This is a genomic window from Bradyrhizobium sp. BRP56 (genome assembly GCF_020194035.1).
Taxonomy (GTDB): Bacteria; Pseudomonadota; Alphaproteobacteria; order Rhizobiales; family Xanthobacteraceae; genus Bradyrhizobium; species Bradyrhizobium australafricanum.
The window spans coordinates 1-54,233 of record NZ_JADYVV010000064.1; the positions used below are offsets into that span (position 1 = coordinate 1).

The 54,233-nt window shown below is 65.2% G+C and carries 49 protein-coding genes and 1 pseudogene; 34 read left to right on the forward strand and 16 right to left on the reverse strand.

Features of this window, described 5'->3' with window-relative positions; all coding sequences use genetic code 11:
- Positions 1 to 187, forward strand: a pseudogene (locus I6F38_RS33360) (transposase); the annotation flags it as partial.
- A 162-nt stretch (positions 188 to 349) separates the two neighbouring features.
- Here I6F38_RS33360 and atzF read toward each other — a convergent pair.
- Together atzF and I6F38_RS33370 are read right to left on the reverse strand one after the other, a co-directional pair.
- On the reverse strand, positions 350 to 2,179 hold the full coding sequence (atzF, locus tag I6F38_RS33365) for an allophanate hydrolase (protein ID WP_225163390.1): 1,830 nt from the start codon (positions 2,177 to 2,179) through the stop codon (positions 350 to 352).
- Between the two features lie 194 nt (positions 2,180 to 2,373).
- On the reverse strand, positions 2,374 to 2,904 hold the full coding sequence (locus tag I6F38_RS33370; RefSeq protein WP_225163391.1) for a MarR family winged helix-turn-helix transcriptional regulator: 531 nt from the start codon (positions 2,902 to 2,904) through the stop codon (positions 2,374 to 2,376).
- A 189-nt stretch (positions 2,905 to 3,093) separates the two neighbouring features.
- Here I6F38_RS33370 and I6F38_RS33375 point away from each other — a divergent pair, with 189 nt between their 5' ends.
- The gene (locus I6F38_RS33375; RefSeq protein WP_225163422.1) at positions 3,094 to 4,953 is read left to right on the forward strand and encodes a feruloyl-CoA synthase; all 1,860 of its coding nucleotides are present in this window, start codon (positions 3,094 to 3,096) and stop codon (positions 4,951 to 4,953) included.
- A gap of 454 nt (positions 4,954 to 5,407) precedes the next feature.
- On the opposite strand, the gene I6F38_RS33380 is transcribed toward I6F38_RS33375, so the two are convergent.
- On the reverse strand, positions 5,408 to 5,932 hold the full coding sequence (locus I6F38_RS33380) for a MarR family winged helix-turn-helix transcriptional regulator (RefSeq protein WP_076831045.1): 525 nt from the start codon (positions 5,930 to 5,932) through the stop codon (positions 5,408 to 5,410).
- A gap of 82 nt (positions 5,933 to 6,014) precedes the next feature.
- Between I6F38_RS33380 and I6F38_RS33385 the strand changes: the two genes are divergently transcribed.
- The gene (locus I6F38_RS33385) at positions 6,015 to 7,217 is read left to right on the forward strand and encodes a cytochrome P450 (protein WP_225163392.1); all 1,203 of its coding nucleotides are present in this window, start codon (positions 6,015 to 6,017) and stop codon (positions 7,215 to 7,217) included.
- Positions 7,218 to 7,271: 54 nt separating this feature from the next.
- Positions 7,272 to 8,498, forward strand: a complete 1,227-nt coding sequence (locus I6F38_RS33390) for an ABC transporter substrate-binding protein (RefSeq protein ID WP_225163393.1) — start codon at positions 7,272 to 7,274, stop codon at positions 8,496 to 8,498.
- Between the two features lie 199 nt (positions 8,499 to 8,697).
- Here I6F38_RS33390 and I6F38_RS33395 read toward each other — a convergent pair whose 3' ends face one another.
- Entirely contained in the window at positions 8,698 to 9,351 is a 654-nt protein-coding gene (locus I6F38_RS33395; RefSeq protein ID WP_225163394.1) for an isochorismatase family cysteine hydrolase, read from the reverse strand.
- A gap of 148 nt (positions 9,352 to 9,499) precedes the next feature.
- Between I6F38_RS33395 and I6F38_RS33400 the strand changes: the two genes are divergently transcribed.
- Positions 9,500 to 10,450 (forward strand): helix-turn-helix domain-containing protein, encoded by a 951-nt coding sequence (locus I6F38_RS33400; RefSeq protein ID WP_225163395.1) that lies wholly within the window; start codon positions 9,500 to 9,502, stop codon positions 10,448 to 10,450.
- Positions 10,451 to 10,625: 175 nt separating this feature from the next.
- Here the strand turns inward: I6F38_RS33400 and I6F38_RS33405 are convergent, their stop codons facing one another.
- Both I6F38_RS33405 and I6F38_RS33410 read right to left on the reverse strand, forming a co-directional pair.
- Positions 10,626 to 11,900 carry an NAD(P)/FAD-dependent oxidoreductase gene (locus I6F38_RS33405; RefSeq protein ID WP_225163396.1) on the reverse strand — a complete coding sequence of 425 codons (1,275 nt, stop codon included), beginning with the start codon at positions 11,898 to 11,900 and terminating at the stop codon, positions 10,626 to 10,628.
- A 115-nt stretch (positions 11,901 to 12,015) separates the two neighbouring features.
- Positions 12,016 to 13,422 (reverse strand): DHA2 family efflux MFS transporter permease subunit, encoded by a 1,407-nt coding sequence (locus I6F38_RS33410; RefSeq protein WP_225163397.1) that lies wholly within the window; start codon positions 13,420 to 13,422, stop codon positions 12,016 to 12,018.
- A 181-nt stretch (positions 13,423 to 13,603) separates the two neighbouring features.
- On the opposite strand from I6F38_RS33410, the gene I6F38_RS33415 reads away from it, so the two are divergent.
- Positions 13,604 to 13,912, forward strand: coding sequence for a hypothetical protein (locus I6F38_RS33415; protein ID WP_057019474.1), 309 nt, complete (start codon positions 13,604 to 13,606; stop codon positions 13,910 to 13,912).
- Between the two features lie 35 nt (positions 13,913 to 13,947).
- On the forward strand, positions 13,948 to 14,844 hold the full coding sequence (locus tag I6F38_RS33420) for a sigma-70 family RNA polymerase sigma factor (RefSeq protein ID WP_225163398.1): 897 nt from the start codon (positions 13,948 to 13,950) through the stop codon (positions 14,842 to 14,844).
- A gap of 253 nt (positions 14,845 to 15,097) precedes the next feature.
- Here I6F38_RS33420 and I6F38_RS33425 read toward each other — a convergent pair whose 3' ends face one another.
- On the reverse strand, positions 15,098 to 15,817 hold the full coding sequence (locus I6F38_RS33425) for a DUF805 domain-containing protein (protein WP_225163399.1): 720 nt from the start codon (positions 15,815 to 15,817) through the stop codon (positions 15,098 to 15,100).
- A 221-nt stretch (positions 15,818 to 16,038) separates the two neighbouring features.
- On the opposite strand from I6F38_RS33425, the gene I6F38_RS33430 reads away from it, so the two are divergent.
- From I6F38_RS33430 to I6F38_RS33450, 5 genes are all read left to right on the forward strand, one after another.
- Positions 16,039 to 17,211 carry an ABC transporter substrate-binding protein gene (locus I6F38_RS33430; protein ID WP_028333777.1) on the forward strand — a complete coding sequence of 391 codons (1,173 nt, stop codon included), beginning with the start codon at positions 16,039 to 16,041 and terminating at the stop codon, positions 17,209 to 17,211.
- Positions 17,212 to 17,452: 241 nt separating this feature from the next.
- Entirely contained in the window at positions 17,453 to 18,370 is a 918-nt protein-coding gene (locus I6F38_RS33435; protein ID WP_018269575.1) for a branched-chain amino acid ABC transporter permease, read from the forward strand.
- A complete protein-coding gene (locus tag I6F38_RS33440) occupies positions 18,370 to 19,314 on the forward strand; it encodes a branched-chain amino acid ABC transporter permease (protein WP_057019528.1) in 945 nt (314 codons plus the stop codon). Before I6F38_RS33435 ends, I6F38_RS33440 begins: the two co-directional genes overlap by 1 nt.
- Positions 19,315 to 19,318: 4 nt before the next feature.
- Complete coding sequence (locus I6F38_RS33445) at positions 19,319 to 20,086, forward strand: ABC transporter ATP-binding protein (RefSeq protein WP_225163423.1); 768 nt, start codon at positions 19,319 to 19,321, stop codon at positions 20,084 to 20,086.
- Positions 20,079 to 20,807, forward strand: coding sequence for an ABC transporter ATP-binding protein (locus I6F38_RS33450; protein WP_225163400.1), 729 nt, complete (start codon positions 20,079 to 20,081; stop codon positions 20,805 to 20,807). Before I6F38_RS33445 ends, I6F38_RS33450 begins: the two co-directional genes overlap by 8 nt.
- A 185-nt stretch (positions 20,808 to 20,992) precedes the next feature.
- On the opposite strand, the gene I6F38_RS33455 is transcribed toward I6F38_RS33450, so the two are convergent.
- Positions 20,993 to 21,568 (reverse strand): TetR/AcrR family transcriptional regulator, encoded by a 576-nt coding sequence (locus I6F38_RS33455; RefSeq protein ID WP_225163401.1) that lies wholly within the window; start codon positions 21,566 to 21,568, stop codon positions 20,993 to 20,995.
- A 60-nt stretch (positions 21,569 to 21,628) separates the two neighbouring features.
- Here I6F38_RS33455 and I6F38_RS33460 point away from each other — a divergent pair, with 60 nt between their 5' ends.
- Positions 21,629 to 22,789, forward strand: coding sequence for an enolase C-terminal domain-like protein (locus tag I6F38_RS33460; protein ID WP_225163402.1), 1,161 nt, complete (start codon positions 21,629 to 21,631; stop codon positions 22,787 to 22,789).
- A gap of 130 nt (positions 22,790 to 22,919) precedes the next feature.
- Here I6F38_RS33460 and I6F38_RS33465 read toward each other — a convergent pair whose 3' ends face one another.
- Positions 22,920 to 24,356 (reverse strand): glutamine synthetase family protein, encoded by a 1,437-nt coding sequence (locus I6F38_RS33465; RefSeq protein WP_225163403.1) that lies wholly within the window; start codon positions 24,354 to 24,356, stop codon positions 22,920 to 22,922.
- 130 nt (positions 24,357 to 24,486) lie between these two features.
- The gene (locus I6F38_RS33470; RefSeq protein ID WP_225163404.1) at positions 24,487 to 25,845 is read right to left on the reverse strand and encodes an aromatic ring-hydroxylating dioxygenase subunit alpha; all 1,359 of its coding nucleotides are present in this window, start codon (positions 25,843 to 25,845) and stop codon (positions 24,487 to 24,489) included.
- A gap of 124 nt (positions 25,846 to 25,969) precedes the next feature.
- Between I6F38_RS33470 and I6F38_RS33475 the strand changes: the two genes are divergently transcribed.
- Complete coding sequence (locus tag I6F38_RS33475) at positions 25,970 to 26,755, forward strand: IclR family transcriptional regulator C-terminal domain-containing protein (RefSeq protein ID WP_225163405.1); 786 nt, start codon at positions 25,970 to 25,972, stop codon at positions 26,753 to 26,755.
- Between the two features lie 142 nt (positions 26,756 to 26,897).
- Here I6F38_RS33475 and I6F38_RS33480 read toward each other — a convergent pair whose 3' ends face one another.
- Positions 26,898 to 27,890: a helix-turn-helix transcriptional regulator gene (locus tag I6F38_RS33480; RefSeq protein ID WP_276573528.1), complete on the reverse strand. Its 993-nt coding sequence runs from the start codon at positions 27,888 to 27,890 to the stop codon at positions 26,898 to 26,900.
- Positions 27,891 to 27,970: 80 nt separating this feature from the next.
- On the opposite strand from I6F38_RS33480, the gene I6F38_RS33485 reads away from it, so the two are divergent.
- The 4 genes from I6F38_RS33485 (at position 27,971) to boxB (ending at position 33,989) form a co-directional block, all read left to right on the forward strand.
- On the forward strand, positions 27,971 to 29,503 hold the full coding sequence (locus tag I6F38_RS33485; RefSeq protein ID WP_225163406.1) for a benzoate-CoA ligase family protein: 1,533 nt from the start codon (positions 27,971 to 27,973) through the stop codon (positions 29,501 to 29,503).
- Between the two features lie 174 nt (positions 29,504 to 29,677).
- Complete coding sequence (locus tag I6F38_RS33490; protein WP_225163407.1) at positions 29,678 to 30,487, forward strand: alpha/beta hydrolase; 810 nt, start codon at positions 29,678 to 29,680, stop codon at positions 30,485 to 30,487.
- Between the two features lie 188 nt (positions 30,488 to 30,675).
- Positions 30,676 to 32,364: a 2,3-epoxybenzoyl-CoA dihydrolase gene (gene boxC / locus I6F38_RS33495; protein WP_225163408.1), complete on the forward strand. Its 1,689-nt coding sequence runs from the start codon at positions 30,676 to 30,678 to the stop codon at positions 32,362 to 32,364.
- A gap of 173 nt (positions 32,365 to 32,537) precedes the next feature.
- Positions 32,538 to 33,989 carry a benzoyl-CoA 2,3-epoxidase subunit BoxB gene (boxB, locus tag I6F38_RS33500; protein WP_225163409.1) on the forward strand — a complete coding sequence of 484 codons (1,452 nt, stop codon included), beginning with the start codon at positions 32,538 to 32,540 and terminating at the stop codon, positions 33,987 to 33,989.
- Between the two features lie 272 nt (positions 33,990 to 34,261).
- Here boxB and I6F38_RS33505 read toward each other — a convergent pair whose 3' ends face one another.
- Positions 34,262 to 34,621: a DoxX family protein gene (locus tag I6F38_RS33505; protein WP_225163410.1), complete on the reverse strand. Its 360-nt coding sequence runs from the start codon at positions 34,619 to 34,621 to the stop codon at positions 34,262 to 34,264.
- Between the two features lie 123 nt (positions 34,622 to 34,744).
- Positions 34,745 to 35,617 (reverse strand): NmrA family NAD(P)-binding protein, encoded by an 873-nt coding sequence (locus I6F38_RS33510; RefSeq protein WP_225163411.1) that lies wholly within the window; start codon positions 35,615 to 35,617, stop codon positions 34,745 to 34,747.
- Positions 35,618 to 35,733: 116 nt separating this feature from the next.
- Here I6F38_RS33510 and I6F38_RS33515 point away from each other — a divergent pair, with 116 nt between their 5' ends.
- Complete coding sequence (locus tag I6F38_RS33515; protein ID WP_225163412.1) at positions 35,734 to 36,156, forward strand: helix-turn-helix domain-containing protein; 423 nt, start codon at positions 35,734 to 35,736, stop codon at positions 36,154 to 36,156.
- 157 nt (positions 36,157 to 36,313) lie between these two features.
- Here the strand turns inward: I6F38_RS33515 and I6F38_RS33520 are convergent, their stop codons facing one another.
- Together I6F38_RS33520 and I6F38_RS33525 are read right to left on the reverse strand one after the other, a co-directional pair.
- Entirely contained in the window at positions 36,314 to 37,114 is an 801-nt protein-coding gene (locus tag I6F38_RS33520) for an SDR family NAD(P)-dependent oxidoreductase (protein WP_225163413.1), read from the reverse strand.
- Between the two features lie 253 nt (positions 37,115 to 37,367).
- Complete coding sequence (locus I6F38_RS33525) at positions 37,368 to 38,426, reverse strand: polysaccharide deacetylase family protein (protein ID WP_225163414.1); 1,059 nt, start codon at positions 38,424 to 38,426, stop codon at positions 37,368 to 37,370.
- Between the two features lie 168 nt (positions 38,427 to 38,594).
- Here I6F38_RS33525 and I6F38_RS33530 point away from each other — a divergent pair, with 168 nt between their 5' ends.
- The 13 genes from I6F38_RS33530 to phoB all read left to right on the forward strand — a co-directional run bounded on the left by I6F38_RS33530 (position 38,595) and on the right by phoB (position 50,634).
- Complete coding sequence (locus I6F38_RS33530; protein ID WP_225163415.1) at positions 38,595 to 39,989, forward strand: OmpA family protein; 1,395 nt, start codon at positions 38,595 to 38,597, stop codon at positions 39,987 to 39,989.
- Positions 39,990 to 39,991: 2 nt separating this feature from the next.
- Positions 39,992 to 40,288 carry a hypothetical protein gene (locus tag I6F38_RS33535; protein WP_016844056.1) on the forward strand — a complete coding sequence of 99 codons (297 nt, stop codon included), beginning with the start codon at positions 39,992 to 39,994 and terminating at the stop codon, positions 40,286 to 40,288.
- Positions 40,289 to 40,397: 109 nt separating this feature from the next.
- Positions 40,398 to 40,988, forward strand: a complete 591-nt coding sequence (locus tag I6F38_RS33540) for a TetR/AcrR family transcriptional regulator (RefSeq protein ID WP_225163416.1) — start codon at positions 40,398 to 40,400, stop codon at positions 40,986 to 40,988.
- On the forward strand, positions 40,985 to 41,893 hold the full coding sequence (locus I6F38_RS33545; protein WP_225163417.1) for a haloalkane dehalogenase: 909 nt from the start codon (positions 40,985 to 40,987) through the stop codon (positions 41,891 to 41,893). Before I6F38_RS33540 ends, I6F38_RS33545 begins: the two co-directional genes overlap by 4 nt.
- 18 nt (positions 41,894 to 41,911) lie before the next feature.
- The gene (locus I6F38_RS33550; RefSeq protein WP_225163418.1) at positions 41,912 to 42,139 is read left to right on the forward strand and encodes an Rdx family protein; all 228 of its coding nucleotides are present in this window, start codon (positions 41,912 to 41,914) and stop codon (positions 42,137 to 42,139) included.
- A 332-nt stretch (positions 42,140 to 42,471) separates the two neighbouring features.
- Complete coding sequence (locus I6F38_RS33555) at positions 42,472 to 43,527, forward strand: lysylphosphatidylglycerol synthase domain-containing protein (protein ID WP_026192163.1); 1,056 nt, start codon at positions 42,472 to 42,474, stop codon at positions 43,525 to 43,527.
- 84 nt (positions 43,528 to 43,611) lie between these two features.
- A complete protein-coding gene (locus I6F38_RS33560) occupies positions 43,612 to 44,925 on the forward strand; it encodes an ATP-binding protein (RefSeq protein WP_225163419.1) in 1,314 nt (437 codons plus the stop codon).
- A gap of 135 nt (positions 44,926 to 45,060) precedes the next feature.
- Positions 45,061 to 46,071, forward strand: coding sequence for a phosphate ABC transporter substrate-binding protein PstS (pstS, locus tag I6F38_RS33565; protein WP_225163420.1), 1,011 nt, complete (start codon positions 45,061 to 45,063; stop codon positions 46,069 to 46,071).
- Positions 46,072 to 46,300: 229 nt separating this feature from the next.
- On the forward strand, positions 46,301 to 47,290 hold the full coding sequence (gene pstC / locus I6F38_RS33570; protein WP_057019452.1) for a phosphate ABC transporter permease subunit PstC: 990 nt from the start codon (positions 46,301 to 46,303) through the stop codon (positions 47,288 to 47,290).
- A gap of 4 nt (positions 47,291 to 47,294) precedes the next feature.
- Positions 47,295 to 48,140 (forward strand): phosphate ABC transporter permease PstA, encoded by an 846-nt coding sequence (pstA, locus tag I6F38_RS33575; protein WP_050386784.1) that lies wholly within the window; start codon positions 47,295 to 47,297, stop codon positions 48,138 to 48,140.
- Positions 48,137 to 48,955 carry a phosphate ABC transporter ATP-binding protein PstB gene (pstB, locus tag I6F38_RS33580; protein ID WP_074131128.1) on the forward strand — a complete coding sequence of 273 codons (819 nt, stop codon included), beginning with the start codon at positions 48,137 to 48,139 and terminating at the stop codon, positions 48,953 to 48,955. Before pstA ends, pstB begins: the two co-directional genes overlap by 4 nt.
- Before the next feature lie 106 nt (positions 48,956 to 49,061).
- Positions 49,062 to 49,778, forward strand: a complete 717-nt coding sequence (gene phoU / locus I6F38_RS33585; protein WP_016844066.1) for a phosphate signaling complex protein PhoU — start codon at positions 49,062 to 49,064, stop codon at positions 49,776 to 49,778.
- Between the two features lie 145 nt (positions 49,779 to 49,923).
- A complete protein-coding gene (gene phoB, locus I6F38_RS33590; RefSeq protein ID WP_016844067.1) occupies positions 49,924 to 50,634 on the forward strand; it encodes a phosphate regulon transcriptional regulator PhoB in 711 nt (236 codons plus the stop codon).
- 193 nt (positions 50,635 to 50,827) lie between these two features.
- On the opposite strand, the gene I6F38_RS33595 is transcribed toward phoB, so the two are convergent.
- Positions 50,828 to 51,340, reverse strand: coding sequence for a GcrA family cell cycle regulator (locus I6F38_RS33595; RefSeq protein WP_018269585.1), 513 nt, complete (start codon positions 51,338 to 51,340; stop codon positions 50,828 to 50,830).
- 488 nt (positions 51,341 to 51,828) lie between these two features.
- Here I6F38_RS33595 and I6F38_RS33600 point away from each other — a divergent pair, with 488 nt between their 5' ends.
- Positions 51,829 to 53,037 (forward strand): aspartate aminotransferase family protein, encoded by a 1,209-nt coding sequence (locus I6F38_RS33600; RefSeq protein ID WP_225163421.1) that lies wholly within the window; start codon positions 51,829 to 51,831, stop codon positions 53,035 to 53,037.
- Positions 53,037 to 53,963, forward strand: a complete 927-nt coding sequence (gene argF / locus I6F38_RS33605; protein ID WP_028342316.1) for an ornithine carbamoyltransferase — start codon at positions 53,037 to 53,039, stop codon at positions 53,961 to 53,963. Before I6F38_RS33600 ends, argF begins: the two co-directional genes overlap by 1 nt.
- Positions 53,964 to 54,233 lie beyond the last annotated feature (270 nt).

Sequence of the window (54,233 nt, forward strand, 5' to 3'; positions counted from 1 at the left end):
AGGCAAAACCGCGCGCCAACAGAACCCGCATTCAAAGGGATCGCTCGCCTTCGCCGCATGGGTCATCGCTCGTCTTGGCGGCTGGACCGGTTACTATGACAAACCCGGCCCAAAAACCATGCGCCGGCGCCTCGACGACTTCCAGCGCATCAAATACGGCTCGACCCTGAGACTCCAAAATGTGTGAATCGGAGAGCCGCCTGCGGGGAGAGGTCGCATCGCATCGAAGATGCGATGCGGGTGAGGGGGAGTCTCCGCGGGCGCAGCTAATGCAGCGGTGCGCGGAAGCAGCCCCTCACCCCCGCCCTCTCCCCGCAAGGGCGGGGCGAGGGAGCCACCGCCGGAGCGGCTAGGCTTTCGCTCTCTCCGCCATGAATGCGCGCCAGCCGCCATAGGCGGAAATGTCCTTCGCGCCGTTGATCGCGGCGGGCTCGACGATGAAGCCCTTGGCCTGCCGTCCGTCGGCGAGCCTGATCGTGCCGATCGACAGCGGCGGCGGGATCGCGGCGACGAATGTTCCGAATGCTGCCGGTGACATCGCCCACAGCTCGAGCTTGATCGCATGGCCCGCGCCGGCCTCGATGCGCAGCATGCCGGGCTTGGGCGGCGTGGTGTCGAGTGCGTAGAGCTTGTAATCCGGCCCGGTGACCGCCTCTTCCAGCAGGCGCGCATCGAGCGTCGTCAACTCGTGGTTCAGTGCCATGCCGGAGAGATGTGCGCCGACCACCGCGATGGTGATGTCGTCGGAGCCGGCCTGCGTCGGTATGGCGGTGAGCGGCGGCTGCGGAAGTGAATTGGCGCCGAGCGCCAGTCCGGTGTCGGCGTGAAACACGCGGCCGATGCCGGCAAGCTCGGCGTCGCGGCCGGCGGGGGCGAGCAGCGTGATGCCGAACGGCGCGCCGTCGGGCCGCATCGCTGCCGGCAGCGCCAGGCCGCACATATCGAGCAGGTTGACGAAATTGGTGTAGGTACCGAGCCGCGAGTTCAGCTCGATCGGATTGGCGAGCACGTCAGCGGTGGAATAGACGGTCGGAGCGGTCGGCAGCACGATCGCATCAAGCGATGCGAGGCTGCGCTCGGCGACGCGGCGCTGCGCCTCGAGGCGGTACAGCGCCGAGAAGGTGTCCGCAGCGGTGGGGCGCGATCCGCCGACGGTGATCTCGCGCGTCACCGGATGAACCGCCTCGGGCGACGACGCGAGCAGGTCGCGGATCACGAGATAGCGTTCCGCCACCCACGGGCCCTCATAAAGCAGCCGCGCGGTCTCGTAGAACGGTGCGAGGTCGAACGCGACGAGATCGGCGCCAAGCGCCTGCCAGCGCTTGCACGCCTCGCCATAGGCCTTCTCGGCCTCGTGATCGCCGAAGAATTTCAGCTGGCCGCTTTGGGGAATGCCGAGCTTCAGCTTGGCCGGAAAGCTCGCCAGCGGGGCCAGCGCCCGGTCGCGCGAATACGGATCGGACTGATCGGGCCCGGCCATCACGGCGAGCGCGGCCAGCGCGTCGTCGACGGTGAGCGAGAAGATCGAGACGCAGTCGAGCGTGCGGCAGGCCGGCACGACGCCGGTGGTCGAGATCAGCCCGAGGCTCGGCTTGAGCCCGACGATATTGTTGAGCATCGCCGGCACACGGCCGCTGCCCGCGGTGTCGGTGCCAAGCGCAAGCGGCACGAGGCCCGCTGAGACCGCGATCGCGGAGCCCGAGCTCGATCCGCCCGGCACCAGATCGCCACGCACCGGGTTCCTGGGAATGCCGTAGGGCGAGCGCACGCCGACCAGGCCGGTGGCGAACTGGTCGAGATTGGTCTTGCCGATGATGATGGCGCCGGCCGCGCGCAGTTTCGCGACCGCTGCGGCATCCTTCACCGGCGTGTAAGCGAACGCCGGGCAGGCGGCGGTGGTCGGCAGGCCCGCGACATCGATATTATCCTTTACCGCGACCGGCACGCCGTAAAGCGGCAACGTCGGATCGGCGAGCCGCGCGGCCTCGGCAAGCGCATCCTTCTCGTCGCGCAGGCTGATGAAGATGGCGGGGTCATTGTGCTCGCGGATGCGCTGGTAGCTGCGCGCCACGGTTTGGGCCGGCGTCATGGTCCCGGCGCGGTGCGCGGCGACGATCGCGGCGACAGTTTCAGTCACGTGCTTGGCCTCATCTCGTGAGCGGGAGGCGTCGGACGCCATCCGCAAGGGAATTGTAGCCTGATCGAAGCAAGCAATGTGCCATTGTGTACAATTCGCCCGCGTCCGTCGCGCGGCAGATTATTGCACAATATCAGTTGCTTGAAACGCTCGTCGGGAATGGGCTCGGGCCGGCTTGAGAGAGTATCTGCCCAATTTGTAGGCAGGTCTGGTCAAGCCGAAATCTCGTCGCGAGGTCAGGTGAAACAGGCGAGGATCTGCAGGAGCTGTTTGCGATTTTCCTTGCCGATCTTCTCGGCGACATGCCGCTCATGCTCGGCGGCGAGCCGCTTGAACTGCGCCAGCGCGGTCTTGCCGCGCGCCGTCAGATGCAGCGCATGGGAGCGGCGGTCGGTGGCGGAGGGGGCGCGGCTGACGAAAGCGCGGTCTTCCAGGCTGTCGAGCAGATGCACCAGCCGCGCGCGCTCGATCCCGAGCCGCTTTGCCACCGCCATCTGGCTGAGGCCCGGATTGGCCCCGATCACGGTCATCACCGAATACTGGGTTGGGCGGATATCGACCGTCGCCAGCGTCTTGATGAAATCCTGAAAGATCCAGAGCTGGAAGCGCCGCACCGCATAGCCGGCGTGACCGACCAGCGCGTCGAGGCCGATGTCGTCGCCGGCGTCGCCGTTGGGCGCGCCGCCATTTGCTCCATGCGACCGGGGGTGGCGGATTGCCGCTGCCGTTCCTGCCGCCTTGCGCGATGTCTTTTGCTGGTTCGCCATGAGCTCAGGCTAGCGCGCCCAAGGCGAGAGGGAAAGATTGTTGTTGACGACAACAATTGATGTCCGCAACATTATCACCAAAGAGCCCGGCCGGGACCGCGGCGCCGCACCATGTTGCAGCGCGATCCCGATAAGACACGGGTGACAAGACTTGGGTGACAAGACTTGGGCGAGGAGGAAACTATGACGATGGCCGCCGCCGGCGGAGACAATCCGAGCAGCCTGTTCGCGACGCCCGCGATCGTTGCGGTCAGCCGCGACGACGGCAGCATCCTGGTTCGCTCCACCACGCCGCTGAAGCAAGGCGCCCGCTGCGTCGGCGACTGGCTGGAGCATTGGACGCGGCAGGCGCCGGATCGCAGCTTTCTCGGCGAGCGCGCCAATGCCGATGCGCCCTGGAGCACCGTCAGCTATCACGACGCGCTCGGCGTCGTGCGGCGGGCTGCATCGTGGGTCCTCGCGCAAGGACTGAGCACGGAACGTCCGCTCGTCATCCTCTCCGACAACGGCATCGATCACGCGTTGTTTGCGCTCGCCGCGCAGCATGTCGGGGTGCCCTCGGCCGCGATCTCGCCGGCCTATTCCTTGATGTCGAAAGACTTCGACAAGCTGAAGAGCATGATCGAGCTGCTCGACCCCGGCGCGATCTATGTCGCGAGCACAAAGCCGTTCGCGGCGGCGCTTGCCGCAATCAAGTCGCTGCATCGCGCAACCATCGTCAGCGGCAATCCCTACGATGCCGACGCATTGCCGTTCCGCACCGTCGCTGCCACGCCGGAAGCGCCCGGGGTCGCCAAGGCGTTCGCGGCGGTGACGGCGGACACGATCGCAAAATTCCTGTTCACCTCGGGTTCGACGGGGACGCCGAAGGCCGTGATCAACACCCAGCGCATGCTGACCTCGAGCCAGCAGGCCAAGGCGCAGACCTGGACGTTCCTGGAGCAAGCGGGCGAGGAGCTGGTGATCCTGGACTGGCTGCCCTGGAGCCACACCTTCGGCGCCAACCACAATTTCAATCTGGTGCTGCGCAACGGCGGCACGCTCTATATCGACGGCGGCAAGCCGGCGCCCGGGCTGTTCGCGACCTCGCTGGCCAACTTGCGCAGCGTGGTGCCGACGGTCTATTTCAACGTGCCGCGCGGCTTCGACATGCTGATCGCGGCGCTGCGCACCGACGACGAACTGCGCAGAAAATTCTTCGAGGGCACCAAATTCGCCTTCTATGCCGGCGCGGCGCTGCCGCAGAATCTGTGGGACGCGCTGGAGGACTTGTCGCTGCGGACGGTCGGCCGCCGGCTGCCGATGGTGTCGGCGTGGGGTTCGACCGAGACCTCGCCGCTGGCGACCGATTGCCACTTCCTGGCAAAGCGCTCCGGCAATATCGGCGTGCCGATCCCCGGCACCGAGCTCAAGCTGGTGCCGTCGGGCGACAAGCTCGAGGTCCGCGTGCGCGGGCCCAACGTCACGCCGGGCTACTGGAAGGCGCCCGAGCTGACCGCTGAGGCCTTCGATGCCGAGGGCTTCTACAAGATCGGCGACGCCGTCACCTTCGCCGATCCCGCACGGCCTGATCTCGGCCTGTTCTTCGACGGCCGCGTGGCGGAGGATTTCAAGCTCAATTCCGGTACCTGGGTCAGCGTCGGCACCTTGCGCGTCGCCGGCATCGCGGCGCTGGCGCCGCTCGCGCAGGACATCGTCGTCACCGGCCACGGCCGCGACGAGGTGCGCTTCCTGGTGTTTCCGAACCTCGCCGCCTGCTGTTCGCTGGCAGGGCTGCCCGAGAGCGCCGATGCGCGGGAGGTGATCGGCCATCCGGCGGTCCGTTCCGCGATCGGGCAGGGGCTGGCACGGCTCAAGGCGCAAGGCGGCCATTCCTCCGGCCATGCCACGCGTGCGCTGCTGCTGGCCGAGCCCGCCTCGGTCGACGGCGGGGAGATCACTGACAAGGGCTACATCAACCAGCGCGCCGTGCTGACCCGCCGCGCCGCAGCAGTGGCGGTATTGGAGGACGACGGGTCGGGTCAGGCGATCGCCTGCGCGGGCGTGTGAGGCGATTTGTGCCTCTGACGCGCCAGCGGCGCGCCGCGTAGACTGCCGTCGTCCCTGCCTAGTGCGCAAATTGCGCGGAAGCAGGGACCCATACTCCGCGGCCGATATTGTGAACAAAGTTCGTCGTTCCGCCGACATGCGATAATCAGCATTTGTGGTTATGGGTCCGGCTCGGAGGCCGGGACGACACCGCGTTTGTGGCACGGATCATCCAGGTTTCAGCCGTCCAACCCGCCAGGTCCCCGCTGCTTCCACTTGCCGCGCTGCACGCGGCTGCCTTTTTAGTTGCCAGAGCAACTAAGCTGTGCGAGTTTCCGCACCCATAGGGACAGGGCCGGTCAACGGCCACGCGTTTGGGAGGAGAATGTTGCGCAGCACGGCGCGAACGGCACGCATGGAAGATCGGGCGAAGACCGTGGGGGCGCAGCGCGCCGCCCATGGCACGGCTGCGCCGTCAGGTCGTGCTTTGCCCGGTCACGGCGCCGAGATTCTCGTGCAGCCGGCGCAGCAGCTCGATCAGCACCTCGCGCTCGTCCTTCTTCAGGCAGGCCAGCAGCCGCCGCTCGCGCTCCAGCGCCGCGACGATGACCTTGTCGTGGACGGCGCGGCCGCGCGCGGTCAGCGTGATCGAATGGGTGCGGCCGTCGTCCGGCGCGGTGCGGATGGTCAGCAGGCCGCGCTTCTGCAATGCCGCGAGGTTGCGGCTGACCGGCCCCTTGTCGAAGCCGATCACCTGGCAGATCCGGGAGGCGGGAATCCCCGGCTCGATCGCCAGTTGCGAGATGATCCGCCACTCGGTGACGTTGACGCCGAAATTCTTCTGGTAAAACGCGGTGGCGCTGTTCGACAGCTTGTTGCCGATGAAGGTGATGAACGCCGGCACATAGCGATCAAGGTCCAGCAGCGGGCCGTCGCTGGCGTCGGCGGGATCGGCCGGTCTCGGCCGGCGGGGCTTTCGGGGGAGGGGCTGGCTGCTCATCTCTCAAATCATCGCTGCGAAACTGTCCGGGAGCAATAGATATGCGGCCCGTGTTGACAAGATCAAACCTCGGGAGGTCCCGATGACTGCAACAGAAGCTGCGTCCGTCCCGCATCTCGACGTCGATCCGTTCGCGCTCGAGTTTTTCGCCGATCCATTCCCGACCCATGAGCGGCTGCGCGAGGCCGGGCCGGTGGTCTATCTCGACAAGTGGAATGTCTATGGCGTGGCGCGCTACGCCGAGGTCCATGCGGTGCTGAACGATCCCGCGACCTTCTGCTCCAGCCGCGGCGTCGGCCTCAGCGACTTTTCCAAGGAGAAGCCGTGGCGGCCGGCGAGCCTGATCCTGGAGGCCGACCCGCCCGCCCATACCCGGACCCGCGCCGTGCTGAGCACGGTGTTGTCGGCGACCGTGATGAAGCAGCTTCGCGGGCAGTTTGCCGCCGCCGCGGAGGTCCGCCTCGATGCGCTGCTGGAGAAGCGCAGGTTCGACGCGATCGCGGACCTTGCGGAAGCCTATCCGTTGTCGATCTTCCCGGATGCGCTCGGCCTGAGGCCGGAGGGCCGCGAGCATCTGCTGCCCTACGCCAGTCTGGTGTTCAATGCCTTCGGCCCGCCGAACGAGCTCCGCAAGGAGGCGATCGAGCGCTCGGCGCCGCATCAGGCCTATGTTGCCGAGCAATGCCAGCGCGACAATCTCAACCCGGGCGGCATCGGCGCCTGCATTCACGCCCATGTCGATACCGGCGCCATTACCGCGACCGAAGCGCCGCTGCTGGTGCGCTCGTTGCTGTCGGCCGGTCTCGACACGACCGTCAACGGCATCGGCGCCGCCGTCTACTGCCTCGCCCGCTTCCCCGAACAGTTCCAGAGGTTGCGCGGCGATCCGACGCTGGCGCGCAACGCCTTCGAGGAAGCCGTGCGGTTCGAAAGTCCGGTCCAGACCTTCTTCCGCACCACGACCCGCGACGTCGAGCTCAGTGGAGCCAGCATTCCTGAAGGCGAGAAGGTGCTGATGTTCCTGGCCGCGGCCAATCGTGATCCGCGCCGCTGGGAGCAGCCCGACAGCTACGACATCACCCGTCGTACGTCGGGCCACGTCGGCTACGGTTCGGGCATCCATATGTGTGTCGGCCAGCTCGTCGCCCGTCTCGAAGGCGAGGTGATGCTGGCGGCGCTGGCGCGTCGTGTCGCCAGGATCGACATCAGCGGCGAGCCGAAGCGCCTTTTCAACAACACGCTGCGCGGGCTCAGCAGCCTGCCGGTCGAGATCACGCCGGCCTGACGAGACGCTCAAGACCAGCAAAAGGTCGATTGAGGAAACATGGGAGGGGAGACGATGAGGGGCTTCGGGGTTGGGCGATCTACGATTGGACTTGCGCTGGCATTGGCCTGCGCCGCGGGCAGCGCACGCGCGGAGATTTCCGGCGACGTGGTCCGCGTCGGCGTGCTCAACGACATTTCCGGCATCTTCCAGGACACCAACGGCATGGGTTCGGTGGAAGCCGCGCGCATGGCCGCGGAAGATTTTGGCGGCGGCGGCAAGGGTATCAAGGTCGAGATCGTCTATGCCGATCACCAGAACAAGGCCGACGTGGGCTCTGCGATCGCGCGCAAATGGCTCGATGTCGAAGGCGTAGATGCCATCGTCGACGTGCCGAACTCGGCGGTCGGGCTCGCCATCAACACCATCCTGCGCGACTCAAGGATGACGTTCCTGGCGTCGTCGACCGCGAGCTCCGATCTCACCGGCAAGGCCTGCTCGCCGAACACCATTCAATGGGTCAACGACGCCTGGGCCACCGGCAACACCACCGCGGCCGCGATGATGCAGCGTGGCGGCAAGGATTGGTATTTCGTGACGGTCGATTATGCGCTCGGCAAAGGCATTGAGGCTGAAGCGACCAACTACATCGAGAAGCACGGTGGCAAGGTTTTGGGCTCGAGCAAGCATCCGCTCGGCACGTCGGACTTCGCGTCGTTCCTGCTGCAGGCGCAGAGCTCGAAAGCAAAAGTGATCGGGCTCGCCAATGCCGGCGGCGACACCATCAATGCGGTGAAGCAGGCGGCCGAGTTCGGTATCCAGCAGGGCGGCCAGACCATGGTGGCGTTCCTGCTGTTCGTGAACGACATCCACGGCATGGGCTTGAAAGTGGCGCAGGGCCTGCAGCTGCTGGAAGCCTTCTACTGGGACATGAACGACGACACCCGCGCGTTCGCAAAACGCTTTGCCGCGCGTCCCGGCATGAACGGCAAGATGCCGAGCGGCAACCAGGCCGGCGTCTACGCCTCGACGCTCGCCTACCTCAACGCGGTTGCCGCCACCGGCAGCGACGACGCCAAGGCGGTGGTGCCGCAGATGAAGACCTTCAAGGGCAAGGACAAGCTGTTCGGCGACACCACGATCCGCCAGGACGGCCGCGTCGTCCACCCGATGTATCTGTTCGAGGTGAAGAAGCCGGAAGAGTCGAAGTACCCCTACGACTATTACAAGCTGATCGCGACCATCTCGGCCGACCAGGCGTTCCGCCCGCTGGCCGATGGCGGCTGCTCGCTGGTGAAGTGAGCTCTTCGCCGCGAATGCTGCTGCACTCCCTCTCCCCTTGTGGGAGAGGGCTGGGGTGAGGGGTATCTCTCCACACGGCGTACCGCTTGGAGAGACCGCAACCCCTCACCCGGATCGCATTGCGCTCTGCTTCATGCGATCCGGCCTCTCCCACAAGGGGAGAGGCAGACCGAATTTGTTGCGCGAGAATCGATCCTCGCTACGCCGCCTTCGAGCCCGCCACCTTCACCCGCCCCAGCATCTCGGCCGCCGTCATCACATGCGCGGTTGAGAATGCGAGGATCGTCAGCGTGGCGCGGTGTACTTCGTCGGCGGACAGCGCGCCCTGGCCGACATCGGGATAGTCGAACGTGCCGGTCGCGTCCGACAGGAAGACCACTTTGTAATTGTGGAACATGGCGTCGCGCGCGGTGGCGTGGCAGCAGTTCTCGGTGGTGGTCCCCGAGATGATCACCGTGGTGATGCCCCATTCGCGCAGGATGAGATCGAGATCGGTGGCGAAGAACGCGCTGTAGCGGTGCTTCTTGATGACGTGCTCGCCGGGGGCGGGCGCGAGGTCGTTGAAGATCTCGACGCCCTCGGTGCCGTCGACCAGCGACGACCGGTCGGCGATCGGCGAATAGAGATCGTCATAGAGCCCCATGTCGCTGCCGTCGCGGCGATGCACATGCGCGGTGTAGACGACGCGGATGCCCTTGTCGCGGCAGGCCTTCAGGGTCTGCGCCAGCCGCGGCACCATGGCGGCGGCCTGCGCCGAACGCAGCTTGGCGCCCTCGGCCACGAAATCGTTCTGCATGTCGACGACTATCATGACGGTGCGGGCGGGATCGATGATTTCGCATTGGTAGCCCATGTGGTGTCTCCTCCTGGTGAGAGACAATTTCTACGCCGGTTCCCGCGATCGTTCTTGGCTGCGCCGGCCAGCCGCTGGTCTCTGCTTGCCAGAAGGGAGGGCTGGACGCAGAATATCCCGCTGCCGGGTTGGGCGGGAGCAAGGTCCGATGCAGACCCCAGATCACACAGTCGTCGCGCAAACACTTGTTGCGCCGGGTGACAGTTTCGACCGCTGGCATCACGTCACCTGCCGCGAATTCTCGCTGACCGAATGCCGCCGCGTCGCCGACGAGGCGTTCCAGGCGTCGATCTCGATTCGCCATCTCGGCCCGCTTGCCATCAACGACATCTGGTCGTCGACGCCGGCCGCCGACCGCATCCGGGTGATGCGCAGCGCGAGCGACGTCCGCAGGGATCCGCGCGACTATTTCATGCTGTGGCTCACGCTGCGCGGCGAGGTCAGCTTCGCCCAGGGCGGCCGCGACGTGCGCATGCGCCGGGGCGATCTGATGCTGCATGACCAGGCGCAGCCGTTCACGCTCGAATTCGCCCCGAGCGCACGCGCGATCATGGTGTCGATCCCGCGCCCGCTGCTGCTCGCGCGCCTGCCGGATGCGCAGCGCCTGACGGCGCGGCGGGTCGGCAACGCGTCGAAAGTGGGAGCGCTGGCGGGATCGCTGATCCGCAGGCTGACGCGGCTCGATGACGCGGCCGGACCTGCGGCGATACGGCTTGGCGCGGCGGCGCTCGATATTTTCGCAACCACGCTGCAGACCGAGCTGACGGACGAAGGGCCCCAGCGCGGCGACGAAAGGCTGGCGCGGGTCAAGGCTTACATGCTGGCCAATCTCGACGATCCCGGGCTCGATCTCGATGCGATCGCCACGGCGCAGAACATGGCGCCGCGCACGCTCAATCGCCTGTTCGCGCGCGAAGGCACGACGCCGATCCGCTGGCTGTGGCAGCAGCGCCTCGCCGGCGCCTATCAGGCGCTGGCCGAACGGCGCTTCAGCCATGTCACCGATGTCGCGCTGAGCTTCGGCTTCAGCGACGTCTCGCATTTCAGCCGCGCCTTCAAGGCCGCCTTCGGCCGCTCGCCGCATCAGGTGATGGGGTGAGGGGCTGCGGTTTGTTGCGTCGTGCACCGGCCCCCAATCCGTCACCCTGAGGAGCGCGGAACGCGCGTCTCGAAGGGCGACGGCCCGGCTGGTGGCCGTGCATCCTTCGAGACGCGCTACGCGCTCCTCAGGATGACGGAACGGCGATTGTGCACGGATCGCCGAGGCCGATCCCCTACTGCGCGACCTTGCTGCTGCCTTGTGTGATCAGCCGTGCGGCGCGCTGGTCGCGGGTGTGGATCCAGAGCCAGTTCATCGCCACCGCAATCCGATGGCGCACGCCGATCAGGAAGTAGATGTGGGCGAGGCCCCAGATCCACCATGCCAGCGAACCGCGCAGCTTGAGCCAGCCGAAATCGATCACCGCCTTCTTCTTGCCGATCTGCGCGAGGCTGCCGGCATGCTTGTAGCGGAACGGGGGTAGCGTCTTGCCGTCGAGCCGGGCCTTGATCAGTGCGGCGACATAGCGCCCCTCCTGCTTGGCGGCCGGCGCGATGCCGGGCACCGGATTGCCGTCGGGGTCCTTGATCGTGACGGTGTCGCCGACGGCGAAGACATCGGGATGGCCCGGCACGGTCAGATCCGGCTCGACCTGCAGCCGATGGGCGCGATCGGCCGGCGCGTTCAGCCATTCGGCGGCGCGCGAGGCGCGCACGCCGGCGGCCCAGACGATGGTGCGCGCCTCCAGCCTCTTGCCGCCGAACACCACGCCGTCGGCCGAGCATTCGGTGACCGGCTCGCCCAGCATCACCTCGACGCCGAGTTTTTCCAGCGACGCCTGCGCGTAGGCCGAGAGATCGTCGGGAAATCCTGCCAGCACGCGCGGGCCGGCCTCGATCAGCACCACGCGCGCCTTGCGCGTGTCGATGTGACGGAAGTCTTGCGGCAGCGTGTCCTTGGCGAGGTCGGCGATGGTGCCGGCCATCTCGACGCCGGTCGGCCCGGCGCCGATGATGACGAAGGTCAGCAGCGCAGCGCGCTTGTCCGGATCGGTCTCGCGCTCTGCGCGCTCGAAGGCGACCAGGATGCGCCGCCGCAGCGTCGTGGCGTCCTCCAGCGTCTTCAGGCCGGGCGCGAACGGCTCCCATTCGTCGTGGCCGAAATAGGCGTGGCGGGCGCCGGTGGCGAGGACCAGCGTGTCGTAGGGAATGCTGCCGCCGTCGTCGAGCTGGACGCATTTCGCCGCGGCGTCGACGCCGCAGACATTGGCGAACAGCGTCGTCACCTCGGGCCGGTCGCGCAGGAGATAGCGGATCGGCCAGGCGATCTCGCTGGTGGCAAGCGAAGCGGTCGCGACCTGGTAGAGCAGCGGCTGGAACAGATGGTGGTTGCGGCGGTCGATCAGCGTGATCTCGACCGGCGCCCCTCTGAGACCGAAAGCGGCTTCCAGGCCGCCGAAGCCGGCGCCGACGATCACCACGCGATGAGGTTTGGCCGGCGCTTGCGTCATCTGATGTCGCTCTCGGTTTCGAACGGCTTCGTCGTTTGATTATGTATTCATTCGCAGCCCCATTCCAACACGAAATGCCCGACCGCCCGATAGCAAAACCCAATCGCTGCAAGCCTCACGCATCCTGCGGCGCGGCCGCGGCGACCGCCCGCCGCCGCATCGGCAGGAACAGTCCCGCGACCGCGCCGGCGAATGACAGCGTTGCGGCAAGGCTCATCGCCGACGCGAATCCGTTGGCGAAATGACCGGATGAATCGGCCGCACCGTTGGCGGAGAAGCTCGCCACCAGCGCCGCGATGCCGAACATGCCGCCGAGGAAGCGGCCCATGTTGAAGACGCCCGACGCTTTGCCCATCTCGCTGACGGCGACCGCGCCCAGCACCGCGTTCTGCGCGGCCGGCATCGCCATCGACACGCCGACGCCGGCGAGCACCAGCGGCGCGACCAGCGCCGAATAGGGCACTGCGGGGCTCACGATCTCGCTGATCCAGCCGAGCCCGATCGCCTGCATCAGGAGGCCGGTGACGACCAGCGTGCGCTCGCCGAACCGGTTGACAGCGGCGCCCGCGATCGGAGCGGTGACGAACAGCGTCGCCGTCCACGGCAGCAAGCGAAGCCCGGCACCGAAGGCGTCGAAGCCGAGCGCGATCTGCAGGAACTGCGGCAGCAGGAACAGCACGCCATACATCGCGGCGTAGAACAGCACGCTTGCGGCCATGCCCGATGCAAACGGCCGTGCCGCGAACAGCCGCATCGGCACCATCGGGCTTGTGGCACGCAGCTCCCACAGCACGAACAGCGCCGCCAGCGCGACGCCGGCGATCAGCGCGCCCGTCACTTCCGCGCTGGCCCAGCCGACGCCGTTGCCGCGCAGCAGGCCCCAGACCAGCGCCAGCGCCGCGAGCGCGACCAGCGTGAGTCCGGCGATGTCGAGCGGCGCTGGCGGCCCGAAGCTTTCGCGCAGGCGGGCGATCACGAGGGCGATCGCGATCAGGCCGATCGGCAAATTGATCCAGAAGATCCAGCGCCAGCCGAGATGTTCGGTGATGAAGCCGCCGATCGCGGGACCGATGATCAGCGCGCATCCGGTGATGCCGCTGAAAATGCCGAGCGCGCGGGCGCGCTCCTCCCGGCCGAACGCGCCGCTCAGGATCGCCATCGCCAGCGGCATCACCAGCGCCGCGCCCGCGCCCTGCAGGGCGCGCGCGGCGATCAGGGCCGCGGCGTTGCCGGCCAGCGCGCAGGCCGCCGACGCCACGACGAACAGGCCGATCCCGGCCGCGAACATCCTGCGCCGCCCGAACCGGTCGCCGAGCGCCGCGCCGGTCAGGAGCAGCACCGCGAAGGTCAGGTTGAAGGCGTTGACGGTCCACTGCAGCGTCTCCACGGCGCTTCCGAAATCGGCGCGGATGGTGGCGAAGGCCGTGGTCATGATCATGGCGTCGAGCGCCATCATGAAGGATGCCAGCGCGGTGAGGCCGAGCACCCAGCGCTGTTCGGCGCGCTCTCGAGGGGTCTGCATGGTCGTTCTCCGTTGCCGCGCCGCGAGATTGCGGCGCGCTTCGCCGGCAAGGACGAACCGGAACGGGCAAAGGATGCGGCCGAAGTTTATTTTTGCCGGACCGCATCCTTTGGCGGTTCGCGAACGTCCTTGGGTCTGAGGCGGCCGGTTCAGGCCGCAGAACCAGGCCAAGGAGGCTGCGATGAGACGGACCCTGATCAGGTACAAGGCGAAGCCGGAGATGGCGGAGAAGAATGCCGCGCTGGTGTCGGCCGTGTTCGCCGAGCTGAAGGCGGCCAGGCCCGACGGCGTGCGCTATCTGACCCTGCGGCTGGAGGACGATACCTTCATCCACATGGTCGAGACCACGGCCGAGGACGGTTCGAGCCCGATCCCGAAACTGGCCGCGTTCCAGGCCTTCCAGGACGGCATCCGCGATCGTTGCGCCGAGCCGCCGCTGGTTCGCAGTGCGGTGATTGTCGGGAATTATCGTATGCTGGATGAGCCGTGAACCGGCGGGCAGTGCACCGATCTGGCGGAGCCATCATGACGTCACCACACCAAGCGCCGGCCGCGACCGACGTCGACACGCTGTTGGCGGCGATGCGGCCGAGGCTGCATCGCTACTGCGCCCGCATGGTCGGATCCGTCATCGACGGCGAGGATGTGCTGCAGGACGCGCTGATCAAGGCGGTGGAAGCCTTCGGGTCCGCCGCGCCGATCCAGAATCCGCAAGCCTGGCTGTTCCGGATCGCGCACAACACCGCGCTCGATTTCCTCAGGCGGCGCAACCGCCAGGAAGCGCTCCACGCGCCGGAGGAGGTGGACATGATGGCCGGAGAGCTTGATGACGTCGGCCGCCGCGAGATCGCCGCGACCAGCCTGCGCACCTTCATGCGCCTGCCGGTGGCGCAGCGTTCCAGCGTGATCCTGATGGATGTGCTCGGCTGCTCCCTGCAGGAGATCTGCGGCATCATGGATTTCAGCCTGCCCGCGGTGAAAGCCGCGCTGCACCGTGGACGCACCCAATTGCGCGAGTTTGCCGCCGAGCCGGACGACGCGCCGCGGCCCGGCCTGTCGCCGGCCGATCGCATCAGGCTCAACGCCTATGTCAGCCATTTCAACGCCCGCGACTTCGACGCCATCCGCGCCATGATCGCCGATGACATCAGGCTCGAGCTCGTCACCCGGACGCGGCTGAACGGCAAGGCCGAGGTGTCGCGCTACTTCGGCAATTATTCGAAGATCGACGACTGGCATCTGGTGACCGGACAGGTCGAGGGACGCCCCGCGATCCTGGTGTTCGATCCGACCGCTCTGGACGCGCCGCCGCGATCGTTCATGCTGCTCGACTGGTCGGCCGACAAGGTTGCGACGATCAGGGATTTCCGCCACGCGTCCTATGCGATCGACGGCGCCGAATGGGCGGTGGATCGGGGGTAATCGGCTTTCGCCGCCAGCCTTTGGCTCAGTGATCGCGCCACAAACTCCGCGTCGTCCCGGACAAGCCAACGGGTCGGCGCGAAGCGCCGCCCGATGACAGGCTCCGCGCGATCCGGGACCCATAACCACCAATGGCAATTGGTGTGCGATGCTGGGGCCACAGCTCGTTTCGACAACTGAAGCCTGTGGTTATGGGTCCCTGCTCCCGTGCGCAATTGCGCACTAGGCAGGGACGACAGCGGGTGAGCGCGCGCTACCGCGTCTTGCCGCCGAACTCGCCATTGGCGATCCGCGCGACGCGGCTGCCGCCTGCGGCCGGCGTGCTGCGTCTTTCAAACAGGCCATCGCCGTCGGTCTCGCGCGGCGATGGCGGGGCTTCTTCGTAATAGCCGCCGCTCCGCCAGACCAGCAGGACGATGTTCATTGCGCCATTGACGGCGGCGCCGACCACCGTTTCGGTGTGCTGATAGGTCAGCGCATATTCGGGAAATCGTCCGGCAATGGCCCTGTCGAGCACGAGGAGGGCGATCCATGCCGCCATCACGCAGACCGGATCCCAGCCCATGTCGCGCACTCGCATCGATTGCAGCATGAAGCAGATGACGAGCATGCCGTAAAAGGCAATGACCAGCACGGGGTTGCTCGATGCCTGCGCCAGCAGCACGTCCATACTGCCGCTCGCCGGTGCGTTGCCGGTGACGCCGTAGACCAGCATCATAAAGCCGAGGCCCACGACGAAGGTGCAGAAGAAGAAAGCCAGTCGGCCCATCCGGGCATTGAAGCCGAAGATGTAATTCAGCATGTGACGCACCCCTTTGGCGGCAGCGTCGGCCCGGGATGCTTTCCGGACCATGAAGCCCGCAGGCGCTTGCCGGCCCGTGGTTTCCGGGTGCTTTACCGGATCGTTAAAGCCTGCTGCAGTGCGGGCGTGGGTCGTTGCCGAAGGCCGCCGCCTGCGACAATCGTTGCCCACGCAACCGGCATTATATTTCTTGCCATGGTCGATTTAGACGAATTATGATGCAAGGTGCTGGGGTATGCGCCGAAGGTTCTAAGTCAGCGCCGTCGGTTCATGCTTGCTGCAGACTTGCGATATCGCGCACAAAATACGTCACAGAACGACGCGCGCAAAGCGTGACCCCGGGCCCTCGTGATCGAGCCTCGTGGGATCTTTGGTTGAGGAGGGGAGTGAATATGAAAAAGGCATTTTGGCTGGCAGGCGCCATGGCTCTGGCGCTGGCGCAGCCCGCGACGGCGGCTGACAGCGTCAAGATCGGCTTCGTCTCGACCTTCAGCGGTCCGACCGCCGTGATCGGCAACGACATGCGCAATTCCTTCGAACTCGCGCTCGACCATCTCGGCCGCAAGATCGACGGCAAGCCGGTCGAGGTGATCTACGAGGACGACCAGCAGAAGCCGGATGTCGGCAAGCAGAAGACCGAGAAGCTGGTGCAGTCCGACAAGGTCGACTTCATCGTCGGCTACATCTGGTCGAACGTACTGCTGGCGTCGCTGAAGACCGCGGTCGATTCCAAGACCTTCCTGATCTCGGCCAATGCCGGTCCGTCGCAGCTCGCCGGCGAACTGTGCTCGCCTTACGTGTTCTCGACCTCCTGGCAGAATGACCAGACCCCGCAAGCGGTCGGCACCTACATGAACCAGAAGGGCGTCAAGTCGGTGTTCCTGATCGGCCCGAACTACGCCGCAGGCAAGGACATGCTGGCCGGCGTCAAGAGCACGTTCAAGGGCCAGGTCGTCGGCGAGGAATATACGGTGTGGCCGAGCCAGCTCGACTTCTCCGCCGAACTCACCAAGGCGAAGAACTCCAAGGCCGAGTCGATCTTCGTGTTCTATCCGGGCGCGGCCGGCGTGCAGTTCCTGAACCAGTATGCGCAGGCCGGCATCAAGCAGCAGATTCCGCTCTACACCGCCTTCACTATCGACGAATTGTCGCTGCCGTTGCAGAAGGACAATGCGCTCGGCGTTCCCGGCGCGCAGCAATGGGTCAACGACCTGCCCAACGAGGAGAACAAGAAGTTCGTCGCCGACTACCGCAAGAAGTATCCCGGCCTGCGGCCGACCTTCTACGGCGCACAGTCCTACGACGCTGCCAACCTCATCAACAGCGCCGTGGTCGCGGTGAAGGGCGACCTGACGAAGAAGGACGCGATGAAGGCCGAGATGGAGAAGGTGAACTTCAAATCGGTGCGCGGACCGTTCAAGTACGGCAACAACCACATTCCGATCCAGAACTTCTATCTGCAGGACGTGGTCAAGGACGCCGAGGGCCAGCTCTCGCTGAAGACGGTCGCGACCATCGTCAAGGACGACCAGGATCGCTTCCACGACAAGTGTCCGATGAAGTGATTGTCGGGCGTCTTTTTGGCGCGCGGCTTGCTTCTCTTTACCTCGCCCCGCTCTTGCGGGGAGAGGTCAATCGCGAAGCGATTGGGTGAGGGGCTCTTTCCCGGCATTCGGTTTGCGGAAAGAGCCCCTCACCCCAACCCTCTCCCCGCAAGAGCGGGGCGAGGGAGAACCCGCAACGTGCAATGCGGCGGCGGCGCATGCGCGCTGCCGCTGTTTCATTTAATGGTGACGTAACCTCACGATGTATCTCGTCGTCGAACAACTGCTGAACGGCCTGCAATTCGGCCTCCTGCTGTTCCTGCTGGCGGCCGGGCTGACGCTGGTGTTCGGCATCATGGACTTCGTCAATCTGGCGCACGGCTCGCTCTACATGATGGGCGCCTATTTCGCGGCGACCTTCGTGGCCTGGACCGGCAGTTTTGTCCTTGGCGCGCTGATGGCGTTAGGGGCCACCTTACTGCTCGGCATCGTGCTGGAATATGTCGCGCTCAGGCATCTCTATGGCCGCGACCATCTCGACCAGGTGCTGGCGACGTTCGGCCTGATCCTGTTCTTCAACGACGCCGTCCGGCTGATATGGGGCCCGGCGGGCCTCGCGCTGCCGCTGCCGGCCTGGCTCACCGTGCCGGTGCAGATCATCCCCGGCGTTTACTATCCGGCCTACCGCCTCATGATCATCGTGGTCGCGCTGGCGGTCGCAGCAATGCTCTATCTCGTCGTGATGCGCACCCGCATCGGCATGCTGATCCGCGCCGGGGCCTCCAACCGCGAGATGATCGGGGCGCTCGGCATCAACATCAAGCTGCTGTTCACCCTGGTGTTCGGCCTTGGCGCGGCGCTCGCCGGCCTCGCCGGGCTGATGCAGGCGCCGATCCTCACCGTGCAGATCGGCATGGGCGAGAACATCCTGATCCTGGCCTTTGTCATCATCGTGATCGGCGGCATCGGCTCGATCCGCGGCGCGTTCATGGCCGCGATCTTCGTCGGCATCATCGACACGATGGGCCGCGCCTTCCTGCCCGACCTGCTGCGCAAGGTGCTGAGCGGGGCGGCGGCGTCCACCGCGGCGCCGGCGCTGTCCTCGATGCTGATCTACCTCCTGATGGCCATCATCCTTGTGCTGCGGCCCGAGGGGCTGTTCCCGGCGGCCAAACGATGATGCGAAAGCTCAACGTCTCCAATGCGGTCGCGGCGCTGATGTGTGCCGCCCTGATGCTGCTGCCGCTCTATTCGGCGGTCACGGGCAATATCTTCATCCTCACGCTGTTCACCCGGATCGTGATCTTCGCGCTTGCCGCCGCGAGCCTCAATCTGATCATGGGCTATGGCGGCATGATGAGCTTCGGCCACGCCGCCTATCTCGGCATCGGCGGCTATGCCGTCGGCATCCTCGCCGCCGAGGGCATCGGTTCCGGCTTCATCCAGTGGCCGGTGGCGCTCGCCGTTTCGGCGTTGTTTGCGCTGCTGATCGGCGCGCTCTCACTGCGCACCCGCGGCGTCTACTTCATCATGATCACGCTGGCCTTTGCGCAGATGGCCTACTACATCGCCTCCGCGCTGTCGCGCTACGGCGGCGACGACGGGCTCACCGTCTACAAGCGCAGCGACTTCGCCGGCCTGATCAACCTGTCGGATCGCAACCAGTTCTATTATCTCTGCCTGGCCTGCCTGTTCGGCGGCCTCTATCTGATCTGGCGCATCGTCAATTCGCGTTTCGGCCTCGTGGTGCAGGGCGTCCGCTCCAACGAGCAGCGCATGCAGGCGATCGGCTTCCATGCCAACCGCTACCGCCTGGTCTGCTTCGTGATATCAGGCACGATCTGTGGCCTCGCCGGCGCGCTGCTTGCCAACAACACCGATTTCGTCAGCCCCGCCGTGATGTACTGGACCCGCTCCGGCGATCTCATGGTGATGGTGATCCTCGGCGGCATGGGCTCGCTGTTCGGTCCCGTCATCGGCGCGATCGTCTATCTCCTGCTCGAGGAGCTGCTGTCGCAGTTCACCGAATATTCGGGGCTGATCCTCGGTCCGGTGCTGCTCCTGATCGTGCTGTTCGCGCGCGGCGGCATCATGGGCCTGCTCGGGAGGATGCGCCGTGGTTGATTCCTTGCCTGATCCCTTGCTCCGCGTCGACAATCTGGTCCGCCGCTTCGGCGGCATCACCGCGACCGACAACCTCTCGATGGAGGTGGTGCCAGGCGAATTGCACGCCATCATTGGCCCCAACGGCGCCGGCAAGACCACGCTGATCAGCCAGCTCACCGGGCAGGTGATGCCGAACTCCGGCACCATCCGCTTCGCCGGCCGCGACGTGACAAACCTGCCGTCCTACAAGCGCAGCCGCCTCGGGCTGGCGCGCTCGTTCCAGATCACCTCGCTGCTGAAGGATTTTTCCGCGATCGACAATGTCGCGCTGGCGGCCCAGGCGCATGACGGCCACTCGTTCCGCTTCTGGGGCAATGCGCGCAAGGAGCGGCATCTGCGCGAATCCGCGCGCGCGGCGCTCGAGCGCGTCGGCCTCGGCACGCGCGCCGATATCGTGGTGTCGCAGTTGAGCCATGGCGAGCAGCGCGAGCTCGAGCTCGCGGTCGCGCTCGCCACCAGGCCGCAGCTGTTGCTGCTGGACGAGCCGATGGCCGGGCTCGGCGTCACCGAATCGGCGCGGATGGTCGCGCTGCTGAAGGAGCTGCGCAAGGAAGTCACCATCGTGCTGGTCGAGCACGACATGGAGGCGGTGTTCGCGCTGGCCGACCGCATTACGGTGCTGGTCTATGGCCGTGTCATCGCCTGCGACGTGCCGGATGCGATCCGCAAGCACGACGAGGTCAAGCGCGCCTATCTCGGCGAACAGCATGCGGTGACGCGCCATGGCTGAGACCAAGATGACTGAAACCTTGCTTGAAGTGGATGGCATCGAGACCTGCTACGGGCTGAGCCAGGTGCTGTTCGGCCTGTCGCTCCAGATCAAGTCGGGCGAGATGGTCGCGCTGATGGGCCGCAACGGCATGGGCAAGACCACGACGATCCGCTCGATCATGGGCCTGACGCCGGCGCGGTCAGGCGCCATCCGCTTCGCCGGCGAGGCGGTGCGCGGCCTGCCGTCCTACAAGATCGCAAAGCTCGGCATCGGCCTGGTGCCGGAAGGCCGCCAGATCTTCCCCAACCTCACGGTGCGCGAAAATCTCGTCGCCGCGTCGGGCAATCGCTTCAGTGCCTCCGATCCGTGGACCATCGACAAGATCCATGCGCTGTTCCCGCGGCTCGCCGAACGCTCGGGCAATATGGGCGTCACGCTGTCCGGCGGCGAGCAGCAGATGCTCGCGATCGGCCGCGCGCTGATGACCAATCCGAAATTGCTGATTCTCGACGAGGCGACCGAGGGTCTTGCGCCCTTGATCCGCGACGAGATCTGGAGCTGCCTGTCGATGCTGAAGGGACGCGGGCAGTCGGTGCTGGTGATCGACAAGAACGTCGGAAACCTCGCCCGCATCGCCGACCGCCATTACATCATCGAGCGCGGCCGCACCGTGTGGAGCGGCACCAGCGGGGAGCTGATCGCCGAGCCGGATCTGCAGCACAAGTATCTCGGGATTTGAGCAGCAAGCATTGCCGTATCGCCGTCATCCTGAGGAGCCTGCGTAGCAGGCGTCTCGAAGGATCGATGGCCCGGCTGGTGGCCGTGCATCCTTCGAGACGCGCGGAGCCTGTCATCGGGCCGCGCTTCGCGCGGACCCGTTGGCGCTCCTCAGGATGACGGATCAGAGAGGCGGGCTGCCGCGGCTTACCGTGAAGAGCCTCGCAGCAGTCGTTTCGCTGCGTCGGCCGCTGCTGCGGCATAGGCGCGATCGCCATGCACCAGCATCAGGGAGATCGCGCCCTCGGATAGCAGCCAGATCTCGCGTGCGCGGCGGTCAGCCTCGCGGACACCGGCCCGCTTCAGCAAGTCGCCGAGATGGGTTTCGAGCAAGGCCTTGTGCCGGCGCGCAATCGCGCGTGCGGGATGGCCCGGAAGATCGGCCAGCTCGATGACCAGCCTGGTGAATCCCGAGCCGGCCCATCGCGGCCTGTCCGCCCAGACCGCGAGGTCGCGGAACAGGCCGTCGATGATCGCCGCCGGCGAGCCGGACAGCTTGTCGCCGAACGTCGCGAACGCGGCCAGGGCCAGTTCGTTCTGGGCTTCAAGCACGAAGGCGAGCAGCTGATCCTTGCTTTGAAAATGATTGTAGAGCGTGCGCTTCGTAACCCTCGTCGCCGATGCGATTTCGTCCATGCTGACGCGGCTGTATCCGCGCTGGCGAAACAGCACGTATGCGGCAGCAAGGATGCGCCGCCGGGTCGGTTCCGCAGATCGCGCCATGCAGTCACCCTCTTAAATATACCGGGTAGTGAATTTACATCGGTAGAAAAACCAATTGGAATGGCTTTCCGGGATTTTTCGGCCCGCGCCAGTCAGCTTCCTCGCGCTGCGAAAGCCATTGCCATGCCCGATTCATTGACGCTCAGAGAAATCAAAGCTCGTCCGGTGGTGCTGAAGCTGAAGCGGCCCGTGGTCGCGCGCATTGTCACGATATCGGAGTGGCCGCTCGTCCTCGTCGATCTGGTGACGGAGGAGGGCATTGTCGGGCGAAGCTATCTCGAGCCTTACATCGTGAAATCGCTGCGATATCTGGTTCCGGCGTTGCTTGATCTCGGCGAATTGCTCAGAGGTCGGAGCGTGGCGCCTGTCGAGCTGTTCGAGGCGGCGCGTAAATCGCTTCACTTCGTCGGCTATGAGGGATTGTCCATGATCGCCGCGTCGGGCCTCGACATGGCCGCGTGGGACGCGTTGGCGAAAGCCGCAAACAAGCCGCTGTGCGTGCTGTTGGGGGCGACGGTCGGCGCCGTGAGATCCTACAATAGCAACGGCCTTTGGCTGAAGGAGCCGGCCGCCGTCGCGGCCGAGGCTTTGGAATTGCGCGACGAAGGAGGGTTCTCAGCTCTGAAATTGCGCCTCGGCAGAAGCGATCCGCGCGAGGATCTGACGACCCTCGACGCCGTTCGAAAAGCAGTCGGGGATCGGATGCATTTGATGGTGGACTACAACCAGGGGCTAAATCTCGCCGAAGCCATCGAGCGGTGCCATGCGATCGATGATTATGGCCTCGACTGGATCGAAGAGCCTGTCGTCTATGACAATCTCGACGGACACGCCCAACTGGCGGCGGAGCTGAAGACGCCGATCCAGATCGGCGAGAACTTCTATGGTCCGAGGGAGATGCATAAGGCGATCGCGAAAAAGGCTTGCGACCTGGTGATGCCGGATTTCATGCGCATCGGCGGAGTGACGGGCTGGATGCGCGCGGCTGCGATCGCCGGCGCCGCGGGCATTCCCATCTCAACGCATCTTTATCCGGAAGTCGCCGCTCACGTCATGCGCGCAACGGAGACCGCTCACTGGTTGGAATGGCAGGACTGGGCCGATCCGATTCTCGAACGGCCATATGAAATCAAGGATGGTCTCTTGCATATTCCCGACACGCCGGGTGTCGGCTTGGAATGGAACGAAGCGGCCGTTGCGGCTCACCTTGCAAGCGTCTAAAGCGCGATGAGATTGGGTTGAATCGTCATCGCGCTTTAGCTCTTGTTTGAGCATGATCTTTTCGGAAAACCGCTTCACACTTTTCCGGATCATGCCCTAGAGCGGCGGAACGCCTGCGCCGACGCTTCCGTCAAAACATCTCGAAATATTCGCGGTGCTCCCAGTCGGACACCTCGGCCTGGAAGCGTTCGATCTCCGCATTCTTGATGAAGACGTAATAGTCCACGAACTCCGGCCCGAGCGCCTGGCGGAAGAACGGATCGTCGTTGAGCGCGAACACGGCCTCGCGCAGCGACTTCGGCAAAAGCGCGGCCTTGGCCTCGTAGGGCGTGTCGGCCGACGGGCCGGGATCGAGCTTGCGGTCGACGCCGTCGAGGCCGGAGAGGATCTGGCTTGCCATGTAGAGATAGGGATTGGCGGCGGGTTCGCCGATCCGGTTCTCCAGCCGGGTTGCCGGATCGCTGGCGCCGCCGAGCACGCGGATCATCACGCCGCGGTTGTCGCGGCCCCAGATCGCGCGGTCCGGCGCCAGCGAATAGGAGCGGTAGCGCTTGTAGCCGTTGATGGTCGGCGTCGTGAACACGGTCGAGGCCCGGGCGTGCTCGATCAGGCCGGCGAGCCAGGCGCGACCGAGCGCGCTGAGCGGCTCGCCGGTCTCCCTGGCCATGAAGGCGTTCTCGCCATTGGCGCGCGACACCAGCGACTGGTGCAGGTGCCAGCCGCTCGCGAACACGTTCGGCAGCTTCGGCCGGCACATGAAGGTCGCGTGATAGCCGTGGCGGCGCGCGATCTGCTTCACCGCCGAACGAAACAGCACCATGGTGTCGGCCGGCGCCAGCCCCACGGTCGGCGCGAAGGTGAATTCGCACTGGCTCGGGCCGAATTCGACCTCGACCGAGCGCAACGGCAGGTCGAGCGCGATGATGTCGCGGCGGATGATCTCGAGCGCCGGCTCCATCAGGTCGTAGCGCTGCTCGGTGAGGTACTGATAGCCGTGCGACAGCAGGCTGACCGACGGCGGCCGTCCGGGCTGGCCGGCATCCTCCGGCGCCATGTGGGCGTCGTCGAGCTTGAACAGATGGAATTCGACCTCGAGGCCGGCGACGAAATCGTAGCCGCGGCCTGCGAGCTGATCGAGCACCTTGCGATGGAGGTTGCGGGTCGCGAACGGCACCGGCCGTCCGTCGCTGAAATGGAGGTCGCAGAGCAGCCAGCCGGTGTTTTGCGCCCAGGGCAGCACGCGGAACGTGGTGGGATCTGCGACCATCAGCACGTCGGCCGCGCCCTCCATCTCCTTCATGCCGAAGCCGCCGCCTGATGTGAACACCGGAAACACCGTCTTGTGCGAGGTGTCCTTGGCGAGCATCGTCGTGGTGATGGAGCAGCCGCCCTCCAGCGAGCGCACCGCTTCGCCGGCGATCAGCGTCTTGCCGCGCAGGATGCCGTGCTGGTCGGGGAACGACAGGCGGATGACTTCGAGGTTCTTCTCCTCGACGATGCGGCGGAGGCGTTGTGCTGCCTCCTTCTGCTCATCCGACCACAGGCCGTGACGCTCGACGAAGCTCAAGGCGTTACTCCTCCGTCTCGGCACTCGTCATTGCGAGCGAAGCGAAGCAATCCATCGGGCCGAATATACGGAAGCATGGATTGCTTCGTCGCTTCGCTCCTCGCAATGACGACAAGTATTGGGCGCATGATTATTCCGCCGCCGTCAGATGATGCACCTTGCCGGCGATCTCGCGCGGCACGGGAGCTGCCCATGGTGCGCCGCGGCGGCGCTTGACGTCGACTTCCATCCAGTAGAGCTCCCAGCCCTGGGTCGGGCCGATGCCGTCCATCGTGGCCGGGCCCTGGATACTGCGCGCGGAGGCGTCGTCGAGGAACAGCATCGGTGTCTGCCCGCCCTCCACCTTCTCGATCTCCTGCCGCAGCAGGCGGCGGTACTGCACGATCGCCTTGTCGCTCTGGCCGAGATGCTCGTTGGTGCGGTCCTGGATCGCCCCCATCGATTCCACCGCCCACTGGTCGTGCACGTTGATGTCGGTGCCCATGCCGGTATAGGTCTCGGTCGCCTGCTCGTGCGGATCGAAGCCGTAATCGTTGCTCTTGTTCTTGCGCGACTTGTAGTCGGGCAGCGTATAGAGCTCGAGCCGCTGGTCGCGCATCTTCTGCTTGTCGACCGGCGCCGCGTAGCTGGTGAAGATCGCATACCAGTAGCAATTCTCGTCGTCGACCGGCACGTGCCACTGCGTGATCGTCATCTCGGTCGACATTGGAATGACGAAGCCGTGCGGGAATAGCTGGTTGGTGACGCGCACATGAGTGCGCTCGTCGTCGAGCTCGCGCAGCGCGATCAGGCGCAGACCGTATTCGGTGTGCTCGACATTGATGATGGGGCGATCATGTTCGCGCAGGATCTTGGTCATCGGCATGTCGCTGCCGGCCGAGGCGCCACGGAACTGCTTGCCGTAAGCCGCCGAGGTGTCCTCGTCCTCGAAGAAGCGATGCAGAAAGGAGGCGTGCGCCGGATCGATGCCGACCTCGAGCGCCTGCAGCCAGTTGCAGTTCATGTGGCCCTTGAACGCAAACGTATGGCTTCCGGGTGCAACGAAGCAGTCGAGCTCCGGAAAGGCGGGCGCGGCGCCTTCACCGAGCCAGGCCCACAGGATGCCGCTCTTCTCGACCACGGGATAGGAGCGCTGCCTGATGCCCTTGCACAGCTGCGAGCCGGCCGGCTCCGCCGGCGTCTCGATGCACTGGCCTGACGTGTCGAACAGCCAGCCGTGGAAGGCGCAGCGCAGCCCGCCATTCTCCAGCCGGCCGAAGGCGAGATCGGCGCCGCGATGTGCGCAGTGGCGGTCGATCAGCCCGTAGCTTCCGTCCTCGCCGCGAAACAGCACCAGGTTCTCGCCGAGCAGCCGCACCGGCCGAACCGGGCGCGGTCCTTCCAGCTCGTCGACCAGCGCCGCGGGCTGCCAGTAACTCCGCATCAGCTTGCCGCACGGGTCCTTGCGGCCGGTGCGGGCGATCAGATCGTTCGCTTCCTGGCTCATCATGGCGGCGTCTCCCGGATTTGGATTTGTTCGCCTATTGAACGAATGTGCGAATTATGCCATGTCTGTTTCGGACAGCAAGCGCAATTTTTGAACCGTTCAAAGCCGCAACCCAACCTAAAACGCCATGCCCAAGCTGAAGCGGACCGACCAGGACGAGCGCGCCACCGACTTCGTCGAGGCGCTCGATCGCGGCCTGCGCCTGCTGCAGGTGTTCGGCACCGTGTCCGGCCCGGCGACGCTGAGCGATCTGGCGCGCGCCGCCGATCTGCCGCGCGCCACCGCGCGCCGCATCCTGTTCACGCTCGCGCATGGCGGCTTCGTTGCCACCGACGGCAAGCTATTCACGCTGACGCCGCATGTGCTGACGCTGGCGGGCTCGTTCCTGCAATCCAACCAGGTGGTGACGGTGCTGCAGCCGGTGCTCGATCGCATCGCGACGGCAGCGCAGGAGATTGCCTCGCTCGCACTGCTCGACGGCGACGACGTCGTGTTCGTCGCGCGCTCGAGCCCGACCCGGGTGTTCTCCGCCGGTCTCGACATCGGCTACCGGCTGCCGGCGTTCTGCACCTCGGTCGGCCGCGCCATGCTCGGCCGGCTCACTGATGCCGAGCTCGCGGCGCGGCTGAAGACGATGCGCCGCGATCCGGTGACGGCGCAGACCGTCACCGATCCGAAGAAGCTGCTCGCCACCATCATCGCCGATCGTGCGCAGGGCTATTCCCTCGTCGATCGCGAGGCCGAGCCGCATTTCCGCTCCATCTCGGTGCCGGTGCACCGCTACGACGGCACCATCGTCGCCGCGATCAACATGGGCGCGCATGTCGATCGCGTGCCGATGCAGGAATTGATCGATCGCTTCCTGCCGCTGCTACGGGAAGGGGCTGATGATGTGAAGAGCCGGCTGCTCTAAGGTAGTCCAACTTCGCTGACGATTTTCGTCATTGCGAGGAGCGATAGCGACGAAGCAATCCATGCATCCACGCGCGCGGAGAGATGGATTGCTTCGCTTCGCTCGCAATGACGGGGATAGTGTTTCTCTTTGTGCTGTGAGATTACAGCGCCACGCTGCGCAGGCCGAAGCTGCGCGCTTCGTTCTGCAGCACCGGCCGCACGGAATCGATCAGCCGCGCGGCGGCGGCGTCGACCGAGAGGCCGGCGGTGTCGACCACCGCCGATGCGCGGGCATAGAGCGGCTCGCGGCTGACCAGGATGTTGCGTAATTCCGCCATCGCCGAGCGGTCGTCGGCCATCGGGCGCAGATCGCCCTGGCGGCGGACGCGGGCCATGTGCTCTTCCGGCTCGGCCTTCAGCCAGATCGTGTAGAACGACGACAGGATCAAATCGAAGGTCAGCGCCTCGGAGACGATGCCGCCGCCGGTCGCCAGCACCATCAATTCCTTCCGCGCCAACAGCTGCGTCAGCGCGGCCTGCTCCATGCGGCGGAAGCCTTCCTGGCCGTACAGCGCGATGATCTCGGCGACCGAGAGGCCGTTCTGTGCCTCGATCTCCTTGTTGAGCTCGACGAAGCTCCAGCCGATCTTCTTCGCCAGCATCCGGCCGAGCGTGGTCTTGCCGGCGCCGCGCAGGCCGATCAGCGCGATCCCGGAGAACGAGGCGCGGCGCGGCGCCAGCGGGCTGCTGCCGGCGAGCATGTCCTTGGCCTGCGCGATCTGGTTCGGCGACGCCTTGCGCAAGAGATCGCGGATCACGGCCCAGTCCGGCACCGGCTCGCTGGAGGGGATCAGGTCCTCGAGATGCGCACCCATTGCGCCTGCGACACGGCGCAGCAGCACGATCGAGACATTGCCTTTGCCGCTTTCGAGCTGGGCGATGTAGCGTTCGGAAATGCCGGAAACCTTGGCGAGCACCTTGCGCGACATGCCGCGCAGGGCGCGCATCGTGCGCACGCGCTGGCCGAGCTGCTCAAGGAAGTCGGTTTCCGGGTCGTTGGCTGCGGTCATGATCCCTGTGCGACGCGCGGTGCTGACTGAATCAGACCGAGGTTCTAGGAAACATAGTGCCGATAAGGATTGACAGCAAGCCAACGTGGTGGCTTTGTATGAATTATAATTCTTAAATTCACAGGAGAGGGAAGCGTGGCACGTCCGGGTCCGAGGAGCGGAGCATGACTTACAACGCGGTCTCCTGGCTGCTCGACCGCAACGTCGATGAAGGCCGCGGCGACAAGGTCGTGTTCGACGATACGGTGTCGCAAATCACCTATGGCCAGTTGCAGCAGCAGACCCGCCGCGTCGGCAACATGCTGCGCCGGCTCGGCGTCCGCCGCGAGGAGCGGGTCGCCATGATCATGCTGGACACGGTCGACTTTCCGATCGTGTTCCTCGGCGCGATCCGCGCCGGCGTGGTGCCGGTGCCGCTCAACACGCTGCTGACCGCGGAGCAGTATGCCTACATCCTCGGTGATTGCCGCGCCCGCGTGTTGTTCGTGTCGGAAGCGCTGCTGCCGGTCGTGAAGGACATCATTGCGCGGATGCCCGACCTCGAGCATGTCGTGGTCTCCGGCAAGGACGCGCACGGCCACAAGATGCTGTCCGATGAGATCGCACGCGAGAGCGACGTGTTCGCCACCGCGCCGACCCATGCCGACGAGCCGGCATTCTGGCTCTATTCGTCGGGCTCGACCGGCATGCCGAAGGGCGTGCGTCATCTGCATTCCAATCTCCCGGCGACCGCGGAGACCTACGCCAAGCAGGTGCTCGGGATCCGCGAGGATGATGTCGGCCTGTCGGCGGCAAAGCTGTTCTTCGCCTACGGGCTCGGCAACGCGCTGACGTTCCCGATGTCGGTCGGCGCCACCACGGTGTTGAACTCCGAGCGGCCGACGCCGGCGGTGATGTTCGCGCTGATGAACAAATATCACCCCAGCATCTTCTTCGGCGTGCCGACCCTGTTCGCGGCGATGCTGAACGACGAGGCGACCAAGGCGCAGTCCGGCGGCAACCGTTTGCGCGTTTGCACCTCGGCCGGCGAGGCGCTGCCGGAATCGGTCGGCAATGCCTGGCGCGCGCGGTTTGGCGTCGACATTCTCGACGGCGTCGGCTCGACCGAGCTGTTGCACATCTTCCTGTCGAACGCGCCCGGCGACATCAAATACGGCTCGTCCGGCCGTCCGGTGCCCGGCTACAAGGTGCGGCTGGTCAACGAGATCGGCGCCGACGTCGCGGACGGCGAGGTCGGCGAGCTGCTGGTCGATGCGCCCTCGGCCGGCGAGAGCTACTGGAATCAGCGCGCCAAGAGCCGCGCCACCTTCGAGGGCGCCTGGACCCGCACCGGCGACAAATACACGCGCGATGCCGACGGCCGTTACACCTTCTGCGGCCGCGCCGACGACATGTTCAAGGTCTCCGGCATCTGGGTGTCGCCGTTCGAGGTCGAGAGCGCGCTGATTACCCATCCCGCGGTGCTGGAGGCGGCGGTCGTGCCGGAGGCCGATCCGGAAGGCCTGCTCAAGCCGAAGGCTTATGTCGTGCTGCGGCCCGACAGTTCAGCCGCCGGCCTGCACGAGGCGCTGAAGGAGCACGTCAAGCAGAAGATCGGCCCGTGGAAATATCCGCGCTGGATCGATGTGGTCGACAATCTGCCGAAGACGGCGACCGGAAAGATCCAGCGCTTTAAGTTGCGGGAACACGAGCACTAGCTCCCCGCGTCGTCCCGGCCTAGTGCGCAATTGCGCACGGGAGCCGGGACCCATACGCCGCGGCCTTCGTTTCGAGAGACGCTGTTCAACAGCTTTGCGCAACAACTAACGCCTGTGGTTATGGGTCCCGGATCGCGCTTCGCTTGTCCGGGACGACGATGAGGAAGGCCTACCATGACAAACTTGAAACCCTCCGGCTTCCTCAGCATCGACGGCGCCGAGCTCGAATACCGCATGATCGGTCCCTCGCCGGACGCGGCGCCGACCATCGTGATGCTGCACGAAGGCCTCGGCTCGGTCGGGCTGTGGGGCGACTTCCCGGAGAAGCTGCAGGCGGTGACCGGCGCCGGCGTGTTCGTCTATTCGCGCGCGGGCTATGGCGCCTCGTCGCCGGCGAAGCTGCCGCGTCTGGTCGACTACATGCATCGCGAGGCACTCGACGTGCTGCCGAAATTGCTCGACCGGATCGGCTTCCGCCGCGGCTTGCTGCTCGGTCATTCCGACGGCGCGTCGATTGCCGCGATCTATGCCGGCGCGCATCAGGATCATCGCCTGCATGGCCTCGCGCTGCTGGCGCCGCACTTCATCGTCGAGGACATCTCGGTGAAGTCGATCGCCGAGATCAAGACGGCGTACGAGACCGCCAATCTGAAGGAGAAGCTGGCGCGCTGGCACAAGGACGTCGACAACGCCTTCTATGGCTGGAACGGCGCCTGGCTCGATCCGGCATTCCGCGACTGGGATATCTCCGACTATCTCGCCTATATCCGCGTGCCGGTGTTGATCGTGCAGGGCGCGGCCGACCAGTACGGCACCATGCGCCAGGTCGAGATCGCCCAGGAGGAGTGCTACTGCCCGGTCGATGTCACGGCCATCGATGGTGCCGGCCATTCGCCGCATCGCGAGGCGCCCGCGGTGACGCTCGAGGCGGTCGCCAAATTCGCCAAAGCGGCGCTGCGCGACGACCCGGCCCTGGCGGCCTGACGGCGCTGGCGGCCTGACCTGCCGGTGCCAGGTCATTGGCCGAGCGAGCGATTTTCGTGAACATGAAACAAAATGCATGTTTTTGCGTTTTGAACTAGACCAGATCGAAAACATGCACTATTGTGCATGAAGACCTCGACGACGAACCTTCAAACGAACAACAGCAAGACAACAGATAAGGGTGGCCCATGGCTGGTGACGATCGCGTCCTTGCAGGCGGGGCGAAGTACATCGACTTCCAGACCGACCCGTCGCGCTACCGGCACTGGAAGCTCGACGTTGCGGGCGATGTCGCGACGCTGACCATGGACGTCGACGAGAACGCTGGCCTGTTCGAGGGCTACCAGCTCAAGCTGAATTCCTACGATCTCGGCGTCGACATCGAGCTTGCGGACGCCGTGCAGCGCCTGCGCTTCGAGCATCCCGAGGTCAAGGTCGTGGTGATGCGCTCGGGCAAGAACCGGGTGTTCTGCGCCGGCGCCAACATCCGCATGCTGGCGGGCTCGACCCACGCCCACAAGGTCAACTTCTGCAAATTCACCAACGAGACCCGCAACGGCCTGGAAGACTCCAGCGAGAATTCCGGGCAGAGCTTCATCACCGTCGTCAACGGCACCGCGGCCGGCGGCGGCTATGAGCTGGCGCTCGCGACCGACCACATCATGATGGCCGATGACGGCGCTGCTGCCGTCGCACTCCCCGAAGTGCCGCTGCTCGCGGTGCTGCCGGGCACCGGCGGGCTCACGCGCGTCGTCGACAAGCGCAAGGTGCGCCGCGACCATGCCGATTTCTTCTGCACCATCGAGGAAGGCATCAAGGGCAAGCGCGCCGTTTCCTGGCGCCTGGTCGACGAGATCGCGCCGAACTCCAAGCTCGAGGGCAAGCTGGCCGAGCGCGTCAAGGAATTCGCCGCGAAGTCGAAGCGCAACGGCGCCGGCAAAGGCATTGCGCTTGTGCCCCTGACGCGCACCATCGACGACAGCGCCATCCGCTACGGCTTCGTCAGCGTCGACATCGATCGCGCCGCGCGCATCGCCACCATCTCGATCAAGGCGCCGGAAACCGCGGTGCCCGCCGACATCGACGGCATGATCGCGCAGGGCGCTGCGTTCTGGCCGCTGCAGGTCGCCCGCGAGCTTGATGACGCGATCCTGCATCTGCGCATCAACGAGCTCGGGATCGCGATGCTGGTGTTCAAGAGCCACGGCGACCGCGCCAATGTCGTGTCCTATGACGCGTTCCTGGAGGCCAACAAGACGCACTGGCTGGTCAACGAGGTCAGGCACTACTGGAAGCGCGTGCTCAAGCGCATCGACGTCACCTCGCGCACGCTGGTGACGCTGGTCGAGCCCGGCTCCTGCTTCGTCGGCACGCTGGCCGAGCTCGTGTTCGCCGCCGACCGCTCCTACATGCTGATCGGCCAGAAGCAGGGCGACAACCGTCCGCCGCCGGCGATCGAGCTGACGGCGATGAATTTCGGGCCCTATCCGATGAGCCACGGCCTGACCCGGCTGCAATCGCGCTTCCAGGCCGATCCGTCGGATCTGGAGCGCGCGCAAGGCTCGATCGGCAAGGCGCTCGACGCGGAGGAGGCCGAGGAACTCGGTCTCGTCACCTTCGCGCTCGACGACATCGACTGGGACGACGAGGTCCGCGTGTTCTTCGAGGAACGCACCTCGTTCTCGCCCGACGGTCTCACCGGCATGGAAGCCAATCTGCGCTTCGTCGGCCCGGAGACCATGGAATCGAAGATCTTCTCGCGCCTCTCGGCGTGGCAGAACTGGATCTTCCAGCGGCCGAACGCGGTCGGTGAGGACGGCGCACTGCGCCGCTACGGCACCGGCCAGAAGGCGCAATTCGACATGACGAGGGTTTAGGAATTTTCGCCGTCATCCTGAGGTGCGAGCCTTGCGGCGCAGTTGCGCCGCCGGGCGAGCCTCGAAGGATGATTGGAGGCAAGACCGCCAGACAAGCATCCTTCGAGACGCGCTACGCGCTCCTCAGGATGACGGCGGAGCAAGATGCGAGCCAGGATGAAAAGGAGGCTGCCATGAACATGAACATTATGAACGTCGATTACTCGACCAAGATTCCGAACAATGTGAATCTCGCCGAGGACCGCCAGGTGCTCAAGGCGCTGGAAGGCTGGCACCCCGGCTACATGGACTGGTGGAGCGACATGGGGCCGGACGGCTTCCAGGAATCGCTGGTCTATCTACGCACCGCCTATTCGGTCGATCCGCGCGGCTGGGCCAAGTTCGACTATGTGCGGATGCCCGAATATCGCTGGGGCATCTTGCTCGCGCCGCAGGAAGAGAACCGCGTCATTCCGTTCGGCGAGGACTATGGCAAGCCGGCCTGGCAGGAAGTCCCCGGCGAGCATCGCGCCATGCTGCGCCGCCTGATCGTGATCCAGGGCGACACCGAGCCAGCCTCGGTCGAGCAGCAGCGCCATCTCGGCAAGACCGCGCCGTCGCTCTACGACATGCGCAACCTGTTCCAGGTCAATGTCGAGGAAGGCCGCCATCTCTGGGCGATGGTTTATCTGCTGCAGAAGTATTTCGGCCGCGACGGCCGCGAGGAGGCGGATGATTTGTTGCGCCGCCGCTCGGGCGACGCGGATTCTCCGCGCATGCTCGGCGCCTTCAACGAAGCGACGCCGGATTGGCTGTCGTTCTTCATGTTCACCTACTTCACCGACCGCGACGGCAAGATGCAGCTGCACTCGCTGGCGCAGTCGGGCTTCGATCCGCTGTCGCGCACCTGCCGCTTCATGCTGACCGAGGAAGCCCACCACATGTTCGTCGGCGAGACCGGCATCACCCGCGTCGTGCAGCGCACCTGCGATGCGATGAAGGAAGCCGGCATCACCGATCCGAACGACATCGCCAAGATCCGCGCGCTTGGCGTGATCGACCTGCCGACCATCCAGAAGAAGCTGAACCTGCACTATTCGCTGTCGCTCGATTTGTTCGGCTCGGAAGTGTCGACCAACGCGGCCAATGCCTTCAACGCCGGCATCAAGGGCCGCTACAAGGAGACCACGATCGACGACGACCACCAGCTCAAGAGCTCGACCTATCCGGTCATGAAGATGGTGGACGGCCAGATCAAGATGGTCGACGAGCCGGCGCTGACCGCGCTCAATATGCGGCTGCGCGACGACTACACGCAGGATTGCGTCAAGGGCATGCTGCGCTGGAACAAGGTGATCTCGACATCAGGCATCGACTACAAGCTCCAGGTACCGAACACCGCCTTCCACCGCCAGATCGGCGAGTTCAAGGACGTCCATGCGACGCCCGATGGCCTCTTGATCGACGACGCCACCTGGGCCAAGCGCAAGAACGACTGGCTGCCGTCGGCCGCTGACGGCGACTTCATCGCCTCGCTGATGAAGCCGGTGACCGAACCCGGCCAGTTCGCCTCCTGGATCTCGCCGCCCAAGGTCGGCATCGACAACAAGCCGGGCGACTTCGAATATGTGAGGATCGAGAGCTGATCGGCGCGAGCATGATCCGGAAAAGTGTGAAGCGGTTTTCCGAAGAGATCATGCTCAAGCAAAATTAGGTCATGATGCAAGATCGCATCATGACCTAGCAGTTCCTCTCCTCCCGGAGGGGCCGAAAAGGGGTAAGCCGAGAAGGTCCTGGCTTGCCCCTTTTCTTTTTTGAGACGTGCGTTCGCTCACGCGCGATGAAATGCCAGCGCTTCCCGGCCTGACAATCGCGACGTGTTTGCGCGGAGATCACGTCGCTCCAACAGTGGCGACAGTCATGCCGAACTGGGGAGCCGCTTCGGCCAGGCAATCCAGCCGACGACTATTGATAGTGTTGCCACGACAAGCGGCGCCACGCCGTGCCCGTATTCGCCGTGGAATGTGACGGTCGCGAGCGCTGCCAACATCACGGTGCAGCCGAGCGCCGAGCCCCACAGCCGCGTCCGTGCCCGCGCCAGCAGAACGGCGGTCGTGAGTTCCAGCGATCCGGTTACGAAATGGAACCAGTACGGGTATCCCCACCGCAGATATTCTTCGTAGATAGACCCAGGGGCGAAGATGTTGCTGAGCGATCCCACGACGAAGAAAGCTGCAAGCGCCAAGGCCGGGACTTCGCGCCAGGAAATCTTTGACATTTGTCGGTCCTTTTCTGATTAGGGCGCCGCGGAGAGACGGTCGGCCGCGACGCATTCATTCCGAAGGAGATGCGAATTTCTGGAACAAGTCCGAAAGTCGCATCTCATCGCTGATCCGCGGACCTAAGCCGTGGCGGCCTTCCGGGCTGCCGCGAAGACATCGCTGGGAAGCGTTGTGCCGGCGACGCGCTCCGTGCCCGCTACGCCGAGGTCCATCCAACCCGCGTTGACGGCGTCGAACATCGCTTCAGCCGGTCCGGTTTGGCCCTTCGGGATGCCGAACTGCTCGAATGCTGCCGGCCACTCGGCCCGCGGGACAGCGAAGGCCGTGACTTCGCGCTGCATGACATCGCCCAGTTGCGCTGCGACTTCATCCGCGCTGACCATCGAACCAAGTTCGATGACGCGATGCCCCGACCATGGCGGCCCGGTCAGCAGCGTCGCCACCTCGGCACCGATGTCGTTCGTCGCGACCATGGTCGATTTCCGGTTGGTCGGGTTGTAGTAGACAGGGAGCGTGCCGCCCTGGGCGACGTGAAGGCCGTAAAGGAAGTTCTCGAAAAATCCGCCGGCGCGCACGAAGGCGGCCGGCGATGTCAGTTTGCGAAAGCCTTGCTCCAGCAACGACAGGGCCGTGATCATCCCCAGCCCGCTGGTTCTGTTCGCTCCCATCGACGAGAGCCCGACGACCCGCGGCGGCGCGGCCTTGGTCAGCGCCTCGACATAGTTCGCGATGACGCCCCTGGCTTCCTTGAAGTCCGGCGAGGGGGCCCAGACGGCTGGCAACATCACAAACGCGCCGTCAACGCCCTTGAGCGCCCGCTCGATGGCGGCCGTGTCGTTCCAGTCGCCGTCCACCAGTTCCACGCCCTGGTCCGCCCAGCTTGCCGCCTTCGCGCGGTCGCGAACCAGCGCGCGTACTTTCTTACCTTGCGCCAACAGATGCCTGGCCGTTGCGCCGCCGACTTTTCCTGTAACTCCAGTGACTAGAAACATGCGTATTCTCCGGGTGCCAAATGGCCTATATTCTAGGGTAGGTCTCAAATAGAGACCTCTGACCTGCACCGTAAGGAGGCAGTTTTTTGTAACCAGGAGAGAAAAAGGGGACCGGCATGAGCACCGCATTGAGCGTGATCGAGCGATTCAGCCGATATCAATCGGACGACGCCCAGTCAGTAGAACCCATATGCTGCCCGGTGCGCGACGTGCTCGACCGCATTGGCGACAAGTGGAGCATGCTCATGATCATGACGCTCGCGGCGCGACCGCAGCGCTTCAGCGAGCTTAACCGTGCAATCCGCGACATCTCGAAGCGCATGCTCACACAGACCCTGCGCGATTTGGAGCGCGACGGACTGATCATCCGCCATGTCTTTCCGACCAAGCCGCCGAGCGTTGAATATTGCCTTTCCCCGCTAGGCCAATCCCTGCTGGACCCGATGGCGAGCCTGATCGATTGGGCCGACCGTCGCTATTCGGATATCCATGCTGCGCGCGTCCGTTTTGACGGAGCCCCCTGTGATGTCCCGCGTTAGTGATGTGAAACAGAAGTTCACATCATCGCGTGTGTGAGTGTGGCGGCGTGCTTCGGATGGAGCTAGCCAGGGGCGTCAGAAAGGGCGCCCCGCTGCGGGCGAGGCGCCCTTTGTGTATTACCAGTGATGCTCTGATGGGCGTGAGAGGCGCGGTCGCTTACCCCGCGATCTCCAGCCCCGCGGTCGCGTAGACCACGCCGCCGTCGACCGCGATGGTGTTGCCCACGACATAGTCGCCGGCGCGCGAAGCGAGATAGATCGCGGTGCCCGCCATATCCTCGTCGGTACCGACGCGCTTCGCCGGCACGCGCTTGGCGACCTCGTCGGCGTGGTCGCGCGCGGCGCGGTTCATGTCCGACTTGAAGGCGCCGGGCGCGATCGCGGTGACGTTGATGTTGTCCTTGATCAGGCGGGTCGCCATGCGGCGCGTCAGATGGATCACCGCGGCCTTGCTCGCGGCATAGGAATAGGTCTCCATCGGGTTGACGAAGATGCCGTCGATCGAGGCGATGTTGATCACCTTGCCCGGCCTGTCGTGCGTCGCCGCCGCGCGCAGCGGCTTGGCCAGCGCCTTGGTCAGGAAGAAGATCGACTTGACGTTGAGGTTCATCACCTTATCCCAGCCGCTCTCCGGGAATTCGTCGAAATCCGCGCCCCAGGCCGCGCCGGCATTGTTGACGAGGATGTCGAGCTTCGGCTCGCGCTTGACGATCTCGCCCGCGAGCTTTTCGCAGCCCTCGACGGTCGAGATGTCGATCGGCAGCGCGATGCATTCGCCGTCATAGGCGGCAGACAGCTCCTGGGCGGTCGCCTCGCAGGGACCTGCCTTGCGCGCGGTGATGTAGACCCTGGCGGCACCCTGCGCGAGGAAGCCGGCCGCGATCATCTTGCCGATGCCGCGCGATCCCCCGGTCACCAGTGCGACGCGGCCCTTCAGCGAGAACAGATCCTTGAACATGCGCTCCTCCATTGCGTTGCCAGTGGTTCTGGGCGCGGCCGGGGATCGAGTCAAGGAGAGGGAAGGGATCGGTACCTCTCCTTGAAAAGGGGAGGTCGCTTTGCTCGACAGAGCAAAGCGGGTGGGGATCTGCTCTCTCCCCAGACACCGTCGCTTGTGGCTGACCCCCATCCCGACCTTCCCCCTTTCAGGGGGAAGGGGAAGTCAGACCGAAATTGGGTTGCGTCGAGTCGGGATGGAAACGGGAAACGCGTTACGCCGCGTCGATGCGGCGAAAGCCGTTCCACACCGCGGTGGCTGCGCCTGATGTCAGCACCGGCAGCAGGCGCGCGTCCTGGTAATTGCCGTTCAGCGAGACCCGCTGCAGGGCGGTCAGATGGTCGGCGCTTTCGGCAAACAGCATGCCCGGCCGCGTCGTCACCGCGGTCCGGAAGCCGATCGACCGGGCGAGGGCGAATTCACGCCGCCCGGCGGCGATCCGGTCGCCATAGGGATAGGCGAGATGCAATGCCGGCCGCTGCAGCGCATCCTCGATCCGCGCCCGGCTGGTCGCGAGCTCGAACGATGCGATGGTCTCGCTCTGCCTGGCGAGATTGCAATGGGTAATGGTGTGCGCGCCGATCGTCACCAGCGGGTCGTCGGCAAAGCCGCGCAACTCGTCCCAGGACATGCAGAGCTCGCGCGCGATGCCGGTCTCGTCGACGCCGTGACGGGCGCACAGCGCGGAGATCTCGGCCTGCATCTCCTGCTCGCCGGGCAGGGAACGCAGCCAGTCGTGCATGCGGCCGAAAGCAGTGCGCTTGGCCTGCGGTGTCGCGGTGTCGATCCGCGTCATGGTGCCGTCGATCGGCACCTCGATCGCGGACGCCGCCGCGATCACCCGCTCCAGCGCGATCCACCACAATCTGCCGCAGCCCTCGGCGAAATCGCTCGCGACATAGACCGTGAACGGGGCGCCGAACTCGCGCATCACCGGCAGCGCGAAATCGCGGTTGTCGCGATAGCCGTCGTCGAAGGTAAAGCAGGCGAAGCGTCGCGCAAAATTCCGTTCGCTGAGACGGCGATGCGCCTCGTCGATGCTGATCACGTCGACGTCGAGCGCGCGCAGATGCGTCAGCATCGCGCGCAGGAAGTCCGGCGTGACCTCGAGATGATGGTTCGGCTGGAACGCATCGCCGCGCCGCGGGCGGACGTGATGCAGCATGAAGATGGCGCCGACGCCGGCGAAGATCGGCCGCAGCAGGATATGCGCACCCGAGAAATACAACGCCTCCATGCCGGCACGGATCACGGTGTTGCGGAGTTGTTTCATGAGGGCGCGGGCCGGCCGATTTGCATTCCGCGGCAAACTTAGCGAAAGACCACTGAAGAAACTGTTATCCCGATCCGACATGGCGCCCCCGCCATGGGTGTCATTTGGGGTTTGACAGTCAGCCAAGGGTTTGTTTTCTCTCTGGTTCCCGACCCCGCAGGACGCTGAATGCACGGACTTTTCAAGTGGAGTAGCAAATGGTGGCCGGGGGTGATTCCACTGGTCGTGCTTTGGGGTATTGCGGCCTGGACCAGCACCACAACGGTCGAAGCGGACCTTGCCGCGCGCTCTAATACCGCACTGAAAGACACTGTCCTCGACAAGCGCCGCATCAGCGTCGACGGACGCGACGTGACGTTCGCGGCCAACGCCTTCTCCGAAGACGGCCGCCTCAGCGCGGTGGCGTCGGTCGAAGCTGTGCCCGGCGTGCGGCTGGTGAACGACGAGACCCGCCTTGTTCCCGAAGCCAAGCCCTTTGTCTGGTCCGCCGAACGCGACGTGGTGCGGGTCACGCTCAGTGGCAATGCGCCGCTGCCGTCGAGCAAGGGCAAGTTGACCGAGGCCGCGAAGGCCAGTCTCGGCGGTGTCGAGGTGGTGGATCAGATGGTGCTCGCCCGCGGCGCGCCGTTGCGGTTCGACGCGGCGGCGCTGCTGTTGCTCGACCAGATCGGCAAGCTGAAGGAAGGCAAGATCACGCTCACCGACAGCAAGGTTGCCCTCGCCGGGATGGCGCGCGAGCTCGGCGGACGCGAAGCGGTCGCCGCGGCGCTGAAGAACCTGCCGGAAGGCTATTCGATCGCCGCCAACGACATCAAGGCGCCGCCCTACGTGTTCCAGGCCTACAAGGACCCGGTCGCGGTGACGCTGACGCTGACCGGCTACGTGCCCGACAACAACGTGCACGCCGCGCTGGTCGCCGCCGCCGGTCGCAAGTTCTTCAGCGAGAAGGTGGTCGACAATCTCAAGGCCAGCATCGGCGCGCCGTCGGGTTTCGCGGCAGCGGTGGTGCCCGCGCTCGGCGCGCTGTCGCGGCTATCGACCGGAACGCTGGTGGTATCGGACCGCGAGGTGAAGCTGTCGGGCGATGCGCTCTACGATGCCGCCGCCGGCCAGATCCGCGACGGGCTCGGCAAGGATTTTCCGCAGGGCTGGCAGTACAAGGCCGAGGTCACGGTCAAGCCGGCGGCGGCCCCCGTCGATCCCACGGTGTGCCAGCAGCTGTTTTCCGAAATTCTCTCGAAGGGCAAGATCCGCTTCGAGTCCGGCAAGGCCGACATCGTGCCGGATTCCGCCGGCCTGCTCGACCGCCTGATCGAGACCGCGTTGCGCTGCCCCAATGCGACGATCGAGATCGCCGGCCATACCGACAGCGACGGCGAGGAGGCGGCCAACCAGGCGCTGTCGGAGCGCCGCGCGCAGGCCGTGGTGGATTACCTCGTGCGCGCCGGGCTGCCTGCCAGCCGCTTCACGCCGATCGGCTATGGCAGCACGCAGCCGCTGGCCGGCAACGAGAGTGAAGACGGCAAGGCGCAGAACCGCCGCATCGAATTCGTGGTGAAGTAGCGATGACCGTGCTCGCGACATTCTTCTGGGGTTGGCTGCTCGGCGCGGCGCTGCTCGGCTTTTGCATGGGCTGGATCGCGGTGGTGCATCGGGCGCAGGGCGTCTCGAAGGTCTGGATGCGCTGGCTGGCGCTGCTCGCCGCCGCGCTGGTGGCGACGTCGTTCGCGCGGATCGTGCCCGGCCGGTTCGGCTACTGGCTCGATCTCTTCTTGGTCATGTTCGCGCTCTATCTCGTCGGCTGCGCGATCGGCTCCTGGCTGCGCGACTGGGTGGTTTCGCGCAGCAAGCCCGCGAGCTGACCTCAACCTCTTGATCCGGCAGGCCTGAGCGGCGTCGCCGAGCGCAAGGGTGAGTCGCATTGATTTTAGTGCTTGACATTAATACGTACGTACGTATTAAATTGCAGCCATGCCAAAACCCTCTCTCCGCGATGCCATCCTCGACGCCGGCCTGACGGAAATGTTCCGGACCGGCTATCACGGCACCAGCGTGCGCGACGTCACCGCCGCCGCCGGCGCGCCGCAGGGCTCCTTCACCAACCATTTCCGCTCCAAGGAGCTGTTCGCGTCCGAGGTGCTCGACCGCTACTTCCTCTATGTCCGCGGCCTCGTCGCCGAAGCGCTGGGCGACACGACGCTGACGCCGCGCGAAAGGCTGAGAAGCTATCTCGATCTGATCACCGGCAAGCTCGCGCATGACGGCTTCACCCGCGGCTGCCTGATCGGCGATTTCAGCCTCGAGGCGTCGGGCTCGAGCGAGATGCTGCGCGAGCAGCTCGACGACATCTTCCGGGAATGGCGCGCGCCGTTTGCGGCCTGCATCGCCGAGGCTCAGGCCACCGGCGAGATCGCCTCCGACTTCGATCCCGATCAGCTGGCCGATTTCCTGCTCGCATCCTGGCAGGGCGCGATGCTGCGCATGAAGGTCGAACGCAGCGAAGCTGCGCTGACGCGTTTCAAGACGATCGCATTCCAAACCGTGTTCAAGGAGTTGCCATGACCATATCCGCCGATATCAGCCTGCATCATCGCGCCGTGCTTGGGTCTACGATGGCCTATCGCGAGACCGGCCGCAGCGACGCGCCGCACGTGCTGTTCCTGCACGGCAATCCGACGTCATCCTACATCTGGCGTAACATCATGCCGCTGGTCGCCCCCGTCGGGCACTGCATCGCGCCCGACCTGATCGGCTACGGCCAGTCCGGCAAGCCCGACATCGGCTATCGCTTCTTCGACCAGGCGGACTATCTCGACGCGCTGATCGACGAGCTCGGCATCGCCTCGGCCTATCTCGTCGCCCAGGATTGGGGCACGGCGCTCGCCTTCCACCTCGCGGCACGCCGTCCGCAACTGGTGCGCGGGCTCGCCTTCATGGAGTTCATCCGCCCGATGCGCGATTGGTCGGACTTCCACCAGCACGACGCCGCGCGGGAGACGTTCCGGAAATTCCGCACGCCGGACGAGGGCGAAGCGATGATCCTCGACAACAATGCGTTTGTCGAACGCGTGCTGCCCGGCTCGATCCTGCGCACGCTCAGCGACGAGGAGATGGCCGCCTACCGCGCGCCGTTTGCGACGCGCGAGAGCCGCAAGCCGACCCTGATGCTGCCGCGCGATCTGCCGATCGCGGGCGAGCCGGCCGATGTCGCGGAGGCGCTCACGGTGGCGCATGCGGCGCTCGCGGCATCGACCTATCCGAAGCTGCTGTTTGCGGGGTCGCCCGGGGCGCTGGTGTCACCGGCCTTTGCCGCCGAATTCGCCAAGACGCTCAAGCATTGCGCGGTCATTCAACTCGGCGCGGGCGCGCACTATCTGCAGGAGGATCATCCGGAGGCGATCGGCCGTTCTGTGGCCGGCTGGATCGCCGGCGTCGAGGCTGCCTCCGCGCAGCGCGACGCCGCATGAGGGCACGGAGGGCGTGACATGAGGAATGTCTCGATCACCTATTGCCGGCCGTGCGGCTATGAGAAGCGTGCAAAAGAAGCCGCGGCGCTGTTGCGCGAGCGCCTTGGCGTCGATGCGACGCTGATCCCTGGCAAGGGCGGCATCTTCGAGGTCAAGCTTGGCGACGAGGTTGTCGCCAGGCGCGCCAAGGGACATTTTCCCGATGCCGCCGAGATCGTCGCCGCGGTCGCGGCCGCGCGGGATTGATCATCGGCGGAGCGCCTCCCGGCGGGTACCGGAAGATCATTCTCTATTCGGCCGTGCCGGTAGTTCACCGTAGTTTTCCGGATGGCCTTGCGGACCGTTCGGCGGGCTAACTGCCGCACGCGCATGTCAAGTCTTGTCGAAGGCGGCGGGAAACGCGCATATTTGTGCATCCGCTGTCATGAATCATCCGTAATATCTTGAAGATGCGCGTTTTATTGTCTTTTGACGAATTCCACTCCGGTTTAAAACGCGCTACACGGGCCAGGGCACAGCGAAGCGCCGGCGGAGTTCGCCCGGGAGCCGTCGTCGCGGGATCGCAATTCGAGGTCTAGATGCTGGAAGCAATACGCAGGGCGATGGCGTTTCTGCGCCAGAAGCAAATCCTGCATCGGCTGGGTGTTGTCATCAGCATCGCCGTCATCGGCATCGCCTGCTACGTCCTGTATCACATGCTGCGCGGCATCGACACCAACGAGGTGCTCGAGGCCATCAAGAGCACCGAGCCGCGGCAGATTGCCCTGGCGGGACTGTTCGTCGCGGCGGGCTACTTCACGTTGACCTTCTACGATCTGTTCGCGGTGCGCGCGATCGGCCACGCCCATGTGCCCTATCGCATCAACGCGCTCGCCGCCTTCACCTCCTATTCGATCGGCCACAATGTCGGCGCCAGCGTGTTCACCGGCGGCGCGGTGCGCTACCGGATCTATTCGGCGTGGGGGTTGAACGCGATTGACGTCGCCAAGATCTGCTTTCTCGCCGGGCTCACCTTCTGGCTCGGCAATGCCGCGGTGCTCGGGCTCGGCATCGCCTATCATCCGGAGGCGGCCGCCAACATCGACCAGCTGCCGCCCTGGCTCAACCGGGCGCTGGCATTCGCGATCATCACCGCGCTGGTCGCCTATGTGGTCTGGGTCTGGACCCAGCCGCGGGTGGTCGGCCGCGGCCCCTGGACGGTGACGCTGCCGGGCGGCCCGCTGACGCTGCTGCAGATCGCGATCGGCATCCTCGATCTCGGCTTCTGCGCGCTGGCGATGTACGTGCTGGTGCCGGACGAGCCAAATCTCGGCTTCGTCGTGGTCGCGGTCATCTTCGTGTCGGCGACCCTGCTCGGCTTCGCCAGCCACTCCCCCGGCGGCCTCGGGGTGTTCGACGCCGCCATGCTGGTCGGCCTCTGGCAGATGGACCGCGAGGACCTGCTCGGCGGTATGCTGCTGTTCCGGCTCCTCTACTATATTGCGCCCTTCGTCATATCTGTAATCTTGCTGACGTTTCGGGAGGTTATCGTCGGCGCCCGACTCAAACGGCTGCCGCAGGCTGATTCGGGTCCCCGCGCCGAGCCGCACCATGAGGCGGTTCTGGTTCGCAAGCGCGGTGATTCCGGGGTCTGATGAAGCGGCCCGATGCCTCCCGAGGGAAGGTCGCTATGACCGCGCCTGGGCGAGACATGAACCGACGGGATGAAAGCCGCCGCGATGGCAATTGACGATTCGCATTCCTCCATCTTCTCGCCCTGGCCCGACCGGTTGCGCCACTCTGCGCTGATCCTGCTTGCCGCAGCGCTGGCCTTGAGCGTGGTGGTCGCGCTTGGCGAATTGTCGCTGGTGCGCGCCTGCGCCGTGTTCGTCTGCATCGCGGCCGCGGCGCTGGTGCCATGGCGGCTGCATGATGCCGGAACCTCGCGCGAGGATGTCCGCGGCGTCAATCCGGTCGAGGCCGCCACCGTCAGCGCGGTCGTCGCCGGCATGCCGGATCCGGCCGTGCTGCTCGATCGCGCCGGCCGCGTCATCCATCTCAACGCCGCCGCGGCGCAGCTCGCGCCCGCGCTGCGCAAGAACGAACTGGCGCAATTTGCCTTGCGCTCGCCGGAGATCATCACCGCGCTGCGCGAGGCTATCGCGACCACCGAGCCGCGCCGCGCCACCTACACCGACCACGTTCCGGTCGATCGCTGGATGGAACTGGTGATCACGCCGGTGCCGGTGCCGACCCAGTTCGGCGGCACCGAGAAGTGCATGCTGATGACCTTCCACGACCTGACGCCGCTGCGCCGGGTCGAGGAGATGCGCGCCGACTTCGTCGCCAATGCCAGCCACGAGCTGCGCACGCCGCTCGCCGCGCTGTCCGGCTTCATCGACACGCTGCAGGGGCCGGCGCGTGAGGACGCGCGGGCGCGCGAGCGCTTCCTCGGCATCATGCACACCCAGGCGACCCGCATGGCGCGGCTGATCGACGATTTGCTGTCGCTGTCACGGGTCGAGCTGTCGGCCCATGTGCGGCCCGAGGCCTCGATCGATATCGTGCCGATCATCCGCCAGGTCGCCGACGGGCTCGAGGCGCTGGCCAGCGAGCGCCAGGTCGAGATTGAGGTCGACCTGCCTCAGGCCCCGGTCATGATCGCCGGCGATCGCGAGGAACTGCTCCGCCTGTTCGAGAACCTGATCGAGAATGCCCTCAAATACGGCGCCTCCGGGGGCCGCGTCATAGTGTCGCTGAATCAGGCCGTTTCGGGCGCATCGGGCGAGGGGACCCCCGAAATCCGTGTCATGGTACGGGATTTCGGCCCCGGCATCGCGCCGGAGCACCTGCCACGGCTGACCGAGCGCTTCTACCGGGTCGACGTCGGCGACAGCCGCAACCAGGGCGGAACGGGCCTCGGATTATCGCTGGTGAAACATATTCTTAACCGTCATCGCGGGCGTCTTTTGATCGAGAGCGTGCCGAAGAACGGCGCCACTTTTACCGCCTGTTTTCCCCGGCCGAAGACCCCGTTACCAACCCAAAGCTAAGCGTTTTCAGAAGCTTAGCGTTGTCATCCAACTGTCATCCAACCTTCGTAAAAGCAGCACCGACCGCTCCTAGATGGACCGGCGTGAGCGCGATCGGGCGCATTCGGCGCTTCGCTCACAGGATGGAGACCACCCATGAATTTCATCAAAGCAATCGTCGCAGCCGGCATGATCGCCGCTTCGACGTCGGCCTTCGCTGCCGATATTACCGGCGCGGGCGCGACGTTTCCGTTCCCGATCTATTCGAAGTGGGCTGACGCCTACAAAAAGGAGACCGGCAACGGTCTGAACTACCAGTCGATCGGCTCCGGCGCCGGCATCAAGCAGATCCAGGCCAAGACCGTGACCTTCGGCGCCACCGACGCGCCGCTCAAGCACGAGCAGCTCGAGAAGGACGGCCTCGTCCAGTGGCCGATGGTGATGGGCGCGATCGTCCCGGTCGTGAACCTCGAAGGCATCAAGCCGGGCGACCTGATCCTGTCGGGCGAAGTGCTCGGCGACATCTATCTCGGCAAGATCACCAAGTGGAATGACGCGGCGATCGCCAAGCTCAATCCGAAGCTGACCCTGCCGGGCGATGCCATCACCGTCGTGCGCCGTTCGGACGGTTCGGGCACCACCTTCAACTTCACCGACTATCTCTCCAAGTCGAACGCCGACTGGAAGTCCAAGGTCGGTTCCGGCACCGCGGTCGAATGGCCGGTCGGCGTCGGCGCCAAGGGCAACGAAGGCGTTGCCGGCAACATCGGCCAGACCAAGAACGCGATCGGCTATGTCGAGTATGCCTACGCCAAGCAGAACAAGCTGACCTACACCGGGCTGGTCAACAAGGCCGGCAAGACCGTGCAGCCGACGATGGCTGCCTTCCAGGCTGCCGCCTCGAATGCCGACTGGGCCAAGGCTCCCGGCTACTACGTGATCCTGACCGACCAGCCGGGCGAAGCCTCCTGGCCGATCACCGCGGCGACCTTCATCCTGATGCACAAGGACTCGACCGACAAGGCGGCCTCGCAGGAAGCGCTCAAGTTCTTCAAGTACGCCTTCGAGAAGGGCGACAAGGCGGCCGAAGAGCTCGACTACATCCCGATGCCGGACTCGGTCGTCAAGCTGATCGAGAAGACCTGGTCGTCGGACATCAAGAGCTAAGTCCGACGCTGCGACAGGACCTGTGCCGACTCGATCGCGGCGCAGGTTGAGCGACCAAGACCCGGTCTCCATCACCGCGGCAACAAGCGCGGGATCGAGGCCGGGGTTCGCGCCTCAAGGGGCGTGGCTGGAACGACGACGCCCGGCCAAATGCGTCAGTGAAGATCGCTTCGGGGCGTAGCGGCTTGCGTGGCTTTTGCATACTAAAGAGGGGATTGGCGTGGCAGACATGGCTGTTCAGAGCGATGTGATGGAAGCCGCGGGACCTTACGATCGCGCCAAGGCCCTCAGCGCCTTCAAGCTCGGTGACCTCACTTTCTATTGGATCACCCGCATCTCGGCGATTTCGGTTCTGTTGATCCTCGGCGGCATCATCCTGTCGCTGATCGTCGGCGCCTGGCCGGCGATGAAGGAATACGGCTTCGCCTTCCTCTGGACGCAGCGCTGGGCGCCCTCGGCCGATCCGCCGGTGCTCGGCGCGCTCGGCCCGATCTACGGCACGCTGATCACCTCGGTCATCGCGATGCTGATCGCCATTCCGGTCGGCATCGGCATCGCCGTGTTCCTCACCGAGCTCTGCCCGCAAATGCTGCGCCGCCCGATCGGCATCGCGATCGAGCTGCTCGCCGGCATCCCCTCGATCATCTACGGCATGTGGGGCTTCTTCGTGCTCGGCCCGTTCCTGGCCAACACCTTCCAGCCTTTCATGATCCGGATCTTCGAGGGCGTCCCGGTGCTGGGCGCGGTGTTCGCAGGCCCGCCGTCCTATCTCAGCCTGTTCAACGCTGCGCTGATCCTTGCGATCATGGTGCTGCCCTTCATCACCGCGATCTCGGTCGACGTGTTCAAGACCGTGCCGCCGGTGCTGAAAGAGGCCGCCTACGGCATGGGCTGCACCACCTGGGAGGTCGTCCGCAGCGTCGTGATTCCCTACACCCGCGTCGGCGTGATCGGCGGCATCATGCTGGCGCTCGGCCGCGCCCTCGGCGAGACCATGGCGGTGACCTTCATCATCGGCAACTCGTTCCGGATCTCGTCGTCGATCTTCGCGCCGGGCACCACGATCTCGGCGGCGATCGCCAGCGAATTCGCCGAGAGCGACGGCCTGCACCAGTCCGGCCTGATCCTGCTCGGCCTGCTGCTGTTCGTGCTGACCTTCTTTGTGCTCGCCGGCGCGCGGCTGATGCTGATGCGGCTTGAAAAGAAGGCGGGGAAGTAACGCCATGAACCCGATCTACAAATCCCGCCGCCGCAGCGACATCGTCATCCGCGCACTCTGTGTCGGCGCGGCGCTGTTCGGCGTCACCTGGCTGGCGCTGATCCTGATCACGCTGCTCTATAACGGCCTTGCCGGCCTCAGCGTGCAGCTGTTCACCCAGAACACGCCGCCGCCCGGCTCGACCGAAGGCGGCCTGCTCAACGCCATCGTCGGCTCGGTCATCATGACCGTGATCGGCGTCGGCATCGGCGCGCCGCTTGGCCTGTTCGCCGGCACCTACCTCGCCGAATACGGCAAGCACGACAAGCTGACCTCGGTGATCCGCTTCATCAACGACATCCTGCTCAGCGCGCCCTCGATCATCATCGGCCTGTTCATCTATGGTGCGGTGGTGGTGCCGATGCGCGGCTTCTCGGCGATCGCAGGCAGCCTTGCGCTCGCGGTGATCGTGATCCCGGTCGTGCTGCGCACCACCGAGGACATGCTGCTCTTGGTGCCCAATCCGCTGCGCGAGGCCGCCTCCGCGCTCGGCCTGCCGCGTTCGCTGGTGATCAAGCGGATCGCTTATCGTGCGGCGCGATCGGGGCTGATCACCGGCGTGCTGCTGGCGACCGCCCGCGTCGCCGGCGAGACCGCGCCGCTGCTGTTCACCGCGCTGTCGAACCAGTTCTTCAGCCTGGATCTGACCAAGACGATGGCCAACCTGCCGGTGACCATCAATAACTTCGTGCAGAGCCCCTACGCCTACTGGAAAGAGCTGGCGTGGAGCGGTGCGCTGCTCATCACATTCACCGTGCTCGCGTTGAATATCGGCGCGCGTATCCTTGGTGCCGAAAGGGCCGCAAAATGACCGAGCTTTCCGTCTCCACGACTGCCGCAGGCCACATTCCGCAGGTTCCGCTGCCGGAAGCGCCGCCGAAAGTCACGGTGCGCAATCTCAACTTCTATTACGGCGAGCACCACGCGCTGAAGAACATCAACCTGACGCTCGGCACCAACCGCGTCACGGCGTTCATCGGCCCGTCCGGCTGCGGCAAGTCGACCCTGCTGCGCATCTTCAACCGGATGTACGACCTGTATCCGGGCCAACGCGCGGTCGGCCAGCTGATGCTGGACCAGACCAACATTCTCGACCCCAAGCTCGACCTCAACTTGCTGCGCGCGCGGGTCGGCATGGTGTTCCAGAAGCCGACGCCGTTCCCGATGACGATCTACGAGAACATCGCCTTCGGCATCCGCCTCTACGAGAAGATCTCGAAGTCCGAGATGGACGACCGGGTCGAGAAGGCGCTGCGCGGCGGCGCGCTGTGGAACGAGGTCAAGGACAAGCTGAACGCCTCCGGCCTGTCGCTCTCCGGCGGCCAGCAGCAGCGCCTGTGCATCGCGCGCACCGTGGCGGTGCGCCCCGAGGTGATCCTGTTCGACGAGCCGTGCTCGGCGCTCGACCCGATCTCGACCGCCAAGGTCGAGGAACTGATCCAGGAGCTCTCCGAGGACTACACGATCGCGATCGTCACCCACAACATGCAGCAGGCGGCGCGCGTCTCCGACAAGACCGCCTTCATGTATCTCGGCGAGCTGATCGAGTTCGACGACACCAACAAGATCTTTACCTCACCGAGCGATCGGCGCACCCAGGACTACATCACCGGCCGGTTCGGTTGACCGGCGCATGATCCGGAAAAGTGGAAACCGGTTTTCCGATCAGGTCATGCTAAAATTCAGGACACGAAGCCATGATCCCCGGGATCATGGTTGAGGGAGACAAGCGATGGCTTCTGAACATACCGCCAAGGCATTCGACAGCGACCTGCAGGAGTTGACCCGCCTGGTCGCCGAGATGGGCGGCCTGGTCGAACGAATGATTACCGAGTCGGTCGACGCGCTGATCCGTCGCGACGTCGCGCTCGGCAAGCGCGTGGTCGCCGCCGACATCGAGATCGACAATCTGCAGCGCAACATCGAAGAGCGCGCGGTGCTGACGATCGCGCGCCGCCAGCCGATGGCGATCGACCTGCGTGAGATCGTCAGCGCGATGCGCGTCGCCACCGATCTCGAGCGGATCGGCGACCTCGCCAAGAACATGGGCAAGCGCGTCGCGGCGCTGGAGAGCGATTTCCAGCCGCTGAAGTTGATCCGCGGCCTCGAGCACATGACCGACCTCGTACTGTCGCAGGTCAAGTCGGTGCTCGACGCCTACGCCGCGCACGACCTGCCGGCGGCGATGAACGTCTGGAAGGGCGACGAGGAGGTCGATGCGATCTGCACCTCGCTGTTCCGCGAACTGCTCACCTACATGATGGAAGATCCGCGCAACATCTCGTTCTGCATCCATCTGATGTTCTGCGCCAAGAACATCGAGCGGATCGGCGATCACGCCACCAATATCGCCGAGACCGTGTTCTACATGATCGAGGGCCAGCAGATCACCGACAAGCGCCCGAAGGGCGACATGACCACTTTTGCCACCACGGTGCCGGGCAACTGAGGCATGATCGGCAAGCGCGGAACCGGCAAGAGTGAAACTGGATGGTCCTCGCGACAACTCGCTTCCGCGGGGACTATGCTTGAGGAAGTAAGCGTTTCGGTTTGCGTCTGGGCAACGGATCACCACAGAGAAAGAACTTAGACCGATGAGCGCACGCATTCTGGTAGTCGAAGACGAGGAAGCGCTGACGACGCTGTTGCGCTACAATCTCGATGCGGAAGGCTACGATGTCGAGACGGTGGGGCGCGGCGACGATGCGGATACAAGGCTGAAGGAGCGCGTTCCCGACCTCGTGGTGCTGGACTGGATGCTGCCGGGCCTGTCCGGCATCGAACTGTGCCGCCGCCTGCGGGCGCGGCCCGAGACCAAGCAGCTTCCGATCATTATGCTGACCGCGCGCGGCGAGGAAAGCGAGCGCGTGCGCGGGCTTGCCACCGGCGCGGACGATTACATCGTCAAGCCGTTCTCGGTGCCGGAGCTGCTGGCGCGGGTGAAGGGCCTGTTGCGCCGCGCCAGCCCGGAGCGGCTTGCGACCGTGTTGACCTACGGCGACATCGAGCTCGACCGCGAGAAGCGCCGCGTGGCGCGCTCGGGCCGTCCGATCGATCTCGGGCCGACCGAGTATCGCCTGCTCGAATTCTTCCTCGAGCATCCCGGCCGCGTGTTCAGCCGCGAGCAACTGCTCGACAGCGTCTGGGGTCGCGACATCTACATCGATGAGCGCACCGTCGACGTGCATATCGGCCGCCTGCGCAAGCTGCTCAATCCGGGCCGCGAGCAGGATCCGATCCGCACCGTGCGCGGCGCCGGCTACGCGCTCGACGACCGCTTTGCCAAGGCCGAGCCGCAGCCGTAATGGGCGTTGGCTTAGCCCCGGCCCATCCAGCATCGTCATTGCGAGCGTAGCGAAGCAATCCATTTCACCGCAAACGCGGAACGATGGATTGCTTCGTCGCTAACGCTCCTCGCAATGACGGTGGAGGCCACAAAAAAAATCCCCGCTTTCGCGGGGATTTGTTTTTCAGGTCTTCCGTCGTTTTCCCGAGTGCTCACTTGATCTGCGGTTTCGCCGACGGCCGGCGGCGATCGGCGGCGGGCTGGTAGGCGACGCGCGAGTGATGCGCGCAATAGGGCAGGCCGGCGAGCGCCTTGCCGCCGCAGAAGAAGAATTCCGGGCTCGAGGGATCGCCGACCGGCCAGTGACAGGTGGCCTCGTTGAGCTCGAGCAGCGACAGCCGCTGGCTCATCGGCACCACATTGTCGTAGGAGATCGGATCGGGCTCCATCTCGACCTCGAAGGCATGCGCCAGCGCGGTGTTGCCGCGCGAGACCGGACGCGCCACCCGCATCATGTGCTGGGCCGGGCGAGCCTTGCGCTGCCGCGGCGCGGCCGTGGAGGGTGCCTTGGCGCGGCCGGAGAGGCCGAGCCGATGCACTTTGCCGATCACGGCGTTTCGCGTCACATTGCCAAGTTCCGCCGCGATCTGGCTGGCCGACAGGCCGGACTCCCAGAGTTTCTTCAGCTGCTCGACGCGATCGTCGGACCAGGTCAATACAGTCATCGCATTCTTCCCTTCGCGTAGCGCCGGCCAATCATTGGAGCGGCGCTGCGAGCCAATCTGGACAAATATCCCTGCGGCCAGAATCCCTTAGCCCTCGCCGGGCACGGTGTTGCGCCCGAACGTTTACGCGAGACACAAAGGCTACTTAGAGGGTCCAGTACCGCCGCACGAGATGTCGTACCCGACAGGCCAAACGCTACAATATGGCGTGACTCTGGCGCAAGAGTCCGCGGCCGTGCGTCCACATGTTCCCACACAGTTAAGCATCGCGATGAGGCTTTTCCACCGCACCGGAATGCTCCGGATTGCGCTCGTTTCGCATTGCAGGAAGGCCACTTCGTGACGATTGACACTTACCGACCGCAGCATAGAATGCCCGCCACGTGCCGCCCGCAAAGGCGGCCGTTTTGTTTTCCGAAGCTGGCCGTTGCTGCGCTGGCGTCAAGGCGCAGCGGCAATTGTCGGCTTAAAAACCGTCAGTGATCGCCATGACCAACGCTGCCACGTCGCATCTGCTCCCCGTCTTCGCCAGGGTCGATCTCGGCTTCGAGCGCGGCGAGGGCGCCTGGCTGATCGCAACCAACGGCGACCGCTATCTCGATTTCACCTCGGGCGTCGCGGTCAACGCGCTCGGGCACGCGCATCCGCATCTGGTCAAGGCGCTGCAGGAACAGGCGACCAAGCTCTGGCACATGTCGAACCTGTTCAAGAGCCCGGACGGCGAGGTGCTTGCCGCACGGCTGTGCGAGCAGAGCTTTGCCGACTTCGTGTTCTTCTGCAATTCCGGCGCGGAAGCGATGGAGGGCGTGATCAAGCTGGTCCGCCACTATCACTTCTCCAAGGGCCATGGCGAGCGCTACCGCATCATCACCTTCGAGGGCGCCTTCCACGGCCGCACGCTGGGTACGCTGGCGGCGACCGGCTCGGCGAAATATCTCGAGGGCTTTGGCCCGCCGATGGACGGCTTCGACCAGGTGCCGCATGGCGACATCGAGGCGGTGAAGAAGGCGATCGGTCCGCACACCGCCGGCATCCTGATCGAGCCGGTGCAGGGCGAGGGCGGCGTGCGCTCGGCGCCGCAGGCGTTCTTCAAGGCGCTGCGCGCGCTCTGCGACGAGCACGGCCTGCTACTCGCCTTCGACGAGGTGCAGACCGGCATGGGCCGCACCGGCGAGCTGTTCGCCTACAAGCGCACTGGCGTCACGCCGGACGTGATGTCGCTGGCCAAGGCGCTCGGCGGCGGTTTTCCGATCGGCGCGGTGCTGGCGACCGCCCAGGCTGCGGCCGGCATGGCGCCCGGCTCGCACGGCTCGACCTTCGGCGGCAATCCGCTCGCGGTCGCCGCCGCCAATGCCGTGCTCGACGTCATGCTGAAACCCGGCTTCTTCGAGTATGTGCAGAAGATGTCGCTGCTGCTCAAGCAGAAGCTCGCTTCCGTCGTCGACCGCTATCCCGGTGTGCTGTCGGAGGTGCGCGGCGAGGGGCTGTTGATCGGCGTCAAGGCCGTGGTGCCGTCGGGCGACCTGATCGCAGCGCTGCGCAACGAGAAGCTGCTCACCGTCGGCGCAGGCGACAATGTGGTGCGGTTCCTGGCGCCGCTGATCGTGACCGAGGCCGAGATCGACCAGTCGATCACCGCGCTCGAGCGCGCCTGCTCTGTGCTGTCGGCGGCGCAGCCGAAGAAGGCGGCTGGATAATGAGCAAGCCGGTCCGTCACTTCCTCGATATCAACGAGCTGCCGCTCGGCGAGCTGCGCAACATGCTGTCCGCCGGAGCCGCCATGAAGGCGAAGCTGAAGGCGCATGAGAAGGGCAGGAAGCCGCTCGAAGGCAAGACGCTGGCGATGATCTTCGAGCGCCCGTCGACCCGCACAAGGGTGTCGTTCGACGTCGGCATGCGCCAGCTCGGCGGCGAATCCATCATGCTGACCGGCGCCGAGATGCAGCTCGGCCGCGGCGAGACCATCGCTGACACCGCGCGCGTGTTGTCGCGCTATGTCGATGCGATCATGATCCGCATCCTCAATCATGACGCGCTGCTCGAGCTCGCGGCTCACGCCACCGTTCCCGTCATCAACGGCCTGACCCGGCGCTCGCACCCCTGCCAGGTGATGGCCGACCTCATGACCTATGAGGAAAACCGCGGCTCGATCGAGGGCAAGACCGTGGCCTGGACCGGCGACGACAACAACGTGCTGGCCTCCTGGGCACATGCCGCCGAGCGATTCAAGTTCCAGCTCAATGTCGCGACCCCGCCGGAGCTCTCGCCGAAAAAGCCGATGCGCGACTGGATCAAGGCGACCGGCGCGCCGATCATGCTCGGCACCGATCCGGAAGCCGCCGTGCGCGGCGCCGACTGCGTCGTCACCGACACCTGGGTGTCGATGGGCGACAAGGAGGGTGAGCACCGCCACAACGTGCTGCGGCCCTATCAGGTCAATGCCAAGCTGATGTCGCTCGCCAAGCCGGACGCACTGTTCATGCACTGCCTGCCCGCGCATCGCGGCGAGGAGGTCACCGACGAGGTGATCGACGGGCCGCAATCCGTGGTGTTCGACGAGGCGGAAAACCGCCTGCATGCGCAGAAGGGCATTCTGGCCTGGTGTTTCGACGCGGTCGCGTAGTCGTAGATCAGTAAGCGTTGTCGTCCCGGGCAAGCGAAGCGCGACCTGGGACCCATAACCACCGCTGTCAATTGTTGCGAAGGCCGGGGCACCAGCTTGATGCAAGCAACTCACATCGGTGGTTATGGGTCCCTGCTTTCGCACTAGCGTGTCTACACGGTTTTGGGGCGCGACAGATTGACTCGGTGCAGCAAGAAGTGGCGTCTCTGCAGCATGTTGTATGATTCTCTCACTGGCGCTTTGATTCGAAGGAGCGCCAGCGATGCAGCC

Excerpts from the sequence above, each read along its gene's own strand:
- I6F38_RS33535 (WP_016844056.1), top strand. The coding sequence starts at position 39,992 with ATGACCGTGCTCGCGACATTCTTCTGGGGTTGGCTGCTCGGCGCGGCG.
- I6F38_RS33490 (WP_225163407.1), top strand. The coding sequence starts at position 29,678 with ATGACAAACTTGAAACCCTCCGGCTTCCTCAGCATCGACGGCGCCGAG.
- pstC (WP_057019452.1), top strand. The coding sequence starts at position 46,301 with ATGGCTGTTCAGAGCGATGTGATGGAAGCCGCGGGACCTTACGATCGC.
- I6F38_RS33395 (WP_225163394.1), bottom strand. The coding sequence starts at position 9,351 with ATGGGCTACCAATGCGAAATCATCGATCCCGCCCGCACCGTCATGATA.
- I6F38_RS33390 (WP_225163393.1), top strand. The coding sequence starts at position 7,272 with ATGAGGGGCTTCGGGGTTGGGCGATCTACGATTGGACTTGCGCTGGCA.
- I6F38_RS33440 (WP_057019528.1), top strand. The coding sequence starts at position 18,370 with ATGCGAAAGCTCAACGTCTCCAATGCGGTCGCGGCGCTGATGTGTGCC.
- I6F38_RS33470 (WP_225163404.1), bottom strand. The coding sequence starts at position 25,845 with ATGATGAGCCAGGAAGCGAACGATCTGATCGCCCGCACCGGCCGCAAG.
- I6F38_RS33595 (WP_018269585.1), bottom strand. The coding sequence starts at position 51,340 with ATGACTGTATTGACCTGGTCCGACGATCGCGTCGAGCAGCTGAAGAAA.
- I6F38_RS33525 (WP_225163414.1), bottom strand. The coding sequence starts at position 38,426 with ATGAAACAACTCCGCAACACCGTGATCCGTGCCGGCATGGAGGCGTTG.
- I6F38_RS33460 (WP_225163402.1), top strand. The coding sequence starts at position 21,629 with ATGGCTTTCCGGGATTTTTCGGCCCGCGCCAGTCAGCTTCCTCGCGCT.
- I6F38_RS33410 (WP_225163397.1), bottom strand. The coding sequence starts at position 13,422 with ATGCAGACCCCTCGAGAGCGCGCCGAACAGCGCTGGGTGCTCGGCCTC.
- I6F38_RS33560 (WP_225163419.1), top strand. The coding sequence starts at position 43,612 with ATGGCAATTGACGATTCGCATTCCTCCATCTTCTCGCCCTGGCCCGAC.
- phoU (WP_016844066.1), top strand. The coding sequence starts at position 49,062 with ATGGCTTCTGAACATACCGCCAAGGCATTCGACAGCGACCTGCAGGAG.
- I6F38_RS33435 (WP_018269575.1), top strand. The coding sequence starts at position 17,453 with ATGTATCTCGTCGTCGAACAACTGCTGAACGGCCTGCAATTCGGCCTC.
- I6F38_RS33485 (WP_225163406.1), top strand. The coding sequence starts at position 27,971 with ATGACTTACAACGCGGTCTCCTGGCTGCTCGACCGCAACGTCGATGAA.
- I6F38_RS33380 (WP_076831045.1), bottom strand. The coding sequence starts at position 5,932 with ATGAGCAGCCAGCCCCTCCCCCGAAAGCCCCGCCGGCCGAGACCGGCC.
- phoB (WP_016844067.1), top strand. The coding sequence starts at position 49,924 with ATGAGCGCACGCATTCTGGTAGTCGAAGACGAGGAAGCGCTGACGACG.
- I6F38_RS33510 (WP_225163411.1), bottom strand. The coding sequence starts at position 35,617 with ATGTTTCTAGTCACTGGAGTTACAGGAAAAGTCGGCGGCGCAACGGCC.
- I6F38_RS33550 (WP_225163418.1), top strand. The coding sequence starts at position 41,912 with ATGAGGAATGTCTCGATCACCTATTGCCGGCCGTGCGGCTATGAGAAG.
- I6F38_RS33430 (WP_028333777.1), top strand. The coding sequence starts at position 16,039 with ATGAAAAAGGCATTTTGGCTGGCAGGCGCCATGGCTCTGGCGCTGGCG.
- I6F38_RS33455 (WP_225163401.1), bottom strand. The coding sequence starts at position 21,568 with ATGGCGCGATCTGCGGAACCGACCCGGCGGCGCATCCTTGCTGCCGCA.
- I6F38_RS33415 (WP_057019474.1), top strand. The coding sequence starts at position 13,604 with ATGAGACGGACCCTGATCAGGTACAAGGCGAAGCCGGAGATGGCGGAG.
- pstA (WP_050386784.1), top strand. The coding sequence starts at position 47,295 with ATGAACCCGATCTACAAATCCCGCCGCCGCAGCGACATCGTCATCCGC.
- I6F38_RS33555 (WP_026192163.1), top strand. The coding sequence starts at position 42,472 with ATGCTGGAAGCAATACGCAGGGCGATGGCGTTTCTGCGCCAGAAGCAA.
- I6F38_RS33545 (WP_225163417.1), top strand. The coding sequence starts at position 40,985 with ATGACCATATCCGCCGATATCAGCCTGCATCATCGCGCCGTGCTTGGG.
- atzF (WP_225163390.1), bottom strand. The coding sequence starts at position 2,179 with ATGGCGTCCGACGCCTCCCGCTCACGAGATGAGGCCAAGCACGTGACT.
- I6F38_RS33385 (WP_225163392.1), top strand. The coding sequence starts at position 6,015 with ATGACTGCAACAGAAGCTGCGTCCGTCCCGCATCTCGACGTCGATCCG.
- I6F38_RS33600 (WP_225163421.1), top strand. The coding sequence starts at position 51,829 with ATGACCAACGCTGCCACGTCGCATCTGCTCCCCGTCTTCGCCAGGGTC.
- I6F38_RS33515 (WP_225163412.1), top strand. The coding sequence starts at position 35,734 with ATGAGCACCGCATTGAGCGTGATCGAGCGATTCAGCCGATATCAATCG.
- I6F38_RS33400 (WP_225163395.1), top strand. The coding sequence starts at position 9,500 with ATGCAGACCCCAGATCACACAGTCGTCGCGCAAACACTTGTTGCGCCG.
- I6F38_RS33450 (WP_225163400.1), top strand. The coding sequence starts at position 20,079 with ATGGCTGAGACCAAGATGACTGAAACCTTGCTTGAAGTGGATGGCATC.
- I6F38_RS33405 (WP_225163396.1), bottom strand. The coding sequence starts at position 11,900 with ATGACGCAAGCGCCGGCCAAACCTCATCGCGTGGTGATCGTCGGCGCC.
- I6F38_RS33370 (WP_225163391.1), bottom strand. The coding sequence starts at position 2,904 with ATGGCGAACCAGCAAAAGACATCGCGCAAGGCGGCAGGAACGGCAGCG.
- I6F38_RS33475 (WP_225163405.1), top strand. The coding sequence starts at position 25,970 with ATGCCCAAGCTGAAGCGGACCGACCAGGACGAGCGCGCCACCGACTTC.
- pstB (WP_074131128.1), top strand. The coding sequence starts at position 48,137 with ATGACCGAGCTTTCCGTCTCCACGACTGCCGCAGGCCACATTCCGCAG.
- boxC (WP_225163408.1), top strand. The coding sequence starts at position 30,676 with ATGGCTGGTGACGATCGCGTCCTTGCAGGCGGGGCGAAGTACATCGAC.
- I6F38_RS33520 (WP_225163413.1), bottom strand. The coding sequence starts at position 37,114 with ATGTTCAAGGATCTGTTCTCGCTGAAGGGCCGCGTCGCACTGGTGACC.
- I6F38_RS33530 (WP_225163415.1), top strand. The coding sequence starts at position 38,595 with ATGCACGGACTTTTCAAGTGGAGTAGCAAATGGTGGCCGGGGGTGATT.
- pstS (WP_225163420.1), top strand. The coding sequence starts at position 45,061 with ATGAATTTCATCAAAGCAATCGTCGCAGCCGGCATGATCGCCGCTTCG.
- argF (WP_028342316.1), top strand. The coding sequence starts at position 53,037 with ATGAGCAAGCCGGTCCGTCACTTCCTCGATATCAACGAGCTGCCGCTC.
- I6F38_RS33540 (WP_225163416.1), top strand. The coding sequence starts at position 40,398 with ATGCCAAAACCCTCTCTCCGCGATGCCATCCTCGACGCCGGCCTGACG.
- I6F38_RS33505 (WP_225163410.1), bottom strand. The coding sequence starts at position 34,621 with ATGTCAAAGATTTCCTGGCGCGAAGTCCCGGCCTTGGCGCTTGCAGCT.
- boxB (WP_225163409.1), top strand. The coding sequence starts at position 32,538 with ATGAACATGAACATTATGAACGTCGATTACTCGACCAAGATTCCGAAC.
- I6F38_RS33420 (WP_225163398.1), top strand. The coding sequence starts at position 13,948 with ATGACGTCACCACACCAAGCGCCGGCCGCGACCGACGTCGACACGCTG.
- I6F38_RS33375 (WP_225163422.1), top strand. The coding sequence starts at position 3,094 with ATGGCCGCCGCCGGCGGAGACAATCCGAGCAGCCTGTTCGCGACGCCC.